Origin of the sequence: Paraburkholderia phenoliruptrix (genome assembly GCF_019511605.1) — a bacterium.
Lineage (GTDB): Bacteria > Pseudomonadota > Gammaproteobacteria > Burkholderiales > Burkholderiaceae > Paraburkholderia > Paraburkholderia phenoliruptrix_A.
On the sequence record NZ_JAEUAV010000001.1, the window covers coordinates 746022 to 803692 of the forward strand.

Genomic DNA, 57671 nt, shown 5'->3' on the forward strand with positions numbered 1-57671 from the left:
CAGCGCCGGGCTCATCACAAATGCACGCGCCACGCGGCTCGCGTGCCGAAAGGCAACGGTTGAGGGGCTGAAAGATGAGCGCTGTGGGCTGAGGGCCGAGAACTAAAGGCTGCCCGCTTTCGTTGTCATTCCTGTCCGCCGGCGCGGCGGCTCGCGCATCAATGGTATCGTTCGAGGTTGCGTCGGCGCGTCGCGCCCCACGCATTGCGCACGTTGCCTTCGTGGCGCCCGCCCGATCCGCGCAAGCATCGAAAGCAGGTTGAATACACGTTTTATGAACTCACCGTCCACACCCGACCACGCTCGCCCGGCTCCGCTGCGCCGCTGGCCGCAAACCGGCTATCCCGTAATGCTGACCGCCACCGCCGCATGGCACGTTCTCGTGCTGGGCGCGTGGCTCGTGGCACCGCGAGCATGGCCGTGGTGGCTCGCGGCAATCTTCGCGAATCATGCGGTGTTCACGGTGGCCGGCCTCCTGCCGCGCACCTCGCTGCTCGGTCCTAACTGGACGCGCCTGCCCGCCGGCTCGCGCAACGCTGACGCGATTGCACTGACCATCGACGACGGCCCCGATCCCGTCGTCACGCCGCAAGTGCTCGATCTGCTCGACTCGCTAGGCGTGCGCGCAACCTTCTTCTGCATCGGCGAGAAGGCGCGACGTTATCCGCATCTCGTCCGAGAGATCGTTGCGCGCGGCCATGCGCTGGAAAATCATTCGCAGGTGCACGTGCATACGTTTTCTGTCACGTTGCCACATGCGCTGTGGCGCGAGATCGATGCCGCGCAACGCACGTTCGAAGAGCTCAGCGGCGAGCGGCCCATGTTCTTTCGCGCGCCGGCCGGCCTGCGCAACATTTTTCTCGAACCGGTGCTGCGCAAGCTCGACCTGCGGCTCGCTGCGTGGACACGGCGCGGCTACGACACCCTCGAGCGCGACCCTGAGGTCGTCGCGCGCCGCCTGCTGGACGGCCTCGCGGCGCGGGACATTCTGCTGCTGCACGACGGCAACGCCGCGCTCACCGCCGACGGCAAACCGCTGATTCTTGCCGTGCTGCCGCGTATCGTCGAAGCAGCTCGGCGGCATAAGCTGCGCTTCGTGACGCTGCGCGAAGCACGCGTCGACGCTTGATAGAGAGCGCGCCACAAGATTCAGACACGGAAGTCCGCCGCCATGTCCTCGTCTGAACGCGCTTGCAGCACGCCGCTGCGGCATGCCTTGATGAAGGCGTCGTAGTCGCGCTCAACCTGATCGGCGTAACTCGCCGCGTAGGCGGCGAGCGCTTCGGCAAACTGATCGCCGCGTCCAATATAGGCGCTCACTTCCACCGCCTGGCCGCTTGCCTTCGCATGGGCCCGCGCCATCACCCAGCCGCACAGTTGCGCATAGCCGGTCAGCAGGTCCGTATCGAATAGCTCGATGTTGGCCGACAGCTTCATGTCGCGCAATTGACGGAAGTAGTAGTGCCGCCCAAGCGGACTCGTGGTCCAGCCGAGAAAGATGTCGCTCGCGGCCTGCAGCATGCGCTGCCCCTGTACGACACGCTCGCCCTGATGCTTGACCGGTGGCGTCTTGCAGTAACGCGCGATGACCGACGGCCTCGCTTCCTTCATCTGCAGAAAGAGCGGCTTGCCCATGTGGTCGACAAGCAGCACGGCCATGCAGCGGGTGCCGACGCTGCCCACGCCCACCACTTTGAACACGATGTCCTGCACGCCGAAGTGCGCGAGCAATTCGCGGCGATCGTGCGAGATCGTCTTGACGTAGTCGCTCCACATGCTGTCCAGCATCTTGTGTCCATGCGCGCCCTTCAGCACTTCGGTCTCTTCTTCGGTGAACAGGGTGTTCGCGCCGAGCACGTGAAAGAGCGCGGGCGGCGCATCGCGAATCACCCAGCGATGACCGTCATGCTCGGCCATTTTCTCGAACAGACTTTCGTGCGTGCGGCTCGCCGCCTTTTCCATGCCGCGACGGACGGCGCGGCGCCGTTCCGGCGTGAGCGCGGTGTCGGCCATGCGGTCGAACGTGATGCGCTCATACCAGAGATCGAGTGCGCCACACTGCGCGTATTGCGCCATGCGATTGCGATATTCGCCAATCGCGGTCATCACCAGATCTTCCGCGGTGCCACGGCTCAGGCGCATATGCCTCGCGGCAATCACGAGGCTCGCGGCGAGGCGTTTCAGGTCCCATTCGAACGGGCCGACCGACACTTCGTCGAAATCGTTGAGGTCGAACACGAGCTGCCGCTCGGGCGTCGCAAAGCCGCCGAAATTCATCAGATGCCCGTCTCCGCAAATTGGCATGACAAGGCCGGTATCGTGCACCTTGCTCAGGTCATGCGCCTGCAGGATGGCGGTGCCGCGAAAGAACGTGAACGGCGACACGGCCATGCGCCCATAGCGCAGCGGTACGAGGTTCTGCACGCGGCCCTCGCTGCTCTCCTTGAGCAACGGCAGCGGATCGCGCTGCAGTTCGCCGACCGTCCGGTGGCTCGAGCGCTTCGACTTTTCGCGCGCGGCACGGCCACGGGCTTCGCGCTCGGCAATGGTGCTGGCTTTCATGCTCATCTCCGTTCTTCTTGTGAGGTTCACTATCCGTTCGAGAGACCTGACGCCCGGTCGCATTGCATGCTAGCAGAGCGATCGGTAAAAAGGTGCGGGCATCTTTTACCGATGCCGTGCGCATTCATTCTTCGCATCCGTGCAAGCCCGCAAATTTCCGCTTTCGGTGTTGCCACCACTTCAGCATTTTCCTTTCGAGCCGTTTACCAGTACATGCGGAAATTCAGTGACGCACGCGGAGGCCCTGTGGAAAAGGCCTCTCTCGACGCATGACGTGCGGCGCGCCAGATAACGGAGAAATTATGTTTGTCGCAATTGGCTGGCTGTTGGTGATCGGCTCCGTCATAGGGAGCTTCGTTGGTGTGGGCGGCCATTTGCCGGCCCTGATACAACCGTTCGAATTGCTATGCATTTTTGGCGCAGCGATTGGCGCGTTCGTCGTCAGCAATCCGACTTCGACCTTGAAGAAGACGCTGAAGGCAATTCCTTCGTGCTTCAAGGGCGGCGGCTACACGAAGGAAAAGTATCTCGAGTTGATCGCACTGCTTTACGAGCTGCTTCAGAAAGCACGCAAGGAAGGCATGATGTCGCTCGAAGCCGACGTATTCGCCCCTGAAGAAAGTGTGATTTTCCAGAAGTACCCGCACGTTCTGGCCGATCACCATCTGCTCGATTTCATCGTGGACTATCTGCGCATGATGTCGGGCGGCAACGTCAATGTGCTCGAAGTGCAGGACCTGATGGACGAAGAGCTGGCCACGCATCACGCCGAGGCGTCGGTGGCGGCCAACGCGATCCAGAAAATGGCCGACGGGCTGCCGGCCTTCGGCATTGTCGCGGCCGTGATGGGCGTGGTTCACACGATGGGCTCCGTGGGCGCGCCGCCCGCCGTGCTCGGCGAGATGATCGCGGGTGCGTTGGTCGGAACCTTCCTCGGCATTCTGCTCGCGTATGGATTCATCGGCCCGCTCGCCGATCTGCTGAATGCAAAGGGCCGTGCCGAAGCCAAGCCGTTCCAATGCGTGAAGGCGGTGCTGCTTGCGTCGTTGTCCGGCTACGCGCCGCCCATTGCCGTGGAGTTTGGCCGCAAGGTGCTGTTCACCGCGGACCGTCCGAGCTTCCAGGAACTCGATGACGCCGTGCGCGCTACCAAGTCGCCGAAGCCTGCCGCAAGCGGAGCCGCGTAATGACGCAAAGACGTTCACGCGGCTCGCAGGAGCAGGAAGCGCCGCCGCCGCCGATCATCGTGCGTCGCTCGAAAAAGGGCGACGACCACGGCGGCCATCACGGCGGCGCATGGAAAATTGCCTACGCCGACTTCGTCACCGCGATGATGGCCTTCTTCCTGCTGATGTGGCTGCTCGGCTCCACGTCGAAGTTCGACAAGCAGGGTATCGAGGACTACTTCAACACGCCGCTGTCGAGCCTGCTCGGCGGCAGCCAGGGCACGGCCTCCGCGCGTCCGAACGTGATAGAAGGCGGCGGGCGCGACATTTCCGACACGCGTCCCGGCGACGGCAAGAAGACGCAGATCGAGCCGGCCACGCCGGTGAACGTGGTGCCGACCGTGGCGCCTGCCGACGCGGCCCGCTTGCAGCAACTGAAGGAAAAGCTCGTTTCGCTGATCGAGCAGAGCCCTGCGCTGAAGGCGTTCAAGGACCAGATCCGCATCTCCATCACGAATGAAGGTTTGCGCATCGAGATTGTCGATTCGCAGAATCGCCCAATGTTCGCGTCGGGCAGCCCGCGGCTGCAAACTTATGCGGTTGCGATCCTCACGCAGATCGGCGCGGCACTGAACGACGTGGAGAACCGCATTTCGATTGCGGGCCACACGGACGCGGTGCCTTACACCGGCGGACCTGTCGGCTATTCGAACTGGGAGCTGTCGTCCGAGCGCGCGAACGCCGCGCGCCGCGCGCTGGTTGCCGGCGGCATGCATGGCGAAAAGCTGCTGCAGGTTCGCGGCCTCGCGGACGTGCTGCCCCTGAACAGCAATGTCGTCGATGAACCGACCAACCGGCGCATCAGTATTCTCGTGATGAACAAAGCTGCGGAGCAGGCGTTCTTCCACGACGGCGGCCGTACCTCGATCGACGAAAACTCGCCGGCCAGTGCGGCGATCCCCGCAGTCGCGGCGCGCACGCGTCCGGCTCCAGGCGCGACCATCGTCCGCTAGCGCTTTAGCCGCGCGTCTTGCGGCGCCTTGCGCTCATGTCGAGTTCCACCCATGTCGGCGCGTGGTCGCTGGCGTGCGCTTCGCCGCGCACCCAGCGGTCCACGCCCGCGTCGCGCAAACGCGGCGCGAGCTCAGGGCTCAGCAGGATGTGATCGATGCGCAAGCCCGAATTCGTGTCCCAATGGCGGCGGAAATAATCCCAGAAGGTGTAGACGCGCTCATCCCCGAAGTGCTTGCGCAACGAGTCTGTCCAGCCTTGCGCGAGCAGGCGCTGGTAGCGTTCGCGGCTTTCGGGCTGCAGCAGCGCGTCTTTGAGCCATGAGCGCGGGTTGTAGATGTCTTCGTCGGTGGGTACGACGTTGAAGTCGCCGGCCAGCACGACCGGATGCCCGCTCTTGAGCAGATTCGCCGCATGCTCGATCAGATGGTCGAACCACTTCAGCTTGTATTCGAACTTGGGACCGGGCTGCGGATTGCCATTCGGCAGATAAAGACAGCACACGAGCAAACCGCCCACGGCCGCCTCCAGATAGCGGCTATGCGTGTCGGCCTCGAAGCCCGGCAAGCCGCGGCGGCTCTCCAGCGGCGCCTCGCCCTTCGACAGAATCGCCACGCCGTTCCATGCGCTCTGGCCATGCCAGATGGCGTGGTAGCCGGCGTCGCGCAATGCGTCGGCGGGAAACGCGCTGTCTGCCGCCTTCAGTTCCTGCAGGCAGACAATGTCCGGCGCCTCGCGCTCGAGCCATTGCACGAGCGCCGCCTGGCGCGAACGAATTCCGTTGATATTGAATGTCGCAATGCGCAGCGTCGCCACGGCAACTCCTCCTGCAAGCTTATTTCGACGACGCCTCGCCCGATACCTGCGAAGCCGCTTCATCGCACCACTCTATCGCCCACGATCGCGCGCAGGCAATTGCGTCCGCTTCGTTCGGGAAGGCGTCGATGTCGCCAGAATCGTGCGAGCGGAAATGCTCGTTTTTCTGCGGTATGCGAGTGATCCGGGCCCGCGCGTAGTAGACGCCTTCGTCCGCATGGCGTGCCCGGCAATCGATATGAAAATGCCTGTAGTCGAACTGCATCGGTTGTCCTCTGGAACGCTTGTTGCCGTTCAGCGGTAGCATCGTTCGTACCCGCGGCCGCATCGCCGAGGAACCACGCGCGCAACGCAGTAGCACTGCGCGTGTGGTCCGCCCTCGTCAGTGAGCGCGCATCAGTTCGGCACGTTCACTGCCCCGTTTGCGACCGTGATCGCATTGCCGCCAGGGCTCGTCGCAATGGCCGGCAGGTTCGCGGTGGTCAACGCCGGCGCGGCGCCGGGCGTACCGCCGCGCGGCACCGTATGAACGACCTGCGAAGGCGGCAGCGGCGCGCCGTTCTTCAGGTGGCTCCACATCAGGTTGAGCGCCTGAATGTTGTAGTAATGCAGCGGCACGAAGCGCGTGTCGAAGCCCGCCACGCCAAGAAACGCGTCGAAGTGCTGACCATTGGTGATTTCGTAGAACGACAGTCTGCTCGCCCCGCCCTCAACCAGTTGATTCGTCGCCACGTACGGCCGCGAAGCATGGTTGATCGGCACAAGAGCGTCCGCGCGGCCTTGCACGATGATGGTCGGCTTGCCATGCAGATTCGCGTTCACCTTGATCGCTTCCACGTTCGTGGTGAGCGTGCCGTTGGTCCACAGCGTGCGCAGACAGGCCGCGCCCACGTAACTTGCATCGACCGTGGCGAGACGGTGATCGAACGCGCCCACCGTGCCCGCGTTGTAGACCAGGTTGATACCGTTGGTAGGCGGCACACCGTTGCCGTTGCCGAACACGGTGAGCAACGGCGAAACAGCGGGTGTCACGCCGGCCGCGCCGGTCGAACTGGTCGTGCCGAAGCTGAAGTTGCACAGGTTGTCGGTCACGCTCGCTTTGGCATAGGCGTTCGCGTAAGTCACCGCGACGGCCGGCACCGCTTGCGAGTCCCACATAGGCGCATGCAGCAGATCTGAATCGGGCTGATAGCCGTTCTGATGCAGCAGTGCAAGCGCATTGGTCGCCTGGGTTGCCGTGTCGCCGCCCGCAATCACGCCGTTGGCCGCGAGCGTCGTGCAACGCGCGGTGCGAATCGCGGTCGTGGTGGCAAGCGGCAGGGTCGTCAGATACGGCGACCCCGTCGCGGCGGGCGCAAGTGCCGCGCATGGTTCCAGCAGGTTGGCGAGCGTCATGTAGTCGGCAAGCGGCTTGCCGAATGCGCCGACGGGCACGCCGCCCTGCAGGACCGACACTTGTGAAGGCACACGCACGTTGATTTGCGGCTCACCCACCACGACTGCGTTGATGAGGCCTGTCGTGTCCTGTTCCGCCGCGGCGAGCGCAGCGCCGCCGCCGTTGCTGACCGATGCCGCGATGGTCAGAATGCTGCCGGGTTTATAGCGCACAGTGCGGGTCGTACCGTTCAACGTGCCATATGAATCGTTGAGCGCCCAATAGGCGAACTGGATCGCCTGCAAGGTGTTCTTGCCCCAGTCCTGTTCGGGGTTCTGTTGCGAGTGCGCGTGCTTGAACGCGTAGCGGTTCGGGAACTGGCTGTTGAAGGTGGCGAGATCGGTGTTGCCGAGGTTCGCCGTGAAGAGACTCGCCTTGCCCGCGGCGCCCGCGTCCTGCAAGGTGCCGTCGATCAGCGTGACGCGATTCGTCGACAGTTCATGCGCGCCGTTGCCCGATCCCTTGTCGGTGTACGCGACCGCGCAGCCGCGCTTGAGGCCCCACTCGCCCGCGGCGGAAATCGCGCCGTACACGCCGCGCGAACCCGATGAGGTTGCGGTGACAATGCACGGTTGATCCGCATTGAAGCTCGCCGGAATCTGCACGAGCACGCTGACATTCTGCTTACCGCTGCCGTTATCCGCGAAAGCCAGGTACTCCTTGCCGGCAATCTTGCCTTCGCCCAATGTGTCGTTGCCGTTCAGGTCGACATTGGGGCCCCAGAAGCGCCCGTAGCCGCCGTTGCTCGTCATGTCGACGAGCGCGCGATAGTTCGACCAGATCGCGAGGCGCCGCAGTTCGGCGGCCGTGGGTTGCGCGGGGTTCGCAATGGCCGGCGCAGTGGCCGCTGCGAGTCCGGTTTTACCGAGTCCGGCCGTCAGCAGGTCGTCATTATTGCCGTCATACGACTGCGTTCTGACCGTGCCGACGATGAAGTCCGGCAACGTGTTCGCTTGTGGCGGCGGTGGACCGTCGTCGTGACCCCCGTGGCATGCGCTCACACCGAGCGCGACGACGATTGCAATCGACAGCGCGGACCTGCTTCGAAGGGCTGATGTCATCTGTGCTTGTCTCCATTATTTGCAATACCGTTTTGCGTGACTGTGTACACGCAGCGGCGCCGGGTTTGCTACCCTGAATTGTTCTCGCACGACACTTCGTATAGCGACGCATCGCCAGCCTGCATTGACCTTTCAGCGGAGTCAATAGAACGTTATGGCAAGAGACAACGAATGTGTAAATTCGGGCGACGAAGTCGCCTTGCATCAACCTTCGCGGCGCCGTTTTCTACAATCGGCCGCGGCGGCGGCAACAGTCGGTGCGGCACCGCACCTTCGCGCGCAAAGCCAGGTGCCGGCCGTGCCGGCCGCTCAGGCACCCGTGGCACAGCCAGTACCGGCGAGACCCGTCGAACTCAACGTGAACGGCCGCACTTATTCCCTGCAACTCGAACCGCGTGTGACGCTGCTCGATGCGCTGCGCGAGTACGCCGGACTGATGGGCACGAAGAAAGGCTGCGACCGTGGCCAATGCGGCGCATGCACGGTAATCGCGAACGGACGCCGCATCAACTCGTGCCTGACGCTTGCTGTCATGCACGAAGGGGAGACCATCACCACTGTGGAAGGGCTCGCGAGCAACGGCGTATTGAGTCCGCTACAGCGCACGTTCATCGAGCATGACGCATTTCAATGCGGCTACTGCACACCGGGGCAGCTATGCTCGGCGACGGCATTGCTGGAGGAGTTTCGCAATGGCGCTGCGAGCGTCGTGACGGCAGATGTGCGCAGACGTCCCACCCAGCTTTCCGACGACGAGATTCGCGAACGCATGAGCGGCAACCTTTGCCGTTGCGGCGCCTATGCGAACATCGTGGCCGCGATAAGCGCCGCGCATCAGGGCCATGCCGCGAATGCGAGCGCGGCCGGCGCAGCACCTCACGTCGATCAAGGGCAACGCGATCGACCCGACAACCCCGACCAGGCGTGAGGCCGAGCGAATGGATGCGATTTCCTACGAACGCGCCGCCGACATTGCCGGTGCAGTGCGAGCGGCACAGCAGCCGGGCACTGTCTTCATCGGCGGCGGCACGAATCTGCTCGATCTGATGAAGGGCGGGGTCGAGCGACCCATGCGGCTCGTCGATATCACGCATATCAGCGGACTTGGCGACATCACCACGCTGCCCGGCGGCGGCATTCGCATTGGCGCGCTCGTGCGCAACAGCGACGCCGCGAATCATCCACTAGTGCGCGAACAGTATCCACTGCTGTCGCAGGCATTTCTGTCCGGCGCGTCGGCGCAACTACGCAATATGGCGACCGTCGGCGGCAATCTGCTGCAACGTACGCGCTGCGCTTACTTTTACGACACCGCGTTTTCACAGTGCAACAAGCGCCTGCCGGGCAGCGGCTGTGCGGCGCTGGAAGGCAACAACCGCATGCACGCGATTCTCGGCGCGAGTTCGCAGTGCGTGGCGGTGAACCCATCGGACATGAGCGTCGCGCTTGCGGCACTCGACGCCGTGGTGCGCGTGAGCGGGCAGGCCGGCGAGCGAAGCATTCCGTTCGCCGAGTTTCACCGGCTGCCCGGCGACCGGCCCGAGCTGGATACCACGCTGCGCCCCGGCGAACTGATCACGTCGGTGGACCTTCCGCCGCCGCTTTTCAGCCCGCATTCGCACTATCTGAAAGTGCGTGACCGCGCCAGTTACGCATTCGCGCTGGTGTCGGTGGCCGCCGCGCTGCACATGGACGGCGAGCGCGTGCAGGCCGCGCGCATCGCTTTGGGCGGCGTCGCGCATAAACCGTGGCGAGCGAGCGCCGCCGAGCAGATGCTCAACGGCCAGCCGCTCACGCAAGCCACGCTGACCCGGGCGGCGGCAGCAGCATTAAGCGACGCAAGACCGCTCGCCGGCAACCGCTTCAAGGTGCAGCTCGCGCAACGCGCCATTGTGCGCGCGGTGAACGAGGCCGCCGGCCGCCAGGGAGGTGTCGCATGAACATGATCGGTCAACCGTTCGACCGCACCGACGGTCTGCTCAAAGTGACCGGCGAAGCGCGTTATGCGGCGGAGTTTCCGGAAGCGCGTCTTGCGCATGCAGTGCTCGTCACGAGCACGATTGCGCGGGGCACGATTGCGTCGATCGACATGAGCCGCGCCCAGGCAATGCCGGGCGTATTGCTCGTCATGACACACGAGAACGCGCCGCGTCTGCCGAACGGCGGCAAGGCGCAACTGGCGCCGCCGGCCGGGCGCCGTCTGTCGCTGCTGCAGGACAACGAGGTGCATTACAGCAACGAGCCGGTTGCGGTGGTCGTCGCGGATACGCTCGAACATGCGACCGATGCCGCACGCCAGTTGCGCATAACCTATCGGGCGGCCGCCGCCACGCTCGACTTTGCGCAGGCGAAGGCCAACGCGCATGCCCCGGACAAACCACAAGGACGCCAGACCGATACACAGCGCGGCAGTTTCGAAGATGGCCTGCAAAGCGGCGCTGTGCATATCGACGCGACGTACACGACACCCATCGAGCATCACAACCCCATGGAGCCGCATGCGACGATGGCGCGCTGGGACGGCCCGCAGCTCACGCTCTACGATTCGACCCAAGGCGTGAGCGGCGAGGTGCAGGCAGTCGCAAAGACGCTCGGCATTTCCCCCGCGGACGTGCGCGTGATTTCGCCGTTCGTCGGCGGCGGCTTTGGTTGCAAAGGCTCGTCGTGGTCGCATGTGTCGTTATGCGCGATGGCGGCGAAACAGACCGGGCGTCCGGTGCGGCTCGTGCTCGAACGGCCGCAGATGTTCGGGCCGGTCGGCGCGCGCCCGCGCACCGAACAGCGCCTCGTGCTGGCCGCGCGGCGCGACGGCACGCTCACCGCCATGCGCCACGACAGCGTCTCGAACACGTCGATGATCGAAGACTGGACCGAGACCTGCTGCATGGTCACGCGCATGCTCTACGCGGTGCCGAACCAGCAGACCACGCACCGGCTCGTGCCGCTCAACGTGGGCACGCCGACCTTCATGCGCGCGCCGGGCGAAACCACCGGCTCGTTCGCGCTCGAGTCGGCGATGGACGAACTCGCGGTGGCGCTCAGGATGGACCCGCTCGCCTTGCGCCTGAAAAACTATGCGGAGGTCGATCCGCAGGAAAACAAGCCGTGGTCGGGCAAGTCGCTGCGCGAGTGCTATCAGGCCGGCGCCGAAAAATTCGGCTGGTCGCGGCGCAATCCCGCACCGCGCTCCATGCGTGACGGCAACACGTTGATCGGCATGGGCATGGCGACCGCCACTTATCCGGCCAATCGCAGCGAGGCCGGCGCGACGGCGCGAATTCTGCCCGACGGCACCGCAATGGTGGCCTCAGGCACCCAGGACATCGGCACCGGCACGTACACGGTGATGACCCAAGTGGCCGCAGACGCGCTCGGCTTCGCGCCGGAAAACATTCGCTTTGCGCTTGGCGACTCGTCGCTGCCGAAGGCGCCGGTGTCGGGCGGCTCGCAGTCCGCGGCGAGCGTGGCGCCGGCCGTGCGCGAGGCGGCGAACGCGGCACGTACGCAACTGATTGCGCTGGCGCTGGCCGACCCGGCCTCGCCGGTACACGGCCTGGCGCTCGACGACATCACCGTGGAGAACGGCTGGGTGACGAGCCGCTCACAACCGGCGCGGCGCGATCCGGCTGCGGCGATCATTGCGCGCTCGGGCGGCAAGCCCATCGAGGCCACGTCCACCGTGAAGCCCGGCGACGAGAAGCAGAAGTACTCGTTTCACTCGTTCGGCGCGGTGTTCGTCGAAGTACGCGTGGACGCGGACCTCGGCACGATCCGAGTGCCGCGCGTGGTCGGGGTATATGACGTGGGCCGCGTGCTCAACGCAAAGACCGCACGCAGCCAGATGCTCGGCGGCATTGTGTGGGGCGTGGGCGCGGCGTTGCAGGAAGAGTCGTGGCTGGATACGCGCTATGGGCGCTTTACCAATGCGAACCTCGCGGAATACCACGTGCCGGTGAATGCGGACATCGGTTCGCTCGACATTACGTTTCTCGACCGGCCTGATCCGCATATCAATTCGCTCGGTGTGCGCGGCATCGGCGAGATCGGCATTACCGGCGTATGCGCGGCGCTGGCCAATGCGGTGTATCACGCAACCGGCGTGCGCGTGCGGGATCTGCCGGTCACGCTCGACAAGATCATGCAGACGGCGCGGGTCTGAACGACGCGGATCTGAACGACGCGGGCCGCTTGCCTCGCCGTGCGTTGCGCCGCACAATCGGAAGCATTTCATTGACCGGTGCTTCCCATGGCTTATGCGTCGCTGGCCACTGGCCTGTTGCTTGCCGCCGGCGTCGGCTCGCGCTTCGATCCGCACGGCGTGCAGAACAAGCTGCTCGCGCGTCTGCACGACGGCACGCCCGTGGCTGCGGAAGCCGCCCGGCGGCTGTTGCTGGCCGTGCCCAAAGTGCTGGCGGTGGTGCGGCCGGGCGCGGAAGCGCTTGCGCGTGTTCTGAACGATGCGGGCTGCGACGTAGCGTTCGCGCCCGCCGCCCAACGCGGCATGGGAGCAAGTCTCGCCGCCGGCGTGCAGGCGAGCGAGGACGCCGAAGGCTGGATCGTCGCGCTCGCGGACATGCCGCGCATTGAGCCTTCGACTATCGAAGCGCTCGCGCGTGCGCTCGACGGCGGCGCCGGCCTCGTCGCGCCGTTTTATGCGGGGCAGCGTGGGCATCCGGTGGGATTCGGCGCGGTGCACCGCGATGCATTGCTCTCGCTCGACGGCGACAGCGGCGCGCGTTCGCTGCTCGCTTCCGAACGGCTGACGCGGCTCGATGTGGACGATCCAGGCATTCTGCGCGATGTGGACACGCCGGAGGATTTACGGGGGATCTGAGCGCGGCGGCCAGTGCGATGTTGGCTTCGTTCCAAAATCAGCCCCACGGCCTCTTGGGCACACGGCTTGCGCAAGACCCGGCACTTACAGCGATCACCGCCAGAACTGCACGCGGATTGCGAATCAACCGCGCAACTCGGTCCAATTCCGCCTAAGCTGATGTGACGCCGCCATTATCACGCCCCATTCCGCCAACCTTCACGCGGCGCATGCGTTCGAACGCACCGACTGCCCATGAGCGAAACCAGCCCGCGCCTTTTCATCGTGTCACCGCATTTCGACGACGCCGTCTTCAGTTGCGGCGCACTGCTTGCCGCCCATCCGGACGCCGCGGTCTGCACCGTGTTCGCCGCGCCTCCAGAACATACGATGCACACCGAGTGGGACGAAAAGTCGGGCTTCGGCAACGCGCACGAAGCGATCCACGAGCGCACGTTCGAAGACGACCGCGCGCTCGAAGTGCTGGACGCGATCCCGCTGCGCATGCCCTTTCGCGAAAGCCAGTACGCCGATTCACCATCGATCAGCAAAATGGCGGCGGAACTGGAGGAAACCATTTATCGAACCACGGCCAACACGTTGCTGATGCCGCTCGGCCTGCACCACGACGACCATGTGCGTGTGTTCGAAGCCTGCTGCGAGGTTCTGCCGCGCCTGTCGCATCTCGCGTGGTTCGGCTACGAAGAAGCGATTCATCGCTGTACGCCGGGCGTCGTGCAGGCGCGCCTCGCGGATCTCGCACAGCGCGGCATCGTCGCGACGCCTGCCAATCCGAGCGCGGGCCACACGATCGACGTGCAGCGCCGCGCAGAACTGAAGCGCGAGGCCGTGCATGCGTACCGGAGCCAGTTGCGCGCGTTCGGCCCGGGCAATTACGACGACGTGTTCGCAGCCGAGCGCTACTGGCAACTCAGCGTGGGCCGTCGTGTGAAAAAATGAGCGGCATGGCAGCAGTGCAAGATGACGGGAGATGAGCGGACAGAAACGCGCCAACGGAATGGCGTGGCGCAAAGTTCGACTCGCGCCGGAAACCCCGGGAGAATGAAAAACCGCCTACGCTTGAAGAGAACGGCACGCGCCGCCACGCACAGTTTCCAATACAGGTGATTCAATGAGCTTCGACATGCATACGAGCCCGATTCCCGACCCGAACGCCGACCCCACGCGCGATCCGGAAGGCGATCCGCTGACGCCGCCGTCGCCCGGCCATCACACCGAGGAGCCGCAGCGCCCCGAAGGGCCGCCGGACAAAGATCCGGTATGAACGGCCTCACGCACGACGCCGCTACGTCAACCGTTGCAAGCGAAGCGGCAGCGGCGCGCTAGCAGGCAATCGCAACGTCAGCCGCATTAGTGCATCAGCTACTAGCCGCGCCGGACACATCGGCCGCGCAACGTACATCGAGTGTGTGCAAGGTCGCGCCGGTGCGAACCGAGCCGGCGCGCTCGCGGGTGCAATGGTTAGCGTTCGCCGGCCGCATCAAGCGCACGGCCAGCGCCCGCAATCAGCTCGTGAGTTCGGTAAAGCCCTGCAACAGACGCTCGATGTCGGCGGCGTGGATGTTGCCCATCGTCGAGATACGGAACAGTTGCGCCGAAAGTCCGCCCTGCCCCGCGTAGATCACGAAGCCGCGCGCCTTCAGTGCATCGTGCAATTGCGGGTAGCTGACGCCGTTCGGCAGCCGATACGCGCGCAGCACGACCGACGACTCCTGCGGCGCCAGCACACTTTCAATGCCGCGCTCGGCCAACCCCGCGCGCACCTGTTCGGCGAGCACGGCATAGCGGGCGTGGCGCGCGCGCCAGCCGCCTTCATCGGCGATTTCGCGCAGTGCCTCGACGAGCGCGTAGTACGCGTGCACCGACGGCGTGAACGGCGTATTGCGCTGGTCCTGCAGACGCGCGAGCCTGCCCAGGTCCAGGTAGTAAGTGCGGCTCGCCGCCTGCGCGAGTGCCGCGCGGCGCACCAGCACGAACGATGCACCAGGCACGCCGTGCAGACACTTGTTGGCGGTCGCGGCCACGGCGTCGAGACTCGTGTCGGCGAAGTCGATTGCTTCGGCGCCGAAGCTGCTCACCCCGTCCACCAGCAGGCGCAGGCCGCGCGCGCGGCACAACGCACCGAGCGCTGCAACGTCGTTCAGACGCCCCGTGGTCGTTTCGTGATGAATCACCGCGACGTGCGTGAACGCCTTGTCCGCGTTGAGGCGTTCAGCAATCTTCGCGAGATCCGGCGCCTGCATCCACTCATGCTTGAGCACTTCGTGCGCAATGCCGTATTGCGCGGCGATCTGCGCAATGCGCTCGCCGTACACGCCGTTTTCGACCACCAGCAATTTGCCGTTTTGCGGCACCAGCGCGGCCGTCATGCTTTCGACGGCGGCCGTGCCCGAGCCTGTCATCAGCACGGCCTGCCACTCGCTGGCGTCGAGGCCGTACAGATCGACGAGACGCGTGCGCGCCTCTTCCTGCAAATCGAAGAACTCGCTTTCGCGGTGGCACAGGTCCGTCTGCAACAGGCTATTGCGGACGCGTTCGGTGAGCGTCACCGGGCCGGGATTGAGCAGCAGCATCAGGCGCTTCCTTTGTGTGACTTCAGCCGGCGCCAATGTGGCGCATCAGGCGCGCTTTCACATCGGGCGGAGTAATGGTGGGACGCGGCAAGCCGTCCGGCGTGCCACGACGAATCGCGAGGCGCGCGAAGCGTGGGCCTTCGAGCGGCGCGGATTCGAACAGTTGATCGAGCACGGCCGGATCGTCGCTTTCCACCGCCGACGCATAGCCGCACGCCGCCGCCACGCCCGCGAACGAAACTTGCGGCGACACCGTGGCCTGGCCGCCCGTGGAGTCGTGCGCGCCGTTGTCGAGCAGCACGTGCGTGAGGTTCGACGGACCGTAAGCGCCGAGCGTGGCAAACGCGCCCATGCGCATGAGCGCGGCGCCGTCGCCGTCGAGCGCCACCACATGCAGGTCCGGACGCGCGAGCGCGAGGCCGAGCGCGAACGGCGTCACGCAGCCCATCGAGCCGACCATGTAGAGCTGGTTCGGACGGTCGTCGATAGCGTAGAGCTCGCGGCCGCAAAAACCGGTGGACGCGAGCACCACGGTCGACTCGAGCGGCGTATGCGCAATCACCTTTTTCAGCGCGTCGTGCCGCGACGCCAGATCGCTCGCCGCCACGCTGCCGAACTGCGAACGCGCAGCCGCCGGCACGCGCCGCGCGCCGGCGGGGCCCGCCTTCAGTTCATACGGCGCGACGCTGCCCTTTTGCATGACGAGCGCATATGGACGGCCGGTCTGGTCCATATGGGCGATGGCGCGATCCAATGCCGGGCCGATTGCCTCGGCTTGCGTGGGAAAGGTCTCCCAGGGAATTTCCATCGTGTCGAGCATGGCGGGCGTAACCGGGCCCATCAACGCATGCTGCGGTTCGTCGGCGACGCCCGGCTGACCGCGCCACGTGACGATCAGCAGTTGCGGCAGACGGAAAGTCCACGTCAGCGAGGTGAGCGGGCTCACCGCGTTGCCGAGCCCGGAGTTCTGCATCATGGTGATGCCGCGGCGCCCATTACGGGCGCCTAGCGCGACGCCCGCTATCAGCGCGACGGCGTCGCCTTCATTGGCCGCCGACACGTAATGCAGCGACTCGTCCTGCAGCACATAGTTGATGAACGGCGTCAGGTACGAGCACGGCACGCCGGCATACCAGTCGAAGCCGCGTTCGCGCGCCGCCTCGACAAACTGTGCTGCTTCGATCATTGCGCCGCTCCGTTCGCTGCGTCAGCGTCCGCACCGCCGACGGACGCTGCGAGCGGCGTCTGCCCGTGCGCGAAGTCGCCCGCGCGGCGGAAGTCTTCCAGATCGTTGACGCCGCGCCAGTGGCCGTGCACGTACTGCACCTCGATGGACTCACCGGCTTCGATCAGCGCGTTCAGCAACGCGGGCATGTCGAGCGACGCAAAATCGGCGCGCGCCTGCAACTCGCGCATCACGGTCTGCAGACGCTCGCGGCCTGCGCCGCGCACGTTCAGAAGACCGACCCAGCGGCCATGCGGCGTTTGTGCAGCGATTGCCGACGACGCCTCCTGCCCGCTCGACACATGACGCAGCACCACCTTGTTGCCGAACAGACCGCGGTCGTCGGCGGCCGAGCACCACGCGAAGTCGCGCACGCTTGCGTTTTCCGCGTCGGTCAGCGAAGAATCCACCACCACGCTGAACGCCGCTTCACTCTCCACCAAGTCGCGCAGAATGTAGCTGCGGAACAGCAGATCGCCGTAAGAAATCACGGTGTCGCCTGAGAGCTTGTCGAGCGCGCATGCGAGCGACGCGAGTTCGCCCGTCTCGGCATGCCTGTCGTTGACGACCAGCTTGATGCCGGCCGTGTCGATCGCATCGGCGCGATAACCGCCGACCACGGTGATGTCGTTGACGCCCTGCTTCTTGAATGCGTCGACGAGCCAGCGCAACAGCGGCTTGCCGGCCACCGGCAGCATGACTTTCGGGCGGTCTTGCGTGACGGCCTCGAGGCCCTTGCCGCGGCTCGCCGCGAGCACGACGGCGGAGCCTGCCGCCCGGCCGCTCGACAGATAGCGGTCTTCGGCTTCCGAATATTCGTCGGCGTCCTGCAAGCGGAAAATCTCGTTGACGGCCGCGATGCGGTCTTCGACGTTCACGAGCGTTTCGCTCGTATGGATCTCGCGCGCCACCGCCTGCATTGCCGAGGTTGCCGCGCGAATCAGATGGTTCGCCCAGATCACCGTGCTGATGCCGGCTTCGCGGAACACTTCTGTCGGCGTGCTGTAGTACTTGGTCGGCACGATGACGAGCGGCGCGCGGCCGGCCCATTCGCGCGCGAACTCCAGAATTTCGTCGGGCCGCGAGAGCTTGCTGTGAATCAGGATGGCGTCCGCACCGGCGAGGCGGTAGGCTTCCGCGCGGCGCAACGCCTCTTCCATGCCCCAGCCCGCGATCAGCGCTTCCACGCGGGCGACAATCGAAAAATTCTCGTCCGACTGCGAGTCTTTGCCGGCCTTGATCTTGCCGCAGAATTCGTCGATGTCGGCAAGCGGCTGCGCCTCACCGTTGATGAAGCTATTGGTTTTCGGAAACTGCTTGTCTTCGATGCACACGCCGGCAATGCCGCGCTGCTCCAGCTTGCGCACCAGACGGCGCACGTTGTTGAAGTTGCCGTAGCCGGTGTCGCCGTCGAGCAGGATCGGCAGATCGCTCGCGTCGGCCATGAATTCGAGGTTGTCGACCACCTGGGTCCAACTGGCTTCGTTGTTGTCGCGCACGCCGAATTGCGCGGAGATCGCGAGCCCTGAGCCCCAGATCGCCTTGAAGCCGGCCTCGCGAACGATGCGCGCCGAAAGGCCGTTGTGGGCTTCCATCATGAATTCGAGTTCGTTGCTCACGAGCATCTGGCGCAGGCGCGCGCTGCGTGAAGCGGAAACAAAAGCGGGTTCGCGGGCGTTCATTTTATGCACTCCTGGTGGCGGCCTACTGCGGGCTACTTGGCGCTCTTTTTGCCCGACTGGCGACTGGAAAATGGCGACTATAGCGGAATTTTCATTTATTCGTCATTCGCATGACCTGGCTTTTTCTGGCGTGCGGTTAAGTGGAGAAATGTGTCATTTTTTGCGGAATGACGCGCCGCGCGTCATTTAGAACCGGTTGGCGCAATGCGGACTTCTCACGAATTCGCCATTTCGATTTACGCCAACGCGCGTTGAGTGAAACTCACCGCAGAAAATCGCCATTCGATTTCACTTCCGCGCAAGCGGAAAATAAATGCCGTCAATCGGCGCGCGGAATCAGCGCGATTAATTTCCGCATGCTCGACGAAGCGCCGCGCAGCGCCGTTTAGTCAGACGAAACCCCGTGCCAGCAGGGGTTTCCCCTGCCTCAGGAACCACCTGAAAGCTGCCGTTAAACAGGTCAGCAGCACCGGCTCATCCGATAGACCTTTTTGCCAAGCACGCCCCTTTGCCATGACTCTGAACAAAAAACTGGCCTCAATGATCGCTGTTCTCTGGTTTGGCCTGATCCTGATCGGCGGCTTCGGCGCGTGGCAAAGCCGTGCGTCGATGATCGCCGACCGGCGCGGCCAGCTCACCGCGCTGATCGACCAGGCGAATCACGTCGTCGGCCGTTACTACGCGTTGGCGCAACAGCACACCCTCACGGAAGACGAAGCGAAGAAGCAGGCGCTCGCCACGCTCGAGTCGATGCGTTACGGCAAGGACGGCTACATCTCCGTGAACGACTCGCAGCCCGTCATGCTGATGCATCCGTTCAAGAAAGAGCTGGTCGGCAAGAACATGGGACAGTTCACGGACCCCGCGGGCAACCATCTGTTCACGGACATCGTGACAGCAGGCAAGCGCGAAGGCGGCGGCTTTGTCGATTATCTGTGGGCCAAGCCCGGCAGCGACAAACCCGTGGCCAAGACCAGCTATTCGCTGCATTTCCAGCCGTGGGACCTGTATCTCGTCACCGGCATGTACATGGACGACGTACAGCGCGCGTTCTACGCGAGCCTGTTGCGCTGGCTCGCCATTACGGTTGCGCTCGGCGCGATCGCCACAGCCATCATGGTGCTGGTGCTGCGCAGCGTGCGCCGCTCGCTCGGCGGCGACCTGGAAGTGGCCGTCGAGCACGCGCAACTGATGGCGCGCGGCAATCTCGCAGTGCGCGTGCCGGTCAAGGAAAACGACGCCGGCAGCCTGCTGCATGCGTTGCAGAGCATGCAGGCCGGCCTGGTCGACACCGTTTCGCGAGTGCGCATGGGTACGGAGAACATCAACATCGGGGCGAGCGAGATTGCCGCCGGCAATACCGATCTGTCGCAACGCACGGAGGAACAGGCCGCTGCGCTGGTTCAGACGGCGTCGAGCATGGATCAGATGACCGTCAACGTGAAGCAGAACGCGGACAGCGCGCAGCAGGCGGCGCAACTCGCGGGTCAGGCCGCCGACGTCGCCACGCGCGGCAGCCGCGTGGTGGACGACGTGGTGCGCACGATGGGCGAGATCACGACGAGCTCGCGGCAGATCGGCGACATCATCGGCGTGATCGACGGCATTGCCTTCCAGACCAACATTCTCGCGTTGAACGCGGCGGTGGAAGCGGCCCGCGCGGGCGAACAGGGACGCGGCTTCGCCGTGGTCGCCGCCGAAGTGCGCAGCCTCGCGCAACGCTCGGCCACGGCCGCGAAGGAAATCAAGGCGCTGATCGAAACCTCCACCACCACCGTGGAAGCGGGCGCGTCGCTGGTCTCGAACGCGGGCTCGACGATGGGCGAAATCGTGCAGTCGGTGCGTCGAGTGAACGAAATTCTCGAGGAAATCAGCAACGCGTCGCGCGAGCAGAGCGCAGGCATCGAGCAGGTGAATCGCGCAGTCGGCGAAATGGATCAGGTCACGCAGCAGAACGCGGCGCTCGTCGAGCAGGCCGCCGCCGCCGCTCATTCGCTGAAGGACCAGGTAGGTGTGTTGCGCGAGGCGATTTCGAGCTTCTCGCTGCCTGCGTGAAGTAGTACCTGTGAAGTCGTGGGCTTGAAGCCTCTCGTTTGAAGGCGTACGCGCGTGAAGGGCCACTACGGGAAGCGCGCTCGACAGGAGGCGAGCGCGCCTTGAAATGCCGCGTATGAATCGACGCATCGACCGAACAGAAAAAGCCGCGCGGACGTAAAAGTCCGCGCGGCTTTTTTGCGTCCGTCGAGCGAGTTGGCTTGCAGTAATCTCGCATACAGATTACGTTCTCATTACAATGAGCCGTGCCGCAAGCCAACCCGCAGTTTATTCATTCATGATCCATAAGAAAAAGTCCCAGCCGCGCGATCCTTACGCACCGGTCGCGAAGAACCAGTTGCTGGTCGCGCGCCTGCCGATGTGGCGCTCCAGGCTCATCGTGGTGCTGGTGTTCGCCGCCTTTGCCGCGCTCGCCGGGCGGGCGTTCTGGGTTCAGGTGCTCAACCGCGACTTTTACGTCGACCAGGGGCAAAAGCGCTACCAACGCACCATCGAGCTCGACGCAACGCGCGGGCGCATTGTCGACCGCAATGGCTCGATGCTCGCCGTGAGCCTCGCGACCTACGAGATCTGGGCTTCCCCCAAACTGCTCGACGAAGCCGCGTTGCCGCCGCTGTCGAGGCTCCTCGACCTGCCGCTCGCGGAACTGCGCCGCCGTCTGAACGGCGACAAGACCTTCGTGCTGCTCAAGCGTCAGGTGGATGCGGAGACGGCCGGGCATCTGTCGAAGCTCGGGCTCGCGGGCATCACGCAGATCGCCGATTCAAAGCGCTTTTATCCGGAAGGCGAGTCGGCGGCTCACGTCGTCGGGTTCACCGACATCGAGGACAACGGTCAGGAAGGCGTCGAACTCGCCGCGAACGAACAATTGCTTGGGGTGCCCGGCCATCGCGAAGTGATCCGCGACAGACTGGGCCGCGTCGTATCGGAAACGCGGCCGCTCGTGCCCGCACAGAACGGCGAAACGATTCATTTGACGATCGACCGGCGCATCCAGCAGCTCGCGTATGCACAGTTGAAGGAGGCAATCGCAAAGCATCGCGCGGAAGCGGGCAGCGTGGTGGTCCTCGACGCGCGCAACGGCGAAATTCTCGCGCTCGCCAACTATCCGAGCTTCGATCCGAACGACCGCGCGCGCCTGACCGGGCGGCAGTTGCGCAATCGCGCGGTGGTCGACACCTTCGAACCGGGTTCGACGATCAAGCCGGTAGTCGTCGCGCTTTCCATCGACGACGGCAAGGTGCGGCCCCAAAGCACCATCGACACCGCGCCGGGCTGGTACAAGATCGGCCCCGCGGTGATCCACGACACCTCGAATCATGGCGTCATGACGGTTGCCGAGGCCGTGCAGAAGTCGAGCAATATCGCGCTCGCCAAGCTCGCGCTGAATCTGCCAGCCGAAAAAATCTGGGCCAAATATCAGGAGTACGGGCTTGGCGTGCGGCCGGAGCTGACGTTTCCGGGCGTGGCATCGGGCAAGGTGCGCCCGTACAAACGCTGGCGCCCCATCGAGCAGGCGACGATGGCTTACGGCTACGGCCTCTCGGCATCGCTGTTGCAGATCGCGCAGATCTACACCGCGTATGCCGGCGACGGCACGATGCGCCCGGTGCGCCTCGTGCGCGAGGACGGCAATGGGGCGGCAGTCGCATCTAGCCGGCACGCGGTCACCACGCCGGCCACCGCACGCGCGATCCGCGCGATGCTGGAAATGGCCACCGGCGACGGCGGCACAGGCCGTGCGGCAACGGTGGAAGGCTATCGCGTCGGCGGCAAGACCGGCACCGCGCGTAAGCAGGTCGGCGCGAGTTACGCGAAAAACCGCTACCGCGCGCTCTTTGTCGGCATGGCGCCGATGAGCGATCCGCGCCTGATCGTCGCCGTCATGATCGACGACCCCGCGGGCAAGGCGTTTTACGGCGGCACCGTGGCCGGGCCCGTGTTCAGCGCAGTGACGGGCGGCGCGCTGCAATTGCTGGGCGTGCCGCCGGATGCGTGAGGGGCGCCTTTGCGCTACGCACACGCAAGCTTCCGGTGCTGTTACAACGGCATCCTGAAGACTTCCGGCGCGCTTACGGGCCTGCGGTCACGCAGGCTCGCGCGGGCGGCCCGCCTTTTGGACACGCTACGCGCAGCACGGCCTCAGTCGCGCGCGGTCTCGCCGAGCAGCGCCTCCACGCGGTTGCGTCCGTTGTGCTTGGCCTGATACATCGCGCGGTCGGCCTCGTCCATCATCGCGCGGCCCAGCGCCACCGCTTCGGCCGGCGAGCCGCTCACCGTACGGGCCGCCACGCCGATCGACACGGTCAACGCAATGCGTTCGCCGTCGTCGTCTAGCAGATGCAGTTTTTCGACCGCTACGCGAACCCGCTCGGCCACCGTCTGCGCGTCCGCACGGTCGCCCTGCACCAGCGCGGCGAACTCTTCGCCGCCATAACGCGCCACCGTATCGCCGAGCCGCACCTGCTGCCGCACGCACGCCGCCACCGCGGCCAGCGCGCGGTCGCCGGTCTGATGTCCGTAGGTGTCGTTGATCCGCTTGAAACTGTCGACGTCGATAAAAAGACAGGCGAGCGGCACGCCGTAACGCGCCGCACGTACCAATTCTTCGCGCAGACGCTCGTCGAAATAGCGGCGGTTGGACAGTCCCGTGAGCGGGTCGGTCATGCCCAACTGCTTGAGCCGTTCGCGGTGCGAGACGTTGTCGAGGCTCGCGGTCACGATGCTCGCAAAACGCTCGAGAATGTCGGTCGCCATGCCCTGCGCAAAGCGGTTCGCGTCGTCGCTGCCAAGGCACAGATAACCGCTCACGGTATGACCGGCGGCAAGCGGCAGGAGAATTGCGCTCGCCGGCACCTGCGCGTCGCCGAAAAATGCCCGGCGCGACACCTCGTCCAGTTCGCGTGGCCGGCCAAGCCACGGCTGTCCGCCTTCGCACAGGCACTGCGCCACCCTGCGCGCCTCGCGCGATGTCTTCAGGTTCGGGCGGTCCATGGCGCGCAGCGCGGCGGGCTCGAGCAGTTCGAGCAGCATGGGCGCGCGTTCGTCGAGCCATAGCGAGACCGCCGACAGCGAGAACTCGCGCGGCAAGTGGCCAAACAAGGTGTCGAGAAACGACACGAAGTCCTGCGCGCCGATCAAGCGCAGTTCGACGTCCTGAAAGCGGCGCAGCGTGCGTTCGTTGTGCTGCACGGTGTCGACGAGCGAGCGCAGACGCTCGGAAAGCGGCGTTGGGGCAGGATAGATCACGTTTTCGGCAGTTTTCAGCGGTGCGGGCTCGTGGCCTGGAACTCAAACGAGGTCGGTGACTTTTATAACGGCCCTTTTTGCGGCGTCTTGAGGAAAACGCACGGCAAGCCGCCGCGCAAACATTTAGCGCCTCTTAAGTCTCGCTTAATTCTTTGCTGTAACCATGCGACTCAACATCCCCTGTTGAGCCGCCAGATCATCGGCGGCGTTTTTTTCAGCGATGTTCGCCGATGCGTCAAAAGACAGGCTGCATGCCTGCGAAAAGAAGGAGGTCAAACCATGGTTGAGAACGCGGTATTCGAACATCTGCGCGCCATGCCCGACAACGAATGGGTGCAGCAGATTCACTCATGCAAGGTCTCGGACCCGTTGCAGCCGCCTTGGGGACGTTCATACCGGCTCGTCGAATGGACCATGAAGCACACGCCGCAAGCGAGCCGCCGCGTGGTGCCCGCCGAAAGCACGCCGCTGCAGATCGCACAGGCCGTCGTCTCGCATGTGCCTGGCCGGCGCTTTTGTCAGCAGGGCGACGAATAGCAGAAGTCGAGCGCGTCGTCGAGGCGGTCGTTACCCCAGAACATCTCGTTGCCCACAAAGAACGTGGGCGCGCCGAAAATGCCTTTTGCCGCGGCAGCTTCTGTCTGTTCCCGCAGACGCAGTTTGTTCGCGTCGCTCTGCGCGTCGGCAATGATCTGCTGCGCGGGCAAACCGAGTTTCGCGAGCGCTTCGCTCACCACTTCCACCGAACCGATATCGCGGTCATGCACGAAATTCTGCTGCATGATCTCGCGGCAATACGCGGCGATCCACTCACGCTGCGCGCCGAGCAACGCCACGCGCAACGCAAGCAACGCGGCGCGCGGAAAAACGCTTGGGCCCGTCCACGCCAGGCCGTATTTGCGGCACTGGCGTTCCATATCCTTCCAGACGTAGGCGCCCTTCTCCTTCTGCAGCACGAACGGAGAGTTGTCGTAGCCGAGCGCGCGAAAAATCGGCCCGAGCAGAAACGGCCGCCACAGAACACGCACGCCTCGGGCCGCGGCCTCGGCCTCGATCCGCATCGCGCTCAGGTAACTGTAATTGCTGCCGAAGTCAAACCAGAACTCGATGTCGCGCGCGGGCGCAGGCGGCGAAGCGGTGGCGTCATTCATCTCGTCTCTCTTGCAATGTCTGACAGTCGAACAGCACAAGCTTGCCTATGATAAGAGTCTTTGCGACCCCAAACCCAAGGTGGAAGCATGATGCGTTACCCGTACGACCTGCTTGTCGCCGCGTGTCTTGCCATCATCGTCATGGCGGCCTCGATCGGCCTCGCGCTGAACTGAACGGCATACGACAGGCAGGCCGAGGGTTCAGCGCGTTTGCGTGGCAACGCGCAGCCCGAGCGAGATAAACAGCACGCCGATAATCTTGTTCTGCCAGCGGCGAAGCCACGTGAGACGCTTGACGAGTCTGCCCAGCGGGCGGATCGTCAACACGATCAAAGTGGTGTAAAGCGCGCTCATGCCGACGAAAATCAGCCCCAGCACCGTGAACTGGAGAAACGTCGAACCGTGCTCGGGGTGCACGAACTGCGGCAGAAAGGCGAGAAAGAAGAGCGCGGTTTTAGGGTTGAGCACTTCGGCGGGAATGGCCTGAAAGAAGGCTTTGGACGCCGACACCGGCGCGCTCGCGGGCATATCGCCGCTGGCTGGTTTTTCGCGCAATGCCCGAATGCCGAGATAGACGAGATACAGCGCGCCGATCCACTTGACGGCGTTGAATGCGAGCGCAGAGGTCATCAGCAATGCTGAAAGGCCGACTGCCGCGCCGAGCGTGTGAACGAAGTCGCCGACGGCAATGCCCAGCCCCGTGAAAATGCCCGCCTTGCGTCCGCCATGCACCGTGCGCGTCAAAACCAGCAGCACGGCCGGCCCCGGAATCAGAAAAAGACCGAGCACGACGGCGACGAAGGTTCCTAAAGTGGATAACTCGAGCATGCTGTCCATGGTGTCTCCGATTATTTTGCAGTCGTCCGTTTATGGACTGCAAAGTGTACCTCGCTTATCGAAGAGACCGCGTGGCAAACTCGCTATGATTCGGGGCGGCACCCGAACAGGGCGGCAAACCTTTTCATGTCAGGCTAGCGAGCGGAATTCCAGTGACTTACACGTTGTCGACGCGGCACATCCACGAACTCGAGGTTCGCAAGAGCCGGTTCATTGCGTATGCGATACCCGTGGAGGATCGCAACGCCGCGATGGACGAACTGCGCCGCCTGCGCGACGAGCATCCGGCCGCGACGCACGTGTGCTGGGCGCTGCTGGCAGGCGGCCAATCCGGCATGTCCGACGACGGCGAGCCCTCCGGCACGGCTGGCCGGCCGATTCTGGAGGTGCTGCGGCATCACGATCTGGACGGCGTGCTGGCCGCCGTGGTGCGCTACTACGGCGGCGTGAAGCTCGGCGCGGGCGGCCTCGTGCGCGCCTACACCGACGCCATCGCCTCCGCGCTGCTGGACGCGCCGCGCGTCGAACGGATTGCCCAAGGCTCGCTCGTCGTAGAAGTGAGCTACGCGGACGAAGCAAAGGTGCGGCGCTGGATCGAAGCGCAAGGCTACGCGCTCGCCGATACCGCGCACGGCATGCTCGTGACAATGACGATCCGGCTGCCGGTCAATATGCTCGACGACGCACGGCGCGCATTGGTCGATATGACGCAAGGCAAAGCGGGCTTCTTTTGATGTCGGCGGACTGACATCCATTTTGGAGATGGGTTGCGGGTGGGCACTGTTACCATGCTGCTCTCCCAGGCACGTATCACCACTTAAAGGGCCACTCCTCTGATCTCGACCGCCGCTTGTTCCCGCGCAGCGCCCGAATCGGCGCCGTACGCTTCGCATCTGTCGCAACTGGCGCATCTGGCGCCCGAGGCCGCGCACACAGCGGCGTCCCGGAAAAATACGGTGCTCAAGGGCTGCAGCGTAATCGCGCTGCCGTTGCTGCTGTCCGCCTGCTCCTGGTCCTGGTTCGGGCTGAACAGCAGCAGTTCGCCGCGCGCCGCGGCGGCTCCCGCCGGCTCGCTGAGCGTCGCGCCCGCGCGCGAGTTCGCGTACATGCCGGCGCTCGACGGGCGTGTATCGCCGAACCGCATCGAAAACACGGCCATGACCGGCGTCGTGCTGAAAAGCGAGGTAAGGGACGCGGTGCGCGAAAGCGTGGCAAACCACCTGAAGGTGGCAGGCTTTCATCTCGACGATAAGCGCAAAGTGCTGAGCGGGCGCATCGAAAAATTCAGCGTAGACGACGTTCGCTCGCCGGCCCTGTGGACGCTGCAGATGCGCTACGTAGTCACCGACGCGTCCACGCACCAGGTGGTGTTCTCGACCACCAAGACCGTCAAGCGCAAATCGCCGAAATTCACCAGCAACACGATTGCAATCGAGGACACCGTGAAGCTGAGCGTCGACGCACTGGTGCAGGATGCCGGCTTCATCAAGGCAGTGAATTAGGCAACGCCAGGCGCCGCGCTCTGGCGTAGACACCTGCTGAGGCGCGGCCACCGTTTCGCTACAATCGGCAGCAGCGCATTGCAATGCTTGCTGTCGCTGCTGCCTGCTGCCTGCTCCACGTTTGCGCGCTTACGCCGCGCCCAAACCAGCGCCAATCAACGCACACCCTGCGAGGCACCCATGTCCACGACCGCCTGGCTCTTCTTTCTTCCCGCCTGCTTCGCCATCAACCTCGCACCCGGGCCGAACAATCTCCTGTCGATCAACGTGGCCGCGCGGCACGGCTTCACGACTGCGTTCCTCGGTGGCAGCGGGCGGCTGCTTGCGTTCGCCGCGATGATCGTGCTGGCCGCGACCGGTCTCGCGGTCGTGCTGCACGCGTCGGAGTGGTTCTTTCTGACAATCAAACTGGCCGGCGCCGCGTACCTGATCTGGCTCGCCATTCAGTTGTGGCGCAGCGACGCGCCCGCCATCGACACCACGCACGCAGAGTCGGCCTCGCTCGCGAGAATAGCGCGGCAGGAGTTTCTCGTCGCCGCGGGCAACCCCAAAGCGATCCTGGTGTTCACCGCCTTTCTGCCGCAGTTCGTCGACATTGCGACGCCCATGCTGCCGCAGTTCGCCGCGCTTGGCGCCAGCTTTCTGGTGCTCGAATGCGTGGCGATAGCACTCTATTCGTGGGCCGGCATGCATCTGGGCAAATGGCTCGTGCGCGCACGCGTGAGACGCTGGTTCAATCGCTGCTGCGGCGCATTTCTCGCCGCCATCGGCGTGAGCTTTCTGCTCGTGCGGCGTACGTGAACCGTGTGGCGTTCAAAGAGAGCCTTTGCTCACGTCCATAAGCAATTGCTAATGCACTTGCCGAGAAACTTTAACTATCGCTATAGACGTGGCGCCCCTATGCTCGATCAATGACCCGCCGCCGTGCTCGGCGACACGCGGTATGGGCGAGCGACTTCTCATAGTCACAGGAGCGGCATCATGAAGATCTGCATCTTCGGAGCGGGAGCGATAGGCGGTTTGATGGGCGTGCAACTGGCACGCGCCGGCGCCGACGTGAGTTTCATCGCGCGCGGCGCGCATCTGGCGGCCATGCGGGAGCATGGCGCCCGGCTGATCATGGACGGCGAGACGTTCAGCGCACCGGTACGCTGCACGTCGGACCCAAGCGAGCTCGGCGTGCAGGACCTCGTGATCATCACGTTGAAGGCGCACTCGCTGCCGGGCGTGGTCGACTCGATGCAACCGCTGCTCGGCAAGCACACGGCCATCGTGACCGGCGTGAACGGCATTCCGTATTGGTACTTCTATCAGCACGGCGGCAAGTTCGCCGGCACGCGGCTCACGAGCGTCGACCCCGACGGCAGTCAATGGACGAAGCTCGGCCCCGAGCGCGCGATTGGCTGCGTGCTTTATCCCGCGGCCGAAATCGTCGAGCCCGGCGTCATCAAGCATGTGTACGGCAAGAAGTTTCCGATCGGCGAGCCAAGCGGCGAACGCACGCCGCGTATTCAGCAATTTCACGAGATCATGCAGGCGGCGGGTTTCGAGGCGCCGATTCGCGACAACATTCGCGACGAGATCTGGCTGAAGCTGTGGGGCAACCTGTGCTTCAACCCGATCAGCGCGCTCACGCACGCCACGCTCGACGTGCTCACGAGCGATCCGGGCACGCGCGCCGTATCGCGCACGATGATGCTCGAGGCCAAGCGCATCGCCGACCAGTTCGGCGTGCATTTCCGTGTCGATGTCGAAAAGCGCATAGACGGCGCGGGCGCGGTCGGCGCGCATAAAACGTCGACGCTGGTCGATCTGGAAAACCGCCGGCCGATGGAAATCGACCCGCTTCTGACCGTCGTGCAGGAGATGGGGCGTCTCGTCAACGAGCCCACGCCCACCATCGACGTGGTGCTCGCGCTCGTCAAGCTGCGCGAGCGGATGGCCTTGCAGGGCGCCTGAGTGGCATGCGTTCAGCGCGCGAGCCGTGGCATAAGTAGAAAAGGATCGGACGGCGTCCGATCCTTTTTCATTTGCGCGGGTACCGCACGGTCATTGCTCGCGCGGTCACTGGTCGATTGCGAGCCAGACCGCCTTCGGCTCGGTGAAGTTTTCAATTGCCACGTCGCCGTGTTCGCGGCCAAAACCCGAATCGCCCGAACCGCCCCACGGCAGGCGCACGTCCGTGTAGCCGTAGGTATTGATCCAGACGGTGCCCGCCCGAAGGTCTCGCGCCACGCGATGCACGCGGCCAATGTCCGCGCTCCACACGCCGGCCGCGAGGCTATACAGCGTGCCGTTGGCAATGCGTATCGCGTCGGCTTCGTCATTGAAACGGATCACGCTTGCAACCGGTCCGAAGATCTCCTCCTGCGAAATACGCATTTCATGTTCGACGTTGGCGAACACCGTCGGCTCGACGAAGAAACCGCGCTCGCCGACGCGCGCGCCGCCCGCGACCAGCGACGCGCCTTCCGAGCGTCCGGCCTCGACATAGCCCAGTACGGTTTTCATTTGCGCGGCGGAGATCAGCGGCCCCATTGACGTTTCGCGCAGCGACGGGTCGCCCACCTTGATCGACTTGGCGCGCGCGGCGAGCCGCTCCACCACTTCGTCGTACACGTCGCGATGCGCGAGTATGCGCGAACCGGCCGAGCACACTTGCCCGGTGTTGAAGAAGATGCCCGACGCCGCGGCTCGCACGGCGTTGTCCAGGTTCGCATCGGGGAAAATCAGGTTCGCCGACTTGCCGCCCAGCTCCAGCGTCACGCGCTTGAAGTTGCCCGCCGCGCCTTGCAGAATGCCGCGCCCCACCGAAGGCGAGCCGGTGAACGTGACCTTGTCCACGCCGGGATGCGCGACCAGCGCGTCGCCCACCACGCGCCCCTTGCCGGTGACGATATTCAGGACTCCCGGCGGCAGGCCCGCTTCGAGCGCAAGTTCACCGATTCGCAATGCGGTGAGCGGCGTGATCTCCGCTGGCTTGACAATCAGCGTGCAGCCGCACGCGAGCGCCGGCGCGATTTTCCACATGCCGATCATCAACGGGAAATTCCACGGCACGATGGCTGCGACCACGCCAACCGGTTCGCGGATCGTGTAAGTCAGCGCATCCGGGCGAACCGGCACCACCTGGCCGTTAATCTTGTCGCACCAGCCCGCGTAGTACTCGAGCGTATCGACCGCGGCCGGAATGTCCTGGCGCATGACGGCGGCAATCGGCTTGCCTGCGTCCAGACTTTCGAGCGCCGCGAGTTCATCGAGATTCGCACGCATCAGGCCGGCAAGCCGGGCCAGGATGCGGCCGCGCTCAGCCGCCTTGATGCCGTTCCACACTTTCAGCGCCGCGCGCGCGGCACGCACCGCCGTGTCGACGTCGGCGGCGCTGCCCTGTGCAACGCGCGCAATCGGCTCTTCGGTGGCGGGATTGATGTCGACGGAATACTCGCCTGTGCCTGGCGGCAAGCGCTTGCCGTCGATCAACAGGTCATGGCTCACGAGGTCGGTCATCATGAATCTCCTTGCATGGGATGTTGCGTGGGCTGATTGCAGCAAGCCGGCCTGGGCAAGGCCGGCGCGGGCAAGGGCTGTGCACCGCTAGGGCTCGTGAAGCGCCGCGCCGCTGCGCGCGACCACCGGCCGTGACAATTCGCGCGACACTGGGTTCGACACGACATCCGCAGCGAGCTTTGGACCCGCGGCCGGCTCCACTTCAACGCTCGCACCACCAGTACTCGAAGACGCCCCAGCGTGCTCCGCAAACTGCGCCCACGCAGCCGCGGCATTCGGCCTGAGCGAGCGGTTGCGGCGATGCACGAGCAGCGTCGCCAGGGTCACCTCGGGCACAAGCGGCCGGCTCACGAGCGATTCGCCGACAGTCGGCCAATGCGAGTCCACGGGCAGCACGCCGACGCCGAGCCCGAGTTCGACCATGCGCAGCACCGCCGCGACGTGCCCGAACTCCTGCACCGGCCGACGCTTCAAACCGTTCTCACTGAAGGCACGCTCGAGTGCCGCGCGCACGCCGGCGTCGGCATTCAGAGTGACGAGCGACCAGTCGTGCAATTCGTCCCACGCGACGCTCGCGTGGCGCGCAAGCGGATGCGTCGACGGCATGACCGCGTGCAGCGGCGTGGTGAAAACCAGTTGCGCATGCAACTGATCGTTGGCAAGAGGCTCGGCCAGCGAGACCACGCCGAAATCCACCTCGCCGTGCTCGACACTCGCCAGCACGCCGCTTTGCGCCTGGTCCTCCACGCTGACGAGCAGTTCCGGAAAAGCGCTCGCGCAACGCGCGAGCCCCTGCGCAACCCAACTCGACGAGAGCACCGGATTGCTCGCCAGCACCACCACGCCGCGGTGCCCTTCATACGCGGCCCGCTCTTCGCGCAAGGTCAGATCGATTTCATCGAGCAGGCGGCCGATTCTTCGTTCGAGGCTCGCGCCCGCATGCGTCAGTTCAACCTGGCGCGTCGTGCGGTCGAACAGTTTCAGTTCGACCGCGTCTTCCAGCTCGCGCACGCAGCGGCTCACTGCGGACTGCGTCAGATCGAGTTCGCGCGCCGCACGCGTGAAGCTGCGTTCACGCGCTACGGCGACGAACACCCTGAGTTGCTGCAGCGAAACGTTCATGACGTCATGGCCGGGGCGCGAACGGTTTGCGGGCCTATTCGCCGGTTTGCTCGGGCCAGTGGCTCAAGCGCGAGGCCTTGCCATTGCCCGCGACGGCCAGAACTCCCGCTTGCGGCTCGTCCTGCGAGTGAATCCAGCGCGAGCGCATTGGCGCAAGGATGAACTTCGCGGACACGCCCGCGGCAATCGTGATTACCGCGGACACGGTGAACACGAGGCTCCATCCACCGGTTGCCGACAGCACGGAGGCAAGCGGCACCAGCAGCGAGGCCGTGCCCTTTGCCGTGTACAACGTGCCCGCATTCGCCGCCGCGTACTTGCTGCCGAACGTGTCCGCGCAGATCGCCGGGAAGATCGAGAAAATCTCGCCCCAGAAGAGGAAGATCAAGGCGGCGAAGGTCATGAACGCATGCGGGTTCGTGCCGTACTCCATCATGCCGAGCAACGCGAGTCCTTCGCCGATGAAGATCAGGAACATCGTATTCTCGCGGCCGATCTTGTCGGAGATGAAACCGCACAACGGACGCGTGAAGCCGTTGCAGACGTTGTCGATGGAAAGCGTGGCGGTGAGCAGCGGCAGCGTGACGCCGAAGATCGTCATGGGAATGCGCGCGAGGCCCCAGTCTTTGGCGATCGGCCCGATCTGCGCGGTGGCCATCAGACCACCCGCTGCCACCGCGACGAACGACACATAGATTACCCAGAACACTGGTGTGCGGATCATCTGGCCAGGCGTGAGGTCGACCTTCGACACGGAGAACTTCTTCTTTGCCGGCGTATGCTGACGCAAGACCGGTTTGACGAGCAGCATGGCGAGCAGCAGAATCGCCACGCCTTGCAGAATGCCGAAAAAGAAGAACGTGTGCTCGTAGCCCGAGCGCGTAATCATGTTCGCAATAGGAATCACGGTGACCGCCGCACCCGCACCGAAGCCGGCGGCTGTCAGGCCGGCTGCGAGACCGCGCCGGTCCGGAAACCATTTCAGCGCATTGCCGACGCACGTGCCGTACACGCCGCCCGCTCCAATGCCCGCGATCACCGCGGAAACGTAGAGCATGGGCAAGGTGGTCGCGTACGAGTTCATCACCCACGCAACACCCGCGCACACGGCGCCGCCCGCCACCACCGGCCGCGGACCGAACTTGTCGACGAGCCAGCCTTCCAGCGGCACGAGCCACGTTTCGGTGAGGATGAAAATGGCAAACGCCAGTTGAATGGAGGCCTGGCCCCAGTGATGCCGCGCGTCCATCGGCGCGACGAACAACGTCCATGCGTACTGCAGGTTCGCCACCAACGCCATGCACACCATGCCGATGACGAGCTGCCACCAACGGTTCGCCCAGAATACGCGGGCCGTGGTCTGTTGAGTGATATCGTCCATGTGCCTTGTCTCCGCAATTATTTAGTGCAGCCGGCCAACCGGCCGTGCTGTATGCGTCCCACCTTATCGTTATGACCGGAAAGCCTTGTCAATCCGGGAATGTTTAATCCTTAAAGCGCTTCCTTTAAAAAGCGATTTATTCATCGCCATTTGGGAAGTTCTTAATTCCGTCTAATCCGCTTTTGTTCTTCTTTTTCCGCCAGCCTGCCCCTCAGTCCCGCCACGCCTTGATGCAAGCGTTAACCCGAGTGTTGCGCCAGCTTTTCTTTGGTTGACCAACTCATGCTAGGGTCATTGCTGAATTACTAATAATTAAAGTTTGTTATTATGTTGATTCACATTTGCTTATACATCGGCCATGACGATGCGCAATGCCACGCTGCGTCAATTGAAGGTGTTCGAGACCGTGGCGCGCCACCTGAGCTTTTCGCGCGCCGCCGAAGAGCTGCATCTCACGCAGCCCGCGGTCTCCACTCAGGTGCGTCAGCTCGAGGAGCACGCCGGCCTGCCGCTCTTCGAACAGCTCGGCAAGAAAATCTACCTCACGCCGGCCGGCACTGAAATGCTGCACTACAGCCGTGCGATCATTCAGCAGTTCCACGAAGTGGACGAAGCGATGAGCCAGTTGAAGGGCGTCTCCGGCGGCAAGCTGAATGTCGCGGTGATCAGCGCCGGCGACTACTTCTTTCCGCGGCTGCTGGCCGAATTCACGCGGCGCTATGCGGGCGTCGTGCTGAACCTCGCAGTGCACAATCGCGAAGAGCTTCTGCATCAGCTCGCGACCAACCAGACAGACCTTGCGGTCATGGTGCGTCCGCCGCACGAAATGGACGCCACCAACGAGCCGTTCGCGCCGCACCCTTACGTGATCGTGGCCGCGCCCACGCATCCGCTCGCGAACAAGCGCAACATCCGTTTCAGCCAGTTGGCCAACGAAGCCTTTATCGTCCGCGAGCGCGGCTCGGACACGTGGAATTCGATGGAAGAAGGTTTCGCGGGCCGACTCTCGAATCTGAAGATTGCAATGGAGATCAAAAGCACCGAGACCATCAAGCAGGCAGTGATTGCAGGCATGGGCATCGCCTTCCTGTCTGCCCATACGATCAGCCTCGAATTGCAACTCGGCCACCTCGTCGTGCTCGACGTCGAAAGCTTTCCGGTCATGCTCAACTGGTACGTGGTTCATCGTAAGAACAAACGACTGCCGCCGGTTGCCGTGGCCTTTAAACGCTTCCTGATGGAAGAAGGCGCAAACCTGATCGAGAAGATCACTCGTGTGAAGGAATTGAGCGTCTATAAGCGATAGGCTATGAAGATCCAATAAAACTTTAACTATTGCAAATCGTTCAGTACTTCTATGCTGCAAGCGAGTTCCATCACTTGTCAGCCCAGGAGGCCGATCATGAACCACGCTTCGGTTGCGACTCATGTCAGCGCGCGCACGGCACGCGTTGGCGCCGACCATTCCAACGATCCGCACCTGAGCGCCTATAACGCGGCGTTCAGCGATCTTGGCCTGCGCTTTCGCTGGGACCACGCGACGCTGGACATCCTCAGCGAGTTCAATAGCGAGGCTGCCCGAATCACCGCTTACATCGAGCGGTTCCACGCGCATCTTCATCGCGCTTACGACCCGGACTTTCTTGCGCAACTGATTTTGCAGAAGAAGGCGCAGTACTTCAGCGAATTCGCCGCGTTGGGCGAGTGAGGGCAGCGGCGGGAGCATGTTCCCGCCTGTCCCGCTGCGAGCGGCCTCTGCCGCTCCTCGCCATGAGGGACGACAGGCCGACGCGCTGCGTTTGGTGATCGTCGGGTCTGGCTTCATGGATGCCGGCCCACCGATGAACGAATCGAAAGACGCCGCGGCGCGCATACGCAAATGCTCCGTTGCCTGATTCCGTTGTTATGCCAGCGCGGGCCGTGACGGTATGCTGCCGCGCGCACCGTGCCGCGCACAGTTGCGCTGCGCAGCGCGTCGTCTCGCCAGCTGATTGCCATGCCGCCAGTCACCCCACCACTCGCACCGTGCGAATGCTGCGCCTGTCGTTTCATATGTTGTTTCAAATGTTTTTTCGAGCAGGCGCGGCTGAGCATCACATGTACGCCTATAGACGACGCGAGCGCACTCGTCGCAAGTAACGCGGCGAGCCCGAACGGCTGCGCCGCTTCGGTGACGAAGCCGTAGCCGAGCCACGCGCACAACAGCAGCGCGAGCACGTTCACTGCGTCGTGTCCGGGTCGTGCTGTCACGCGCAGCGGCAACAGGCCACGCAGTTTGCAGAAGGCGACCGCCGAGGTCGCGAAGATCAACGCACCGGCGAAAACCGCGGCGTAGAGCTCGCTTCGTTCAAACATCGCGAGGTTCGCGTGATTGCCCGCCGACACATAGCGCGCCACGCCGAAGGCGACGATCGACAAACCAGTGCCGCTTGCCAGCAGTGCAACGGGCGCGGCTTGTCGCGTGAAATTGCGCCAGCGCACGAGCCAGGCGCCGGCAGCGGCACCGGCCATCGTCGCGAACGTGAAGCTTTCACTGGCCCCAAGACCCGCCGCCAGAACGCCGGCAAGCGCAGCCACCAGCGCCGCGGCGTGCCAGTACGGGCGCGTGCGCCGCGCAGCATTTGAGCGCGGCCACAGCGGCAGTTGCGCGAGCGCGGCAAACACGGAACCCAGCGCGCAGGCCAACAACGCGGCACACGCCGCGCTCAGCGCGACGAATGCTCCGAGCCACACGGCACTCTCAGACGCTTGCGACACGCGTACTCCTTTCCGTGTTGTGGCGAGCGCGAGCTTGTGGCTCGCGAGCCGGCCATCGTTCAAACGAGTCCCGGCACTTCGGCTGCAACCGCTAGCGCGGCACGCAACGTGTTGCTAAGCGTACCGATTCCGTCGATGGAAACCGACACCGTTGCGCCGTCCTTGATCGACCCGACGCCCACTGACGTACCGCAGGCGATTACATCGCCGGGTTCCAGCGTGAGGTCCTGCGAGATGAGGCTTACCTGTTCGGCCGGCGAAAACACCATGTCGGAGAGCGGATAGTTCTGCCGCTCCACGCCGTCAAGCACGGTCACGAGATGCGCGCTTTGCCAATCGAATCCGGAGACGATGGCCGGTCCGATACAGCAGAACGTATCGAAACCCTTTGCGCGGCACCATTGCGGAAAGTGCGGATTCTCGTTGAGCAGATCTGCCGCGGTTACGTCGTTGACGAGCGTGTAACCAAAGATCGCGGCGGCGGCTTCTTCGACGCTTGCATCGCGGCAACGCCGGCCAATCACGATGCCGAGCTCGCCCTCATAGACAATCTTGCCTGCGTAGCTCGCGGGCCGCCGTATCGCTTCACCCGAACCGATTACCGAACCCGCCGGTTTCAGGAGAAAGAGCGGATGTGTCGGCACCGGCTTGTCGAGCTTCGCGGCCAACGCGTGAAAGTTGTTCCAGAGCGCGACGATCTTGCCGGGCGCGCAAGGTGCGAGCGGCGTAAGCGCACGCGTGGACAACACCGCGCCAGTCGGCACTGGCTGATCCAGGCTTTCATACTCGTGCAGATAAGCCCCTTCGACGCGGCCGAACACCACACCGCCGTCGTTGGACATGAAACGCATCCACGTATCCATACGTCGCTCCTTGAGCGCTTCGGCACGGTCTTCTGCGCGGCTCGCAATTGGCGATGCGAAATTGCCGCTGCGAAATTGCTGGCGCTACAGCATCGCCATAGCAATCAATACGCGCAAAGAAAACCGTGCCGCCTTCCGTTTATGCGTCAGATGAGGCCCGCGCCGCGCGCCCACTGATACTTCGCACCGAGCACCGCGACCGGAATTTCCGTCGAGTACGCGTACGCAGGCACGCCATGCGCGTACAGGTACTCGGCCGCCTCTTCGACCTGAACGTCGCCCGCGAGCGACGCGACAATCGGCTTTTCGATGCCGCGCGCCTTCATCTCTTCCTTCACCTCGACGACGAGACGCGCGAATACCATCGGCGGCGTAATGATGGTGTGCCAGTAGCCCAGAATGATCGCGTGAATCCGCGGGTCCTCGAGGCCAAGACGGATCGTGTTCTGATACGTCGAGGGCGGCTCGCCACCGGTAATGTCGACGGGATTGCCCGCCGCGCCGAACGGCGGGATGAACTTGCGGAAGGCCGCGTCGAGATCGGCGGGCATGGTCATCAGCGACAGACGGTTGTCCACGCAAGCATCCGACAGCAGCACGCCGGAGCCGCCCGCGCCGGTAATGATCACCACGTTCTCGCCCTTCGGCGTCGGCAGCTTCGGAATGCCGCGCGCGAATTCGAGCAGATCGCGCAGCGAACGTGCGCGAATCACGCCGCATTGCCTGAACACGTCTTCGTAAATGCGATCGTTGCCGGCGAGCGCGCCCGTGTGCGAACTCGCCGCGCGCGCGCCGAGGCTCGTGCGGCCGGCCTTCAGCACCACCACGGGTTTCTTCTTCGACACCCGCGCCGCCGCTTCTGCAAAGGCCCGACCATCTTTCAGGTCTTCGCAATGCTGCGCGATGATGTCAGTGTTGTCGTCCTGCTCGAAGAAAGTCAGCAGATCGTCTTCGTCGATGTCGGATTTGTTGCCGAGGCCGACGATAGCGGACACGCCCATCTTCGCGGAACGCGAGAAGCCGATGATCGCCATGCCGATACCGCCGGATTGCGACGACAACGCCGCCTTGCCTTGCACATCGTACGGTGTGCAAAACGTTGCGCAAAGGTTCTTCGGCGTGTAGTAGAAGCCGTAGATGTTCGGCCCCATCAGACGGATGCCGTATTCACGCGCTATCGCCACGATTTCCTGCTGGCCTTCTACATTGCCCGTTTCGGCGAAGCCCGATGGAATCAGCACCGCGCCGGGAATATGCTTCTTGCCCACTTCCGTCAATGCGCCGGCAACGAACTTGGCGGGGATCGCAAACACGGCGACGTCGATGTCGCCCGGCACGTCCAGCACGCTCTTATAGGCCTTGTGGCCCATGATCTCGTCGGCCTTCGGGTGGATCGGATAAATCTCGCCCTGATAGCCGCCGTTGATCAGGTTCTTCATCACCGAGTTGCCGATCTTGCCCTCTTCCGCCGACGCACCAATCACCGCGACACGATCCGGCTTCATGATGCGGTTCATTTGCCGCACGATGTCTTCCTGACTCGGACGATAGCGCTCGACCGGCGGCGAGAAGTCCAGCACGATGCGCACGTCGGCGGCGATCGCGCCGCGCTTGCTGGCAAACACCGGGTTCAGGTCCAGTTCGGAGATTTCCGGGAAGTCCGAAACGAGCCGCGACACGTTCTCGATCAAGCCGGCAAGCGCCTCGCGGTCAACCGGTTCGCCGCCGCGCACGCCCTTGAGCATGTCGGCAGCCGCAATGCCGTCGAGCATCGAGCGGGCATCGTCGCGCGTGGCGGGGGCAAGGCGGAACGTGATGTCCTTGAGCACTTCGACAAGCACACCACCAAGACCGAATGCCACCAGCTTGCCGAACGAGGGGTCCGTCACCGCGCCGACAATCACTTCCTGACCGCCGCCAATCATCTGTTGCACCTGCACGCCGAGCAGGTTGGCCTGCGCGTTATAGCGCTTCGCGTTGTCCATGATCGTGGCGAATCCTTCCGCTACGTCAGCGGCGTTCTTCACGCCGACGAGCACACCGCCCGCTTCGGTCTTGTGAAGGATTTCCGGCGAAACGATCTTGAGCACCACCGGAAAGCCGATCTCGGTCGCGAATTGCGCGGCTTCCGCGGCGGTCGTCGCTAGCGCTTCTTTGGGCACTGCGATGCCGTACACATCGCACACCAGCTTGCCTTCGGGCGCCGTCAGCGAGTTGCGGCCTTCCGCTTTGGCGTGATCGAGAATGTGCCGCACGACGTCTTTATTGGCGACCTGAGCGCGGTCGTCCGGCGTATGAGCGGTGCCGCGTTCCTTCAATGAGAGCGTGTCTTCGTATGCCATGTCCTGCCGTCTCCAATGCGGGTTCGAAAGGCGCCGCCCGGCACCGCGCCTGCCTGCATGGCAAGCGGCGGGCGGCCTTGCACTACGGTTGTCTGCAGTTTGCGTGCGCCTAGATGGCACCGGCGGTACGCAATGCGCTGATCTGCTCGGGCGAGTAGCCGAGTTCCGCCATGACTTCGTCGGTATGTTCGCCAAGCAGCGGCGAGCGCTTTACTTCCGTCGGACTATCGGACAGTTTGATAGGATTGCCAACTGTCAGGTACTTGCCGCGCGTCGGATGATCGACTTCGACAATCGTGCCGGTCTTGCGCAGCGAAGGTTCTTCGGCAATCTCCTTCATCGAGAGAATCGGCCCGCAGGGAATGTCGTACTTGTTGAGAATCTGCATGGCCTCGAACTTGGTCTTGGTCATCGTCCAACGTTCTATTTCCGCGAAGATTTCCTTGAGGCGCGGTAGCCGCGCGACGGGCGTCGCGTAGTCCGGATCGGTGGCCCACTCTTCCTTGCCGATCACGTTGCAAATCTTGGCCCACACCGGCGCCTGCGTGATGAAGTAGATGTAGGCGTTCGGATCGGTCTCCCAGCCCTTGCATTTGAGAATCCAGCCCGGCTGCCCGCCGCCAGATGCATTACCCGCGCGCGGCACCGCTTCGCCGAACTTGCCGTTCGGGTATTGCGGATACTCCTTCATCACGCCGGTGCGTTCCAGCCGTTGCTGATCGCGCAGCTTCACGCGGCACAGGTTGAGCACGCCGTCCTGCATCGCGGCGAGCACGCGCTGCCCGCGGCCCGTCTGTGTACGCTGATACAGCGCGGTGACAATACCGAGCGCGAGATGCAGGCCGGTGCCGCTGTCGCCGATCTGCGCGCCGGTCACCACCGGCGGGCCGTCGTCGAAACCCGTGGTCGAGGCCGCGCCACCCGCGCATTGCGCGACGTTCTCGTAGACCTTGCAGTCCTCATACGGACCCGGACCAAAGCCTTTGACCGACGCAACGATCATGCGCGGATTCAGCTCCTGGATGCGCTCCCACGTGAAGCCCATGCGATCGAGCGCGCCCGGTGCGAAGTTCTCCACCAGCACGTCGCATTTCTGGATCAGCGCCTCGAGCACCTGCTTGCCCTCGGGGTGCTTGGTGTCGATCGTGACCGAACGCTTGTTATGGTTGAGCATCGTGAAGTACAAGCTGTCCACGTCGGGAATGTCACGCAGTTGCTCGCGCGTGATGTCGCCTGCGCCGGCGCGCTCCACCTTGATTACGTCCGCGCCGAACCACGCCAGCAATTGCGTGCAGGTCGGGCCCGATTGCACATGCGTGAAATCGAGAATGCGCACGCCGTCGAGTGCTTTGCCCATGTCGTGTCTCCTAAGGTATCCGTATTACTTGTACATGGTCTGATTCTTGGTGCCCGGCGCATATTCGCGCGGGTCGACCCAGATGTTGACGACTGCGGAGCGCCCGGTGCGATGAATCGCTTCGCGCGCACGCTGCAATGCGCTCGCGATCTGCGCCGGGTCGCGCACTTCCTCGCCGTAACCGCCGAGCATTTCGGCGAACTTGCTGAACGGCACGTCGCTCAGCAGATTGCCGACGTTGCCGCGCTCGTCGCCGTATTTGGCGAGCTGGCCGTAGCGGATCTGATTCATCGCCGAGTTATTGCCGATCACCGCGAGGTACGGCGCGCCGAAGCGGTTGGCCGTCTCCATGTCGAACGCGGTCATGCCGAACGAGCCGTCGCCGTAGTAGCACAGCACTTCCTTGTGCGGATGCGCGACCTTGGCAGCAAGCGCGAAACCCGTGCCGACGCCGAGCGAACCCAGCGCGCCTGGGTCCATCCACTGCCCCGGGCGGCGCGGGCGCACGGCTTGCGCGGAAATGGTCACCACGTCGCCGCCGTCACCGATGTAGATGGTGTCGTCGGAGAGGAACTCGTTGAGCTCATAGGCGACGCGGTACGGGTGAATCGGCGTGTTATTCGACTTGAAGAGCGGCATCAGTTTTTCCGTCGCAGTTGCTTCGGCATCCTGAAGTTGCGCCATCCATTTGCGGCGCGCCTGGCGCTTGTCGTCTTTCAGGCGGCCACTCGCGGCTTGCAGCACAGCCGCGAGAATCGCGCCTGGATCGCCAACGAGACCGAGGTCGATATCGCGGTTTTTGCCGACCGTGCGATAGTCCATGTCGATCTGCACCAGCGTCAGTTCCTTGCTGATGCGCTTGCCGTAGCCCATGCGGAAATCGAACGGTGTACCCACTACGATCAGCACGTCCGCATTGGCGAAGGCCTGCGAGCGCGTGCGGTCGAAGTGATGCGGGTCGCCCGGCGGCAGCAGGCCGCGGCTCGCACCGTTGAAGTAGCCAGGAATGTCGAGTCCGCGCAGCAGCGCGATCGCTTCTTCATGGCCGCGTGCGGTCCACACCTGCTGTCCGTACAGAATCGCGGGACGCTCGGAGTTCACCAGAATGTCGGCTAGCTTCTCGATGTCGCGCGGGTCGCCAATCGACTTGGTCGACGCGCGATAGTGGCCCGGCTGCGGCACGACCGCGCGCGTCAGTTCCACTTCGCGGTCAAGCACGTCACGCGGAATTTCCAGGTAGGCCGGACCGGGCGCGCCGTTGAAACACTCGCGCGCGGCCATAGAGATCATGTCCGCGACGCGCTCTGTGCTCGACACGCTCGCGGCGAACTTGGTGATGGGCGCCATCATGTCGACGTGCGGCAGGTCTTGCAGCGAACCCATCTTGTGTTGCGTGAGCGCACCCTGGCCGCCGATATGCAGCACCGGACTTTCAGAGCGAAACGCCGTCGCAATACCGGTCACCGCGTTCGTGCAGCCGGGGCCGGCCGTCGTCACCACGCAGCCGAGCTTGCCGGTCTGGCGCGCATAGCCGTCGGCCGCGTGCGCCGCGACCTGCTCATGGCGCACGTCGATAATGCGAATCCCTTCGTCCACGCAACCATCGTAAATGTCGATGATGTGTCCGCCGCATAGCGTGAAGATCGTATCGACGCCTTCGTTCTTCAGCGCCTTCGCGACCAGGTGGCCGCCGGAAACGACGCCGGCGTTGCGCGTCTTCTGCTTGAGCGTGTCTTCCGCCGTGGTGCTGCCCGTAACCGGGTTCAGGGATGAAACAACTGCGGACATGGTCGTCTCCTGTGTATGTCGACCGGCGCGGGCGCTTCTGCCGTTACGCCGGTTCCATGCTTAAGCATCGATGGGAGTTCGCGCTCCGTGCGCTTACCCCGCGTCCCATGAATCTGCTGCCTGTCGATTGTTTGAACACATTTCCAGACCACGCCGTTGGCCCTGTTCACATACGGTATGTGATATATCAGTTTGAAGCAAGGACGATTTCACGGTGCGGTCAAGCTTGCTGTTTGCGCTGCAATCCCTTGGCGGACGCGGAAGACAACGATTTCGGGAAGCTGCCGGATTCCCGCCGCAAGGGAAAACACTGAGCGCGGTCCAAAACGCTCACTGTTGATATATCACATACCACATTTCAGACGGCGTCAAGCACGGTATTTCCCTGAGCGGGAGGCAGATAAAGAAAAAGCCCGCGGTGCGTGAACACCGCGGGCTTTCGCCTGCGTCTTTCTCCGATGCGGTGCGCGCCTGAACCGGCGGCCCGCCGTACTCAGCGGTCAATCCAGGAAATCGCAGTTTTTCTCCACGAAGGCCGCCAGATCCAGCGAATGCTGGCGCGTGAGCCGCTCCGCAAGTTCGGTATCGCGCTTTTCGAGCGCCTCGATAATGCGCAGATGGTCGACAATCGAGCGCGACGCGCGATCGCTTTGCGAGATCGTCATGCGCCTGATGGCCCGCACGTGGATAAAGATGTTCTTGATGGTGTCCAGAATGATCTGGGACTTCGACAGTTCGACGATAGCCTGGTGAAACGCGATGTTCGCGTCCGAATACTCGGCGATGTGTTCAGCGGGCGTGGCGTCGCGGAAATTGTCGAACATATGCCGCAGACGGGCAATTTCCTCGTCTGTAGCGCGCTGCGTGGCGAGCCGGGCGGCCATACTTTCGAGCGCGGCCCACATGTGAATCATTTCGACGATTTCGCGCTTGCTCTTGCGCACGATATAGATGCCGCGGCGCGGCACCATACGCAAAAAGCCCTCCTGCTCGAGCAGCGTCATCGCCTCGCGCACAGGCGTGCGGCTCACGCCAAGCGTCTCGCTCAGCACGCGCTCGTCCAGACGGATTTCTTCACGCGTCTGGTAAATGTCCGCGTCTGCAATAGCCTGGCGCAGCATCGCATAAGCCTGATCGCGCAAGCTCGCGCTTGCGCCGATAGGCTGCAACGACAACGTCAAAGGTGTGGCCACCGCTTCAGTTTGAAGTTCCGACGACATTCATCGCCTCAGATTGAACATGCATACGATAAGGCGCCACCGCGGCCCCGCGCTGCTGGTCCAGCCCGACGAAGCGGCCATGTTGCGCTGCAAGTTGCGCGACCGACTGCGGAATCGAGCGAGCCAGGAAAACCGTGGCGGCACTACCCAGGCCAACAATAGCAATGGCGAGCAGCGAGAGAGGAACAAATTCCATTTGTAGCTCCAAACGATTGAGTGAACGAATGACTCAATCATATGCTGCATCGCCGCAAAAATCAATATTCGGTATGTAGTATATCAGTCACTGTTGTTTTCCGATCATACCTTACGGTAGCATGCGCCGCGTCATCTCGCCTGTCCTCGGCGTCGACTTGCGTTGCGCTCGGTGTAAACGCTAGAAACGCGCGGTATGCGCGCAAACGCGTGCGCATATCGCGCAGCCGGCCCTCTCTGCTAATTGTGGGATAGCTCCTGCGCCATTAACCTTCCGCACATCCTGCAATTGTCAACCGTGCTGCTTCACTCGCCAGACGCATATCCGTCGGGCCAAGGCTCACACGGCTGAGCACCCGCAGCGTTCTCAGAATTCCAAGGAGACACCCCGTCATGAGCACTACCGTTTCGCCGGCTGCAGCCATCGACCCTCTCACGGCGCGCAGCCGCGCGCGCAAGGCGGCGCTGGGCAGTTTTGTCGGCGCAGTTGTCGACTGGTACGACTTTTTGCTGTACGGCATTGTCGCGGCACTAGTCTTCAATTCGGAGTTTTTCCCGAAAGTGAGCCCGGCGATGGGCACGCTGGCGGCCTTTGCGACGTTCGGCGTCGGCTTTCTGTTCAGGCCGCTCGGTGGCTTCGTGTTCGGCCATTTCGGCGACCGGCTTGGGCGCAAACGCATGCTGGTGCTGACCGTGATGATGATGGGGCTGTCCACCGCCGCTATCGGCCTGTTGCCCTCGTTCGCGACTATCGGCTGGCTCGCGCCGGTGTTGCTCGTCACGTTGCGCGCGATTCAGGGCTTCGCGGTCGGCGGCGAATGGGGCGGCGCGGCGCTGATGGCGGTAGAAAGCGCACCGGAAAAGAAAAAGGCGTTCTACAGTAGCGGCGTGCAGGTCGGCTACGGTGTCGGCCTCGTGCTGGCAACGGGGCTCGTCGCGGTGATCAGCCGTTCGATGGACAACGCGTCGTTCATGAGCTGGGGCTGGCGCCTGCCGTTCCTCTTTAGCGTCGTGCTGGTGCTGATCGCGATGTGGATCCGCTCGAGCATGGAAGAGTCGCAGGAGTTCGTCGAAAAGGTCGGCGCGCACGGCGAACGCCGCGTTCGCCTGCCGATCGTGGAAGCCCTGCTGCGCCACCCGAAAGCGTTCCTGCTGATCATCGCGCTGCGCCTTGCCGAACTGTTCACGATGTATATCGTGACGGCCTTCGCGCTCAACTATTCGACGGCGAATCTGCATATGCCGCGCGAGTTCTTCCTGAGCATTGGTCTGCTGGTCGGCGCCGTGAGCTGCGTGACGATTCCCCTCTTCGCGATGCTCGCCGACCGCTTCGGCCGCCGCCGCGTGTACATCGTCGGCGCACTGGTCGGCATGTTCAGCGCGGTGCCGTTTTTCCTCGCGCTCGAAGCGCGTTCGACGGTGTGGATCGTGGTCTTCGCGGTGATGCTCGCAAACGTCGCCCATGATATGGTGGTCAGCGTGCAGCAGCCGATGTTCACCGAACTCTTCGGCACCGAGTATCGCTACAGCGGCGCGGGCGTCGGTTATCAGGTGGCGAGCGTGGTCGGCGGCGGATTCACGCCGTTCATTGCGGTCGCGTTGGTCAGTTTTGCTGGAGGTTCGTGGCACCCGGTGGCGGGCTATCTCGCGATCGGCTGTCTGATCTCGGTGCTGGTCGCCGCGAAAATGAAGACCGGCCGCGCTGTCTGAAGTAAAGCGCGTTCAAGAAAGGCCGGCGTGGCGATGCTGCCACCGCCGGCCTTTCTGCTTTTGTAGTCCGCTCAGCGGAGCGGCACCGCGCGAGTGACTGACGTTCATACCCCGCTCTACCCGGCATTTGGGATTTGTGGGCGCCATCCGGCAGATCGGCGTCGTATTTCCTCGGGCAATGCCTTATGCATTGCTATCTCATATTGCCAACCCACGCCCACCGCCCTATCGTTCGACCAAGCAAGTTCCCCACAGAATTTGCGCGCGTTCATATGAAGCCCAGCCGCATATATGAACGCGGCATCCATCAGCAATTCTCACGCCGAAAACACTCAAGCATTCGGTCTGATGCGCCGATAACAAAGACTTCGCTTCCCGGGAGACCGACCATGAGCAGTATTACCGAGCCACAGCACAATCGAGGCTCCGCACCATTCTTTTCGAAAGAAGCCACCATTGCGAAACCGGGGTTTTCGCGCTGGATGGTTCCGCCCGCAGCACTCGCCGTTCATCTCTGTATCGGCCAGGCGTATGCGTTTTCCGTGTTCAACGGCCCATTGACCAAGGTAATCGGCATCACGCAATCGGCGGCTGACGACTGGTCGCTCACGTCGCTTGGCTGGATCTTTTCGCTCGCCATCGTGTTTCTCGGTTTGTCGGCGGCCTTTGCCGGCAAGTGGCTGGAGCACGTCGGCCCACGCCGCACCATGTTCACCGCGGCCTGCTGCTTCGGCGGCGGCTTTCTGATTTCCGCACTGGGCGTGTACCTGCACCAGATCGTCCTGCTGTATCTCGGCTACGGCGTGATTGGCGGCATAGGGCTCGGCCTCGGCTATGTGTCGCCGGTCTCGACGCTGATCCGCTGGTTCCCGGACCGCCGCGGCATGGCGACCGGCATGGCGATCATGGGCTTCGGCGGCGGCGCGATGATCGCGGCGCCGCTCTCCGTCGCGCTGATGAACCACTTCAAGAGCGCCACCAGCATTGGCGTGGCTGAAACCTTCATCGTGCTCGGCGTTGTCTATTTCATCTCCATGTCGATCGGCGCGCTGGCCATTCGCGTGCCGCCAGCCGACTGGAAACCGGCAGGCTGGACCCCGCCTGCCACGTCGACACAGAAGATGATCACGCGCAACCACGTGCACATCGACGAGGCGCTGAAGACGCCGCAGTTCTATCTGATCTGGCTCGTGCTGTTCCTGAACGTGACCGCCGGCATCGGCATTCTCGGTCAGGCGTCGGTGATGATTCAGGAGAGTTTCAAGGGCACCGTGACGGCCGCCGCCGCTGCCGGCTTCGTCGGCCTGCTCTCGCTGTTCAACATGGGCGGCCGCTTCGTGTGGGCGTCGGCTTCGGACTGGATTGGCCGCAAGAACACCTACTTCATCTTTTTCGCGCTGGGCGCGGTGCTGTATTTCCTCGTGCCGAGCTTTGCCGCATCCGGCCATATGGCGCTGTTCGTGCTGGCGTACTGCGTGATTCTGACCATGTACGGCGGCGGCTTTTCGACCGTACCGGCGTATCTCGCGGACATGTTCGGTACCGCGTTCGTGGGCGGCATTCATGGACGCCTGCTGACCGCGTGGGCCGCAGCCGGCGTGGCCGGCCCCGTGCTGGTCAACTACATCCGCGCATACGAAGTCGCGCACGGCGTCGCGAAAGCCGACGCGTACACGATGACGGTTCACATCATGGCCGTGCTGCTGGTGGTCGGCTTCATCTGCAATCTGTTGGTCAAGCGTGTGGACGACAAGCATCACATGACCGACGCACAAGTCGCCAAAGGCGCATAAGGAGATTCGCATGTCGACCGTTGAACCCGTGCACCCGACCAACAAGGTCATGATCGCCGTCTTCTGGCTGTATGTGATGGTTCCGTTGGCGTGGGGTGTGTACAACACGCTCTCGCAAGCGATGAAGCTGTTCCAGTAAGCCAGTGCGCCCCGCCTTCACGGCGGGGCGCCTTCCCTGCGCCGCCGGCAGTTCCCGCCGGCCGGCTCCCCTACCACTGATATGCGGCACCGGCGCCCACCGCGGTGGTCACCGAACTGATGCCCGCGCTCAACTTCACCTTGAAGTTTTGCGCGACGCGCGCCGACAGCCCCACCGCCACAGCCTGATAACCCATGTAGCCGGCCGTGCCGACGCCGATTGCGAGGTTCTTCGTCGCATCGACTTCCGGGACCATGTTCATGGCCATTGCCGACGCCGCGCCTGCATATGCGCGCCGCGCCAGATCGCCCATGCCGCTCTGGAACTGCTGCACGTTGACCGCGTCGCCCGGCGCGCGCCCCGGGGCCAGGTTCGTAATGCGGCGCTCGTTGCCGCTCGAGCCGACGGAAACCGTATCCGGCTGATCGGCCACCGAGCCCTCGCCAAGCGCGACACTATTGGCCGCCGACGCCTTCGCGCCACCGCCAAGCGCGAGAGAACCGTTGCCGCTCGCCTGCGGCGCGCTAGCCGAACTGTTCGCGGCCACATAGCCATTGCCGGTGGTCGCGTAGTTTTTCACCGTCTGGTCGATGCTGCTGATCTGCTGGTTGGTCTGCCAGAGTTGTGCGCCGGTTACCGCATCGCTGCTCGTGGCCGACACTTCGCCGTTCTTCAGATTGGTCAGTTGCACCGCCGGCGCATTCGCCGTTGTGCCGCCGAGCGTCACCTTGTCGTGCGCGGAGCTGTCGTACTGAAGTGCATTGACCACCGTCCCGTTGATACGGCCAACGGTGCTCTGCAAACCTGCAATGTCGCTGCTGTTCTGCGTGACGCGGCCATCCAGATTGCCTAGCGCACCGCCGACGCTGTTGACCACTTGCCCGCCCACCTTGTAAGCGGGCGCGCTCACCGAACCGTCCGCATTCACCGTCGAGCCGCCGCCGAGCGCCGTCGCCGTGCTCGCGGCCTGCGCGAACAGTTGTGAGCCGTTGACCGCGTCGGTACTCGTTGCGTTCAACGAGCCGCGCCCGACACCCGTGACCACGCGATTGCCCTGCGTGCCCGCCACGTTGACCGAGCGGCCGTCGGTCGTCGCGCCGATCTTGATCACGCGCGAAGCCGGGTCTTGCGTCACGACGCCGATGCCGCCTTTCTCGACGTTCTGCTGCAACGCCGTGAGCCCGTTGTCGAGCGAGTCGAGCGCGTCGCCGACGTTGTTCTGCGTGCCGCGTTGCACGTGGTATGTGGGACCGGTGACCGTGCCGTCGGTATTGATCTGCGCACCGCCGCCAAGCGCGGCCACCACCGGGCTGAACTGCGCGAAATTGATCGCGGAGCTGTCGGTCAGCCCCGCGGCGACGCCTGTCAATTGACGCGCGCCGCCGGTCCCGCCCAGATCGACCCGGCCCCCGTCCGTGCCCTGACCAATGCTGATCACATGCGAGGTCATGTCCTGCTGAACGAGACCTATCTCGCCGTTCGTGATCTGCTTCGCGACGTTCGTCAGATTGCCCTCGAGCGCTGTGGTGCGCGTGTCGAGGCCGGCGATCTTCGTCGTGTTAGCACTCGTGCGCTGATCGAGGTCCGCAATGTCGGCCGCGCTGCTGGTCACGCGGCGGTCCAGGTTCGCGATGCTGTCGCTGTTCTGCGCGACGATCTGATTGGTCGCGAACAACTGACCGCCGTTCACTGCGTCCACGCTGTTGCTCGTGAGATTCGCGGCGCGCACGTTTGTCACGCGGACCGGCGCGCCGGCGTTGCCAAGCGTCAGCAGATCGCGCGTGGACGAATCGTATTGAACCGAATTGGCCGTGGCCGCTGCAATTGTCGACGCGCTCGCGGCCGCACTCGCCGCAGTGCTGGTTGCCACGCTAGTATTGACGGCCGCGGCGAGCGCCGACCCGACGTCGTTATAGGTGCTGCCGCCAATGGTGTAAGCCGGCGCTTTAGGCGTGCCGTCCGCAGTCACGGCGGAGCCGCCGCCTAGCGCTGCCGCCACCGTCGCGGCGTTGCGGTAAAGCTGGGCGCCGTTGACCGCATCGGTGCTCGACTCGCCGATCGCGCCGCGTGCGAGCCCCGTCAGCGTGCGGTTGCCGTTCAGTCCGGCAACGTTCACGCGAATCCCCGGTGACGACGTTGCGAGCAGAATGTCGCGGCTGTCGGGATCCTGCCGCACGAGCCCGATGCTGCCGGACACGACCTGAGACTTCAGCGTCGCGATGCCGGTGTCGAGCGAGGTCAACGCGCTGCCGACCGTGGTTTGCGTGCCCGATTGCAGGTAGTACTTGGGACCGACGATCGAGCCGTTCGCGCTCACCGACGCGCCGCCTCCGAGTGTCGACACGGCCTGCTTGAGCTGCGCGACGTTGACCGCCGACTGCGCAGTCGTCCCGGCCGCGACGCCGAGCAGTTCGCGCGGCCCGCCGGTTCCGGTGAAGTCGACGGAGTTACCGTCCGTGCCCTGTCCGACGGTTAGAGCGCGTGTGTCCGGGTCCTGCTGAACGAGCCCTATCTGGCCGCTTGCGATGTTGCCCGCGAGATCCGAGATGCTCGCGGCGTTCTGCGACACCGCGTCGTTGGTGGCGTGCAGTTGCGCGCCGTTTACCGCGTCGGTGCTGTAAGGGTTCAATGCGCCCGCCGCGACGTTGGTCACCCGGACCGGCGTGCCCGGATTGCCGAGTGTCACAATGTCGTGCGCGCCGCTATCGTAGAAGAGCGCGTTAGTGATGTCCGGACAGCCTGCCGATGTGCAGTCCTGGGCGGCAGCTGGCTGCACCAGCGCCAGCGCCCCGCACAGGCCCGCGGACGCAGCAGCGAGCGCCCGGCATATCGAAGCGCATTTCGCGCCGCCGCTTCTCGTTACCTCCGATGCCGCTATATACACGCGCTTCGCTTCGTTCCATACCGCTTTATAGGTCTTGTTCAACATTCCTCCCACTCTTTATCCACGATCTCTTGCCGGGATTTTTCTTATGCCATCCTAAGTATTTAACGGACAGGTCAGACTCAGGACGCACCGCTTCTGCCCGGCAAACAGGGCTCAAGCGGCGAGTGTGCAGGCACGTCCGCTGTTCGCGAATACGATTAATCCGAAAAGCGATTTTTTAGCGTGAATTAGCTAAACGGCATAGGGCGATTAAGACGGAATGCCGCCAAACATCGTAATCCGGCATGCGGATGATTGAGAGGTTTTAGTCGAATACTGAAAGCGGCCGAGAACCGGCGTAACGGATATGCGAGCGAGGCAATGCTGGCCCGCACCACTACCGACCCGCCGCGCGGCGAAATGCGCGAGGGAGCTCAGATCTTTTCAAACAACACGTCTTGCGCGCCTTCCCACAGCACCTTGACGCCGACTTCACGCAGCTTTTCCTTGCCTTCGACAATAGTCAGGAAGTGATTGCCGGCGAGTTGTCCCATCTTGCTCGCGAAGCAGCACGAGCCATAGGCGATGAGAATCTCTGTTTCGCTGTAGCCGCCCGGATAAAACAGAATGTCGCCGACCGACGGATGACTCGTGTGGTTTTCGAAGCCGACCGCCGCGCCGTCGTTCTCCAGTTTGAACTCGCCAAGCGGCACCCAGCAGCCCTCGCCGCTCCAGCGCACGTGAATGATCTTCTGGCGGTACGGCAGCAGCTTCAGAAAGGCGCTGACGGTTTGCGGCGCGTCGGGGTTCGTTTCGGCGATAAAGACATGGCCGCAGCAGGTGATTCGAAGTCGGGTCATTGCAGGTGTCCGGTATGACGATGAATGATGGAGGAGGTTGTCGACAAAAGGCAGCGGGCAGAAAGCCCAAAGCAAGCAGTCAGCAAGCAGCGGTCAGCAAAAACCCGCCGGCGAGCGCGGTCAACCGGAAGCGGCCAGGGCGGGCCGTGGGCTGGTCATTCTGTCGTGCCGTGCAAGGGTTCGACAGATACAGTTCGCATCGGGCCGGTCAGGCCAGTTCGGCCACTCGCCGCGCAGCGCTCGTCGCGGCTCAAGCGAACGGAACGACGACCCCATGCCAGGTCGAGCCGCTGACGCGCCACGAAAGTTCGTAGTTTGCAAGCCGCGCAATGCACAGCACACTTCGAAAGGTGCGTGATTCCTACAGACGGCTTCCGGCTTCCCCTTAGCGTGTCAGGCGTGACCGGGCTGGCCGTCAAACCAGAGCCCAATAAGAGGCGCAGCGCCGCCATGCATCGGAGGGCACCGCTCGCAGTGTCGCGTGCGGGCACCGTCCATCACCGGCTGTTGCCAAAACCCCGCCCGCGGCTGAACTGGCCATTTTGCCGGCCGGTTATTGATTTGTTGTCGGCCGGTTCATCGGTCGCTGGCTGTCCGACTGTCGCCGCGCAGTCCGCGACTCAACCGCGCAACCGGTAGGCAAGCGGCGTCACGCCGTAGTCACGCTTGAACTGCACGGAGAAGTGACTCGCGTTCTCGTAACCTACCGCAAGGGCGATCTGCAGCACGCTCTGATCGGTGGAGAGCAGCAGCCTCGCCGCTTCCTCGAGGCGCAGGCGGGTCACGTATTGATGCGGCGTTTCGCCAGTCTCACGGCGGAACACGCGGGCAAAGTGGAAGCTGCTCAGACCGGCCTGCGCGGCGAGCTCGCCGATTGAAAGATCGGCACTCAGGTTCGCTCGAATGTAATCGGTTACACGCCGGATGCGGCGCGGCACCAGCCGTTCTGGCTGCGCCGGCTGTGTCGTTCCCGCTTGCCGGCCGTGCGAATAATGTTGAAGAAGATGCGCGGCAAGCGCATGAACCAGCGCATCGACATAAAGGCGCGAGTCGGCGGGGTCAGCGGCGGCGCGGTGCAATGCGGAAAGCATCGCGGCGACGAGCGGATCGTGAAACCGCATCGCGTCGCCGAGCGACAGTTCGCGGCGCGATGCGCCGAGCTCCATCTGATCTGCCACGCTGTCGATCAGACTGCGCTCGATATGTAAATGGACGGTCGACAGCGGCTCATCGCTGATCGAACGCCAGCGCCAGGAAATCGGCGCGGGCGGCACGTACCAGACGTCGCCCACTCGCAGCTCGGCGCTTTCCCAGCGCCCGTTCAGATTGCGCTCAAGATGCTCGGCGCCGCTTGCCAGCGTCATCAGCGTAAGGTCCTGCAGGCCGGGCGCTTCCAGCAGTTCCTGCTCGTCCGGCTCGAGATAGGAGCGCAACACCAGGTGACGCCACGGGCGATCCACGCTCGACACCAGTTTCTGGCCCGCCATGTAGCGGTCGTAGGCAAGCGTCGTTGTCAGCTTTGGAATTCGTGTCTTCACGTCCATTCCCAAGGAGGTGCCGTATGCAAATAAAGAAACCTGCCGAACTCGCGTCGCCGGTCGGCTGTCAGCGCAAGAACTCAAAAATGATAGCAAGGAACCGGCTACCGTAATTTCTGGAAATAGCTAATCATTCAGGTTGTCGTCTTTCACGCGTTTCGAACGCCGGAGCTACCGTTTCATGGAACACGAATGCGATACGCTGCCGCATTGGCTGACCGGTTCGCCGCAAGGCGAAGCGGGCCATGCGTCGGCAGCATACAACCCAGCGGTCACCGCACAACCGGCCTACCCGGCCGGCACGCGGCAGGCCGCGAAGACAGCCCACGCGGCTGAAGCATCGATCGTATCTGGCCGCGCGGCAACTGGCGCGGCGCCCGCAGGTTTTCTCACGCTCTTCACCGAGGAAGAGATCGGCACGCCGTCGCCGGCCGCGCGCCGCGCGCCGCTCATCAGTCCGCTGGTACGTTTTGGCAGCGCGCAGGACCGCATGGAATTCGTGCGGCAGCGCATCAGGCAGTTGGGCTTCAACTCGTTCAGCTATACGGCCACGCGCACGTCCGCGCATCGCAAGACCATGTTCGTGCTGACGAGCTACGAGTCGCAGAGCTGGCTCACTCGCTACTTCCGCGAGCGTTACTTCGAGCTCGATCCGCGCGTGGCGCTCGCCTCGCCGACCGGCATGCCGTTCCTCTGGAATACGGTGGACATGCGCGCCGACCTGCCGCGCGCGCAAATGCGCAGCGAGCGCCTTGGCGGCCTGATCGACATGCTGGAGGAGACCGGTCGCAAGAGCGGCATTCTCACGCAGATGCCGCTGCCCGAGCCGGACTTGAGCGCGAGCCTGTGCTTCAACTCGGAGATGGGCAACCCGCGCTGGATGACGGAATCAATCGTGGCCGAAACGCTGATGTTCGCGCACACGATTCATGAGTTCATCTGGACGCACGCAAAGAGCGTGATCGGCATGACGCCCGCGCAGCAGCACCGCGTGACGTTGAGCGAGTTGCAGCACGCGGTGCTGAAGGCGGTGGTTCAAGGGCAGCGCGACAAGGAAATCGCGTATTTCCTCGGGCTCTCGCCGCACAATGTCGACTACCACTTGCGGCGTTTGCGGCAGTTGTTCAACGTACGCAACCGCGTGCAGTTGATCAACGTCGCGAAGGCGTACGTGTCGTAGAAGTCACGCGCATGGGTGAGCGTCGAAGAAACGGCGTGGCGGCAGTTGCCGCCACGCCGTTTTTGTTTTGTTATGGCAGCGCGCCGCTCAGCTCTTCAGGCGGTAGCCCGTCTTGAAGATCCACGCGACAATCGCGAGAAACACGGCCAGAAAAAGCGCCGTCATGCCGAGGCTGATTTCGACGTTCACATCCGCGAGGCCGTAAAAGCTCCAGCGGAATCCGCTCACCAGATAAACAATCGGATTGAAGAGCGTCACCACCTTCCAGAACGGCGGCAGCATGTTGACCGCGTAGAAGCTCCCGCCGAGGAACGTGAGCGGCGTGATGATCAACAGCGGCACCAGTTGCAGCTTCTCGAAGCTATCCGCCCAGATGCCGATGATGAACCCGAGCAGACTGAACGTGACCGCGGTCAGCACGAGAAACAGAATCATCCAGAACGGATGCTGAACTTGCAGCGGCACAAAAAGGCCGGCGGTGGCCAGAATGATGAGGCCGAGCAGGATCGACTTGGTGGCCGCCGCGCCCACGTAGCTCACCACGATTTCCAGGTACGAAACCGGCGCCGACAGCAACTCGTAGATCGTGCCCGTGAAGCGCGGAAAGTAGATACCGAACGACGCATTGGAAATGCTCTGCGACAGCAGCGACAGCATGATCAGACCCGGCACGATGAACGCGCCGTAGGTAATGCCGTCCACTTCCTTGATGCGCGAGCCGATGGCCGCGCCGAACACGACGAAGTAAAGCGACGTGGAGATCACCGGCGCGATGATGCTTTGCATCAGCGTGCGCCAGGTGCGCGCCATTTCGAACTTGTAGATTGCGCGAATTGCGTAGATGTTCATTGATTCCCTCGAAGCAGACTCACGAAGATGTCTTCAAGCGAACTCTGCGTGGTGTGCAGGTCCTTGAAACGGATGCTGGCGTCGTCGAGCGCTTTTAGCAGCGCAATGATGTCGGTGCGTCCGCCGTCGCTTTCGTAGGTGTAGATCAGTTCGTTGCCGCCCTTCGCCACGTCGAGCCCGTAGCCGGCGAGCGACGGCGGCAACGCGTCGAGCGGACTTTCGAGCTGCAGCGTCAACTGCTTCTTGCCGAGCTTGCGCATGAGTTCCGTTTTCTCTTCGACCAGCATGATCTCGCCGCCGTTGATCACGCCGATGCGGTCCGCCATTTCCTCCGCTTCGTCGATGTAATGCGTGGTCAGGATGATCGTCACGCCGCTTGCCGCGAGCGAGCGCACCAGTTTCCACATGTCGCGGCGCAATTCGACGTCCACGCCCGCCGTGGGTTCGTCGAGAAACAGCACGCGCGGTTCGTGCGACAACGCCTTCGCGATCAGCACGCGGCGCTTCATGCCGCCCGACAGCGTGATGATCTTGCTATTGCGCTTCTCCCACAACGACAGGTCGCGCAGCACTTTCTCGATATAGGCCGGGTTCCTGGGCTTGCCGAACAGGCCGCGGCTGAACGACACCGTGGCCCAGACGGTTTCGAAAGAGTCGGTGGTGAGTTCCTGCGGCACGAGGCCGATCAACGAACGCGCGCCGCGATAGTCGGCGGCAATGTCGCGGCCGTCCACCGTCACGCTGCCTTCGCTCGCGTTGACAATGCCGCAGATGATGCTGATGAGCGTGGTCTTGCCCGCCCCGTTTGGCCCGAGCAGGGCAAAGATTTCGCCGCGGTTGATTCCGAGGTTGATGTTTTTTAGCGCCTGAAAACCACTGGCATAGGTTTTCGACAGATTCGTGACTGAGACGATTGGCTGCATGGATTCGACGATGGCAGACACCGTTGCAAAAGTGGATGAAATGACGCGCAAGCGCGACCGCACCCGCAATGTAATGGAAACCGCGAAAGCCTGCAGCGCAGACCGTCGAGGTCTACGGAAAGTCGCGCACTGCATGGTCGGGCTGCGAACCCTTCGTTGCAGCGCAGAATAATTCGGTTTCCCTAGCGATGTGGCGCAAATGGCGCAGATGGGGGCGAACTCTCGCGGGGCGCCTGTTCATGTCGTGCGGGCCCGGCGAGGCGCCGTGCCGGGAACGCGCCATGCTCGATTGTCGCCGTGCTACTGCACCCGTGCGCCTCGCGCCGGCACCAAGGCACAGCGTTTGCGGCAGTGTATTCATGTGAGTGCGAGGCGCTCGCGTGACCTCAATCGACTCTATGGAGATGAACATGAAACGCCTTACCAAGACGATCTTTGCTTCAGCGCTCGTAATGGCACTCTCGGGCGGAGCCTATGCACAGGCCGGCGGCGGTGCCGGCGGGGGCGGGGGTGCCGGCGGTGGCGCCGCGGCCGGTGCGGGCGGCGGTAACGGAGTGGGCGCGGGCGGCGGAACCGCTGGCGGCGCGGGCGGCACGCTCACTCCCGGCATGGGCCCCGGCACGATGAAGCACCCCGGCGATTCCGGCTATGGCTCGCCGGGCGTCACGGGCACCGGCGGCGGCATGGGCACGGGCACCGGCGCTTCGCCGGACAGCGCGACCACGAAGCGCTCCAACAGCGGCATGAGCAACGGTACGCGCAGCGGCACCAGCGGCGCTAACGGAACCATGCAGAACGGGCAGTAAGGCGAGGCCCTGTTCCATGCGCAAGCCTCGAGCGTCGAGCCTGAATCAGTAGCTCAACCTCGAGGCAGCGAAAGCGCTGGGACATAGCAACGGCGGCGCCGCATAACGGCGTCGCCGTTTTTTTGTTCGGTGGATGTGCAACGATGCCGGCAGCCCTCCACGCCGATGGTGGATTTTGCAACGATTTCAATGTAAAGGACACGCGCCCCGCGACTCAGCAGGACCCTCGCCTGCAATCGCGGCTCCCCATGACAACTTCCTGACCAGTCACGGCTCCTTGCAGACAAAGCTGCTCGCAAGATTGACATTACCCTTGCCGGTATATTGCGGAAACAACGGATAGCGACACAACGGTCGCGAGCGTCCATTGGTTGCCGCGGCGATGTCGGTGGCGATCAGCGTTTCCGGCGACGCACCTCGCGTGACCCAGTTATCGAGTGCGCCCAGCAGATCGACGGACGGCACGAACGCGCCGCTGCCATGCTGAAAACCCGGCACCATGTACAAACGCATAAAACGATTAACCTCGTCCACGCCGTAACGCTCGACTAGCGCCTGTCGGTAAGCAATGGTCTGGTTCGGGCTGATGACTTCGTCGGCGAGGCCTTGCAGCGTGATGAGCTTGCCGCCGCGCGCCATGTAGCGCCCAAGGTCGGTGTTCATCGCGCCGATGGTTTGCGAAAGCGCAATCAGTTGCGCGCGATACTTGCCCGGATGCAGCGGATCGAAGCGCAAAGAGTCGAAGTCCGCATCGCGCACAACGAAATAGCGCACATAGCCGTCGCCTTGCGCGAACAGGTAACCGTTGGCAAAAAATTTCGGCTCCGCGAGCCGTTGCGCCTGATGTCCGAGGCCGAGCGAACCGGCCAGTTGCGTGCCCTGGAACACGTTGTATCCGCGATAACCGCTCACGTCCCAAGCGAGCTTATAAGGCAGCGACAAGCCATCGCGCAGCACCATCAACGTGGCGAGTTGCGTTTCGGTGAGGCACGTGTCGCGCGACTCGTCGGGTGAGAGCGCGCGCCCCGCGCAACGTAACGACTCGACGATTTCCGCTTCATGCGTGCGGCAGGCGGCGACGTCGCTGACAATGCCGTCCGTCGCGCCGTCCAGCCCGTCGCATACGGCAAGCGTGCGTTGATAGACGTGCTGCAGCGCGACCGGCGGCACGAAGCCACCCGGCGTCGCGTATTCCGCCTGCCCTACTTTCACGCCGATCAGTCGCACGCCCGAGAAATTGAGCGCAGGCGAATTGGCGATCACGCCGTCGTAGTCGTCGGGAAAGCGCTGCATCACGGTGTAGCCTTCGCGGCCTC

Annotated in this window: 49 protein-coding genes (1 of these 49 only partly in view); 23 read left to right on the top strand and 26 right to left on the bottom strand. The window is 63.6% G+C overall.

Annotated elements, in window-relative coordinates; all coding sequences use genetic code 11:
- Positions 1-274 precede the first annotated feature (274 nt).
- Positions 275-1129 carry a polysaccharide deacetylase family protein gene (locus tag JNB89_RS03190; RefSeq protein ID WP_220361214.1) on the top strand — a complete coding sequence of 285 codons (855 nt, stop codon included), beginning with the start codon at positions 275-277 and terminating at the stop codon, positions 1127-1129.
- Positions 1130-1149: 20 nt separating this feature from the next.
- Here JNB89_RS03190 and JNB89_RS03195 read toward each other — a convergent pair whose 3' ends face one another.
- Positions 1150-2562: a DUF2252 domain-containing protein gene (locus tag JNB89_RS03195; RefSeq protein ID WP_220361215.1), complete on the bottom strand. Its 1413-nt coding sequence runs from the start codon at positions 2560-2562 to the stop codon at positions 1150-1152.
- A gap of 302 nt (positions 2563-2864) precedes the next feature.
- Here JNB89_RS03195 and motA point away from each other — a divergent pair, with 302 nt between their 5' ends.
- Positions 2865-3749, top strand: coding sequence for a flagellar motor stator protein MotA (gene motA / locus JNB89_RS03200; protein WP_220361216.1), 885 nt, complete (start codon positions 2865-2867; stop codon positions 3747-3749).
- The gene (gene motB, locus JNB89_RS03205; RefSeq protein WP_013341736.1) at positions 3749-4741 is read left to right on the top strand and encodes a flagellar motor protein MotB; all 993 of its coding nucleotides are present in this window, start codon (positions 3749-3751) and stop codon (positions 4739-4741) included. Before motA ends, motB begins: the two co-directional genes overlap by 1 nt.
- 4 nt (positions 4742-4745) lie before the next feature.
- On the opposite strand, the gene JNB89_RS03210 is transcribed toward motB, so the two are convergent.
- The 3 genes from JNB89_RS03210 to JNB89_RS03220 all read right to left on the bottom strand — a co-directional run bounded on the left by JNB89_RS03210 (position 4746) and on the right by JNB89_RS03220 (position 8051).
- On the bottom strand, positions 4746-5555 hold the full coding sequence (locus tag JNB89_RS03210; protein WP_135895479.1) for an exodeoxyribonuclease III: 810 nt from the start codon (positions 5553-5555) through the stop codon (positions 4746-4748).
- A gap of 19 nt (positions 5556-5574) precedes the next feature.
- A complete protein-coding gene (locus tag JNB89_RS03215; protein ID WP_135895480.1) occupies positions 5575-5820 on the bottom strand; it encodes a hypothetical protein in 246 nt (81 codons plus the stop codon).
- Between the two features lie 131 nt (positions 5821-5951).
- Positions 5952-8051 carry a D-(-)-3-hydroxybutyrate oligomer hydrolase gene (locus JNB89_RS03220; RefSeq protein ID WP_220361217.1) on the bottom strand — a complete coding sequence of 700 codons (2100 nt, stop codon included), beginning with the start codon at positions 8049-8051 and terminating at the stop codon, positions 5952-5954.
- A 154-nt stretch (positions 8052-8205) separates the two neighbouring features.
- On the opposite strand from JNB89_RS03220, the gene JNB89_RS03225 reads away from it, so the two are divergent.
- From JNB89_RS03225 to JNB89_RS03250, 6 genes are all read left to right on the top strand, one after another.
- Positions 8206-8979, top strand: coding sequence for a 2Fe-2S iron-sulfur cluster-binding protein (locus tag JNB89_RS03225; protein ID WP_220361218.1), 774 nt, complete (start codon positions 8206-8208; stop codon positions 8977-8979).
- A gap of 10 nt (positions 8980-8989) precedes the next feature.
- Complete coding sequence (locus tag JNB89_RS03230) at positions 8990-9991, top strand: FAD binding domain-containing protein (RefSeq protein WP_220361219.1); 1002 nt, start codon at positions 8990-8992, stop codon at positions 9989-9991.
- The gene (locus tag JNB89_RS03235) at positions 9988-12210 is read left to right on the top strand and encodes a xanthine dehydrogenase family protein molybdopterin-binding subunit (protein ID WP_220361220.1); all 2223 of its coding nucleotides are present in this window, start codon (positions 9988-9990) and stop codon (positions 12208-12210) included. The genes JNB89_RS03230 and JNB89_RS03235 overlap by 4 nt, the downstream gene beginning before the upstream one ends.
- An 87-nt stretch (positions 12211-12297) precedes the next feature.
- Positions 12298-12885: a nucleotidyltransferase family protein gene (locus JNB89_RS03240; RefSeq protein WP_220361221.1), complete on the top strand. Its 588-nt coding sequence runs from the start codon at positions 12298-12300 to the stop codon at positions 12883-12885.
- A 234-nt stretch (positions 12886-13119) separates the two neighbouring features.
- Entirely contained in the window at positions 13120-13824 is a 705-nt protein-coding gene (locus JNB89_RS03245; RefSeq protein ID WP_013341744.1) for a PIG-L deacetylase family protein, read from the top strand.
- Between the two features lie 172 nt (positions 13825-13996).
- Entirely contained in the window at positions 13997-14149 is a 153-nt protein-coding gene (locus tag JNB89_RS03250; protein ID WP_013341745.1) for a hypothetical protein, read from the top strand.
- A 241-nt stretch (positions 14150-14390) separates the two neighbouring features.
- On the opposite strand, the gene JNB89_RS03255 is transcribed toward JNB89_RS03250, so the two are convergent.
- Genes JNB89_RS03255 through aepX form a run of 3 tightly spaced genes read right to left on the bottom strand, consistent with a single transcriptional unit; the run spans position 14391 to position 18365 of the window.
- The gene (locus JNB89_RS03255) at positions 14391-15458 is read right to left on the bottom strand and encodes a 2-aminoethylphosphonate aminotransferase (protein WP_220361222.1); all 1068 of its coding nucleotides are present in this window, start codon (positions 15456-15458) and stop codon (positions 14391-14393) included.
- A gap of 22 nt (positions 15459-15480) precedes the next feature.
- A complete protein-coding gene (gene aepY / locus JNB89_RS03260) occupies positions 15481-16644 on the bottom strand; it encodes a phosphonopyruvate decarboxylase (protein WP_013341747.1) in 1164 nt (387 codons plus the stop codon).
- A complete protein-coding gene (aepX, locus tag JNB89_RS03265; protein WP_220361223.1) occupies positions 16641-18365 on the bottom strand; it encodes a phosphoenolpyruvate mutase in 1725 nt (574 codons plus the stop codon). The genes aepY and aepX overlap by 4 nt, the downstream gene beginning before the upstream one ends.
- Before the next feature lie 513 nt (positions 18366-18878).
- On the opposite strand from aepX, the gene JNB89_RS03270 reads away from it, so the two are divergent.
- Both JNB89_RS03270 and JNB89_RS03275 read left to right on the top strand, forming a co-directional pair.
- Positions 18879-20420 (top strand): methyl-accepting chemotaxis protein, encoded by a 1542-nt coding sequence (locus JNB89_RS03270; protein WP_220361224.1) that lies wholly within the window; start codon positions 18879-18881, stop codon positions 20418-20420.
- Positions 20421-20697: 277 nt separating this feature from the next.
- Positions 20698-22419: a peptidoglycan D,D-transpeptidase FtsI family protein gene (locus JNB89_RS03275; RefSeq protein WP_220361225.1), complete on the top strand. Its 1722-nt coding sequence runs from the start codon at positions 20698-20700 to the stop codon at positions 22417-22419.
- 143 nt (positions 22420-22562) lie between these two features.
- Here JNB89_RS03275 and JNB89_RS03280 read toward each other — a convergent pair whose 3' ends face one another.
- Complete coding sequence (locus tag JNB89_RS03280) at positions 22563-23669, bottom strand: GGDEF domain-containing protein (protein WP_220361226.1); 1107 nt, start codon at positions 23667-23669, stop codon at positions 22563-22565.
- Between the two features lie 279 nt (positions 23670-23948).
- Between JNB89_RS03280 and JNB89_RS03285 the strand changes: the two genes are divergently transcribed.
- Entirely contained in the window at positions 23949-24206 is a 258-nt protein-coding gene (locus JNB89_RS03285) for a DUF2866 domain-containing protein (protein ID WP_013341752.1), read from the top strand.
- Here the strand turns inward: JNB89_RS03285 and JNB89_RS03290 are convergent.
- Positions 24188-24820: a 2-hydroxychromene-2-carboxylate isomerase gene (locus JNB89_RS03290; RefSeq protein ID WP_220361227.1), complete on the bottom strand. Its 633-nt coding sequence runs from the start codon at positions 24818-24820 to the stop codon at positions 24188-24190. The genes JNB89_RS03285 and JNB89_RS03290 overlap by 19 nt on opposite strands.
- Positions 24821-25021: 201 nt before the next feature.
- Positions 25022-25648 carry a LysE family translocator gene (locus tag JNB89_RS03295; protein ID WP_027209594.1) on the bottom strand — a complete coding sequence of 209 codons (627 nt, stop codon included), beginning with the start codon at positions 25646-25648 and terminating at the stop codon, positions 25022-25024.
- Between the two features lie 161 nt (positions 25649-25809).
- Here JNB89_RS03295 and JNB89_RS03300 point away from each other — a divergent pair, with 161 nt between their 5' ends.
- The 4 genes from JNB89_RS03300 to JNB89_RS03315 all read left to right on the top strand — a co-directional run bounded on the left by JNB89_RS03300 (position 25810) and on the right by JNB89_RS03315 (position 29118).
- Positions 25810-26391, top strand: coding sequence for an IMPACT family protein (locus JNB89_RS03300; protein ID WP_135895493.1), 582 nt, complete (start codon positions 25810-25812; stop codon positions 26389-26391).
- A gap of 222 nt (positions 26392-26613) precedes the next feature.
- Complete coding sequence (locus JNB89_RS03305) at positions 26614-27159, top strand: hypothetical protein (protein WP_013341756.1); 546 nt, start codon at positions 26614-26616, stop codon at positions 27157-27159.
- A 180-nt stretch (positions 27160-27339) separates the two neighbouring features.
- On the top strand, positions 27340-27960 hold the full coding sequence (locus JNB89_RS03310; RefSeq protein ID WP_220361228.1) for a LysE family translocator: 621 nt from the start codon (positions 27340-27342) through the stop codon (positions 27958-27960).
- A 180-nt stretch (positions 27961-28140) separates the two neighbouring features.
- Positions 28141-29118 (top strand): 2-dehydropantoate 2-reductase, encoded by a 978-nt coding sequence (locus tag JNB89_RS03315; RefSeq protein WP_135895496.1) that lies wholly within the window; start codon positions 28141-28143, stop codon positions 29116-29118.
- Between the two features lie 105 nt (positions 29119-29223).
- Here the strand turns inward: JNB89_RS03315 and JNB89_RS03320 are convergent, their stop codons facing one another.
- From JNB89_RS03320 to oxlT, 3 genes are all read right to left on the bottom strand, one after another.
- Positions 29224-30666 (bottom strand): aldehyde dehydrogenase family protein, encoded by a 1443-nt coding sequence (locus JNB89_RS03320; protein WP_013341759.1) that lies wholly within the window; start codon positions 30664-30666, stop codon positions 29224-29226.
- Positions 30667-30753: 87 nt separating this feature from the next.
- Positions 30754-31788, bottom strand: coding sequence for a LysR family transcriptional regulator (locus JNB89_RS03325; RefSeq protein WP_220361229.1), 1035 nt, complete (start codon positions 31786-31788; stop codon positions 30754-30756).
- Between the two features lie 34 nt (positions 31789-31822).
- The gene (gene oxlT, locus JNB89_RS03330) at positions 31823-33169 is read right to left on the bottom strand and encodes an oxalate/formate MFS antiporter (protein ID WP_220361230.1); all 1347 of its coding nucleotides are present in this window, start codon (positions 33167-33169) and stop codon (positions 31823-31825) included.
- A 358-nt stretch (positions 33170-33527) separates the two neighbouring features.
- Here oxlT and JNB89_RS03335 point away from each other — a divergent pair, with 358 nt between their 5' ends.
- Together JNB89_RS03335 and JNB89_RS03340 are read left to right on the top strand one after the other, a co-directional pair.
- On the top strand, positions 33528-34475 hold the full coding sequence (locus JNB89_RS03335) for a LysR family transcriptional regulator (protein WP_013341762.1): 948 nt from the start codon (positions 33528-33530) through the stop codon (positions 34473-34475).
- A gap of 96 nt (positions 34476-34571) precedes the next feature.
- Entirely contained in the window at positions 34572-34877 is a 306-nt protein-coding gene (locus JNB89_RS03340; protein ID WP_220361231.1) for a hypothetical protein, read from the top strand.
- A 113-nt stretch (positions 34878-34990) separates the two neighbouring features.
- Here JNB89_RS03340 and JNB89_RS03345 read toward each other — a convergent pair whose 3' ends face one another.
- From JNB89_RS03345 to JNB89_RS03375, 7 genes are all read right to left on the bottom strand, one after another.
- On the bottom strand, positions 34991-35926 hold the full coding sequence (locus JNB89_RS03345; protein WP_220361232.1) for an NAD(P)(+) transhydrogenase (Re/Si-specific) subunit beta: 936 nt from the start codon (positions 35924-35926) through the stop codon (positions 34991-34993).
- A 59-nt stretch (positions 35927-35985) separates the two neighbouring features.
- Positions 35986-36789 (bottom strand): fumarylacetoacetate hydrolase family protein, encoded by an 804-nt coding sequence (locus JNB89_RS03350; protein WP_220361233.1) that lies wholly within the window; start codon positions 36787-36789, stop codon positions 35986-35988.
- Between the two features lie 146 nt (positions 36790-36935).
- A complete protein-coding gene (locus JNB89_RS03355; RefSeq protein ID WP_013341766.1) occupies positions 36936-39131 on the bottom strand; it encodes an acetate--CoA ligase family protein in 2196 nt (731 codons plus the stop codon).
- Between the two features lie 109 nt (positions 39132-39240).
- Positions 39241-40488: a formyl-CoA transferase gene (frc, locus tag JNB89_RS03360; RefSeq protein ID WP_013341767.1), complete on the bottom strand. Its 1248-nt coding sequence runs from the start codon at positions 40486-40488 to the stop codon at positions 39241-39243.
- Between the two features lie 24 nt (positions 40489-40512).
- Positions 40513-42276 (bottom strand): thiamine pyrophosphate-binding protein, encoded by a 1764-nt coding sequence (locus tag JNB89_RS03365; RefSeq protein WP_135895502.1) that lies wholly within the window; start codon positions 42274-42276, stop codon positions 40513-40515.
- Between the two features lie 500 nt (positions 42277-42776).
- Positions 42777-43496: a GntR family transcriptional regulator gene (locus tag JNB89_RS03370; RefSeq protein ID WP_013341769.1), complete on the bottom strand. Its 720-nt coding sequence runs from the start codon at positions 43494-43496 to the stop codon at positions 42777-42779.
- Positions 43474-43692 carry a hypothetical protein gene (locus JNB89_RS03375; RefSeq protein WP_135895503.1) on the bottom strand — a complete coding sequence of 73 codons (219 nt, stop codon included), beginning with the start codon at positions 43690-43692 and terminating at the stop codon, positions 43474-43476. The genes JNB89_RS03370 and JNB89_RS03375 overlap by 23 nt, the downstream gene beginning before the upstream one ends.
- A 392-nt stretch (positions 43693-44084) precedes the next feature.
- Here JNB89_RS03375 and shiA point away from each other — a divergent pair, with 392 nt between their 5' ends.
- The 3 genes from shiA to JNB89_RS03390 all read left to right on the top strand — a co-directional run bounded on the left by shiA (position 44085) and on the right by JNB89_RS03390 (position 47333).
- Positions 44085-45401, top strand: a complete 1317-nt coding sequence (gene shiA / locus JNB89_RS03380; protein ID WP_135895504.1) for a shikimate transporter — start codon at positions 44085-44087, stop codon at positions 45399-45401.
- A gap of 389 nt (positions 45402-45790) precedes the next feature.
- Positions 45791-47194: an L-lactate MFS transporter gene (locus JNB89_RS03385; protein WP_135895505.1), complete on the top strand. Its 1404-nt coding sequence runs from the start codon at positions 45791-45793 to the stop codon at positions 47192-47194.
- A gap of 10 nt (positions 47195-47204) precedes the next feature.
- Positions 47205-47333 (top strand): MFS transporter small subunit, encoded by a 129-nt coding sequence (locus JNB89_RS03390; RefSeq protein ID WP_027209575.1) that lies wholly within the window; start codon positions 47205-47207, stop codon positions 47331-47333.
- 70 nt (positions 47334-47403) lie between these two features.
- On the opposite strand, the gene JNB89_RS03395 is transcribed toward JNB89_RS03390, so the two are convergent.
- From JNB89_RS03395 to JNB89_RS03405, 3 genes are all read right to left on the bottom strand, one after another.
- Complete coding sequence (locus tag JNB89_RS03395; RefSeq protein ID WP_135895506.1) at positions 47404-50262, bottom strand: YadA-like family protein; 2859 nt, start codon at positions 50260-50262, stop codon at positions 47404-47406.
- Between the two features lie 371 nt (positions 50263-50633).
- A complete protein-coding gene (locus tag JNB89_RS03400; RefSeq protein ID WP_013341773.1) occupies positions 50634-51059 on the bottom strand; it encodes a DUF3830 family protein in 426 nt (141 codons plus the stop codon).
- A 620-nt stretch (positions 51060-51679) separates the two neighbouring features.
- Entirely contained in the window at positions 51680-52603 is a 924-nt protein-coding gene (locus JNB89_RS03405; protein ID WP_135895507.1) for an AraC family transcriptional regulator, read from the bottom strand.
- Positions 52604-52778: 175 nt separating this feature from the next.
- Here JNB89_RS03405 and JNB89_RS03410 point away from each other — a divergent pair, with 175 nt between their 5' ends.
- Complete coding sequence (locus JNB89_RS03410; protein ID WP_135895508.1) at positions 52779-53777, top strand: helix-turn-helix transcriptional regulator; 999 nt, start codon at positions 52779-52781, stop codon at positions 53775-53777.
- An 87-nt stretch (positions 53778-53864) separates the two neighbouring features.
- On the opposite strand, the gene JNB89_RS03415 is transcribed toward JNB89_RS03410, so the two are convergent.
- Both JNB89_RS03415 and JNB89_RS03420 read right to left on the bottom strand, forming a co-directional pair.
- Positions 53865-54626, bottom strand: coding sequence for an ABC transporter permease (locus JNB89_RS03415; protein WP_013341776.1), 762 nt, complete (start codon positions 54624-54626; stop codon positions 53865-53867).
- Positions 54623-55549, bottom strand: coding sequence for an ABC transporter ATP-binding protein (locus JNB89_RS03420; protein WP_135895509.1), 927 nt, complete (start codon positions 55547-55549; stop codon positions 54623-54625). The genes JNB89_RS03415 and JNB89_RS03420 overlap by 4 nt, the downstream gene beginning before the upstream one ends.
- Positions 55550-55959: 410 nt before the next feature.
- Here JNB89_RS03420 and JNB89_RS03425 point away from each other — a divergent pair, with 410 nt between their 5' ends.
- Positions 55960-56355, top strand: a complete 396-nt coding sequence (locus tag JNB89_RS03425) for a hypothetical protein (RefSeq protein WP_135895510.1) — start codon at positions 55960-55962, stop codon at positions 56353-56355.
- Positions 56356-56622: 267 nt separating this feature from the next.
- Here JNB89_RS03425 and JNB89_RS03430 read toward each other — a convergent pair whose 3' ends face one another.
- Positions 56623-57671, bottom strand: the 3' portion of a protein-coding gene (locus JNB89_RS03430; protein ID WP_220361281.1) for a tannase/feruloyl esterase family alpha/beta hydrolase. Its footprint extends 604 nt past the window's final position; 1049 of the gene's 1653 nt are visible here — the last part of the coding sequence; the start codon falls outside the window, past its right edge; the stop codon is at positions 56623-56625.

Coding starts and splice junctions, on each gene's coding strand:
- JNB89_RS03340 (WP_220361231.1), top strand. CDS start 34,572: ATGAACCACGCTTCGGTTGCGACTCATGTCAGCGCGCGCACGGCACGC.
- JNB89_RS03390 (WP_027209575.1), top strand. CDS start 47,205: ATGTCGACCGTTGAACCCGTGCACCCGACCAACAAGGTCATGATCGCC.
- JNB89_RS03335 (WP_013341762.1), top strand. CDS start 33,528: ATGACGATGCGCAATGCCACGCTGCGTCAATTGAAGGTGTTCGAGACC.
- frc (WP_013341767.1), bottom strand. CDS start 40,488: ATGGGCAAAGCACTCGACGGCGTGCGCATTCTCGATTTCACGCATGTG.
- JNB89_RS03395 (WP_135895506.1), bottom strand. CDS start 50,262: ATGTTGAACAAGACCTATAAAGCGGTATGGAACGAAGCGAAGCGCGTG.
- JNB89_RS03290 (WP_220361227.1), bottom strand. CDS start 24,820: ATGAATGACGCCACCGCTTCGCCGCCTGCGCCCGCGCGCGACATCGAG.
- JNB89_RS03235 (WP_220361220.1), top strand. CDS start 9,988: ATGAACATGATCGGTCAACCGTTCGACCGCACCGACGGTCTGCTCAAA.
- JNB89_RS03285 (WP_013341752.1), top strand. CDS start 23,949: ATGGTTGAGAACGCGGTATTCGAACATCTGCGCGCCATGCCCGACAAC.
- JNB89_RS03415 (WP_013341776.1), bottom strand. CDS start 54,626: ATGAACATCTACGCAATTCGCGCAATCTACAAGTTCGAAATGGCGCGC.
- JNB89_RS03275 (WP_220361225.1), top strand. CDS start 20,698: ATGATCCATAAGAAAAAGTCCCAGCCGCGCGATCCTTACGCACCGGTC.
- JNB89_RS03215 (WP_135895480.1), bottom strand. CDS start 5,820: ATGCAGTTCGACTACAGGCATTTTCATATCGATTGCCGGGCACGCCAT.
- JNB89_RS03420 (WP_135895509.1), bottom strand. CDS start 55,549: ATGCAGCCAATCGTCTCAGTCACGAATCTGTCGAAAACCTATGCCAGT.
- JNB89_RS03375 (WP_135895503.1), bottom strand. CDS start 43,692: ATGGAATTTGTTCCTCTCTCGCTGCTCGCCATTGCTATTGTTGGCCTG.
- JNB89_RS03405 (WP_135895507.1), bottom strand. CDS start 52,603: ATGGACGTGAAGACACGAATTCCAAAGCTGACAACGACGCTTGCCTAC.
- JNB89_RS03310 (WP_220361228.1), top strand. CDS start 27,340: ATGTCCACGACCGCCTGGCTCTTCTTTCTTCCCGCCTGCTTCGCCATC.
- JNB89_RS03255 (WP_220361222.1), bottom strand. CDS start 15,458: ATGCTGCTGCTCAATCCCGGCCCGGTGACGCTCACCGAACGCGTCCGC.
- JNB89_RS03410 (WP_135895508.1), top strand. CDS start 52,779: ATGGAACACGAATGCGATACGCTGCCGCATTGGCTGACCGGTTCGCCG.
- JNB89_RS03220 (WP_220361217.1), bottom strand. CDS start 8,051: ATGACATCAGCCCTTCGAAGCAGGTCCGCGCTGTCGATTGCAATCGTC.
- JNB89_RS03295 (WP_027209594.1), bottom strand. CDS start 25,648: ATGCTCGAGTTATCCACTTTAGGAACCTTCGTCGCCGTCGTGCTCGGT.
- JNB89_RS03355 (WP_013341766.1), bottom strand. CDS start 39,131: ATGGCATACGAAGACACGCTCTCATTGAAGGAACGCGGCACCGCTCAT.
- shiA (WP_135895504.1), top strand. CDS start 44,085: ATGAGCACTACCGTTTCGCCGGCTGCAGCCATCGACCCTCTCACGGCG.
- oxlT (WP_220361230.1), bottom strand. CDS start 33,169: ATGGACGATATCACTCAACAGACCACGGCCCGCGTATTCTGGGCGAAC.
- JNB89_RS03190 (WP_220361214.1), top strand. CDS start 275: ATGAACTCACCGTCCACACCCGACCACGCTCGCCCGGCTCCGCTGCGC.
- JNB89_RS03230 (WP_220361219.1), top strand. CDS start 8,990: ATGGATGCGATTTCCTACGAACGCGCCGCCGACATTGCCGGTGCAGTG.
- JNB89_RS03385 (WP_135895505.1), top strand. CDS start 45,791: ATGAGCAGTATTACCGAGCCACAGCACAATCGAGGCTCCGCACCATTC.
- JNB89_RS03225 (WP_220361218.1), top strand. CDS start 8,206: ATGGCAAGAGACAACGAATGTGTAAATTCGGGCGACGAAGTCGCCTTG.
- aepX (WP_220361223.1), bottom strand. CDS start 18,365: ATGAACGCCCGCGAACCCGCTTTTGTTTCCGCTTCACGCAGCGCGCGC.
- JNB89_RS03195 (WP_220361215.1), bottom strand. CDS start 2,562: ATGAAAGCCAGCACCATTGCCGAGCGCGAAGCCCGTGGCCGTGCCGCG.
- JNB89_RS03425 (WP_135895510.1), top strand. CDS start 55,960: ATGAAACGCCTTACCAAGACGATCTTTGCTTCAGCGCTCGTAATGGCA.
- JNB89_RS03350 (WP_220361233.1), bottom strand. CDS start 36,789: ATGGATACGTGGATGCGTTTCATGTCCAACGACGGCGGTGTGGTGTTC.
- JNB89_RS03320 (WP_013341759.1), bottom strand. CDS start 30,666: ATGACCGACCTCGTGAGCCATGACCTGTTGATCGACGGCAAGCGCTTG.
- JNB89_RS03245 (WP_013341744.1), top strand. CDS start 13,120: ATGAGCGAAACCAGCCCGCGCCTTTTCATCGTGTCACCGCATTTCGAC.
- motB (WP_013341736.1), top strand. CDS start 3,749: ATGACGCAAAGACGTTCACGCGGCTCGCAGGAGCAGGAAGCGCCGCCG.
- aepY (WP_013341747.1), bottom strand. CDS start 16,644: ATGATCGAAGCAGCACAGTTTGTCGAGGCGGCGCGCGAACGCGGCTTC.
- JNB89_RS03325 (WP_220361229.1), bottom strand. CDS start 31,788: ATGAACGTTTCGCTGCAGCAACTCAGGGTGTTCGTCGCCGTAGCGCGT.
- motA (WP_220361216.1), top strand. CDS start 2,865: ATGTTTGTCGCAATTGGCTGGCTGTTGGTGATCGGCTCCGTCATAGGG.
- JNB89_RS03250 (WP_013341745.1), top strand. CDS start 13,997: ATGAGCTTCGACATGCATACGAGCCCGATTCCCGACCCGAACGCCGAC.
- JNB89_RS03240 (WP_220361221.1), top strand. CDS start 12,298: ATGGCTTATGCGTCGCTGGCCACTGGCCTGTTGCTTGCCGCCGGCGTC.
- JNB89_RS03400 (WP_013341773.1), bottom strand. CDS start 51,059: ATGACCCGACTTCGAATCACCTGCTGCGGCCATGTCTTTATCGCCGAA.
- JNB89_RS03270 (WP_220361224.1), top strand. CDS start 18,879: ATGACTCTGAACAAAAAACTGGCCTCAATGATCGCTGTTCTCTGGTTT.
- JNB89_RS03315 (WP_135895496.1), top strand. CDS start 28,141: ATGAAGATCTGCATCTTCGGAGCGGGAGCGATAGGCGGTTTGATGGGC.
- JNB89_RS03370 (WP_013341769.1), bottom strand. CDS start 43,496: ATGTCGTCGGAACTTCAAACTGAAGCGGTGGCCACACCTTTGACGTTG.
- JNB89_RS03365 (WP_135895502.1), bottom strand. CDS start 42,276: ATGTCCGCAGTTGTTTCATCCCTGAACCCGGTTACGGGCAGCACCACG.